Origin of the sequence: Streptomyces sp. FXJ1.172 (assembly GCF_001636945.3) — a bacterium.
GTDB lineage: Bacteria > Actinomycetota > Actinomycetes > Streptomycetales > Streptomycetaceae > Streptomyces.
On record NZ_CP119133.2, the window covers coordinates 9,051,311 to 9,107,310 of the forward strand.

General features: G+C 69.3%; 54 protein-coding genes and 5 pseudogenes (1 of these 59 cut by a window edge). 32 read left to right on the forward strand and 27 right to left on the reverse strand.

Annotated elements, in window-relative coordinates:
- Window positions 1-558, reverse strand: partial view of a carbonic anhydrase gene (locus A6P39_RS40740; RefSeq protein WP_067039397.1) — the 5' portion only. It extends 93 nt beyond the left edge of the window; the window shows 558 of its 651 coding nt (coding positions 1-558); it begins with the start codon at window positions 556-558; its stop codon lies off the left edge, out of view.
- A 301-nt stretch (window positions 559-859) separates the two neighbouring features.
- On the opposite strand from A6P39_RS40740, the pseudogene A6P39_RS40745 reads away from it, so the two are divergent.
- A pseudogene (locus tag A6P39_RS40745) lies at window positions 860-1,063 on the forward strand (metallophosphoesterase); the annotation flags it as partial.
- A gap of 44 nt (window positions 1,064-1,107) precedes the next feature.
- On the opposite strand, the gene A6P39_RS40750 reads toward A6P39_RS40745, so the two are convergent.
- Window positions 1,108-1,632, reverse strand: a complete 525-nt coding sequence (locus A6P39_RS40750) for a hypothetical protein (RefSeq protein WP_067039398.1) — start codon at window positions 1,630-1,632, stop codon at window positions 1,108-1,110.
- A gap of 413 nt (window positions 1,633-2,045) precedes the next feature.
- Here A6P39_RS40750 and A6P39_RS40760 point away from each other — a divergent pair, with 413 nt between their 5' ends.
- The 3 genes from A6P39_RS40760 to A6P39_RS40770 all read left to right on the forward strand — a co-directional run bounded on the left by A6P39_RS40760 (window position 2,046) and on the right by A6P39_RS40770 (window position 4,952).
- Window positions 2,046-2,585: an ArsR/SmtB family transcription factor gene (locus A6P39_RS40760; RefSeq protein WP_067039400.1), complete on the forward strand. Its 540-nt coding sequence runs from the start codon at window positions 2,046-2,048 to the stop codon at window positions 2,583-2,585.
- A complete protein-coding gene (locus A6P39_RS40765) occupies window positions 2,582-3,877 on the forward strand; it encodes an MFS transporter (protein ID WP_079133114.1) in 1,296 nt (431 codons plus the stop codon). The genes A6P39_RS40760 and A6P39_RS40765 overlap by 4 nt, the downstream gene beginning before the upstream one ends.
- A 370-nt stretch (window positions 3,878-4,247) precedes the next feature.
- Window positions 4,248-4,952 (forward strand): N-acyl homoserine lactonase family protein, encoded by a 705-nt coding sequence (locus A6P39_RS40770; RefSeq protein ID WP_443053086.1) that lies wholly within the window; start codon window positions 4,248-4,250, stop codon window positions 4,950-4,952.
- 140 nt (window positions 4,953-5,092) lie between these two features.
- Here the strand turns inward: A6P39_RS40770 and A6P39_RS40775 are convergent, their stop codons facing one another.
- The 3 genes from A6P39_RS40775 to A6P39_RS40785 all read right to left on the reverse strand — a co-directional run bounded on the left by A6P39_RS40775 (window position 5,093) and on the right by A6P39_RS40785 (window position 8,343).
- Window positions 5,093-6,337, reverse strand: a complete 1,245-nt coding sequence (locus A6P39_RS40775; RefSeq protein ID WP_067039402.1) for an FAD-dependent oxidoreductase — start codon at window positions 6,335-6,337, stop codon at window positions 5,093-5,095.
- Window positions 6,338-6,583: 246 nt separating this feature from the next.
- A complete protein-coding gene (locus tag A6P39_RS40780) occupies window positions 6,584-7,558 on the reverse strand; it encodes an amidohydrolase family protein (RefSeq protein WP_079133115.1) in 975 nt (324 codons plus the stop codon).
- Between the two features lie 68 nt (window positions 7,559-7,626).
- Window positions 7,627-8,343 (reverse strand): SDR family NAD(P)-dependent oxidoreductase, encoded by a 717-nt coding sequence (locus tag A6P39_RS40785; RefSeq protein WP_067039403.1) that lies wholly within the window; start codon window positions 8,341-8,343, stop codon window positions 7,627-7,629.
- 174 nt (window positions 8,344-8,517) lie between these two features.
- Here A6P39_RS40785 and A6P39_RS40790 point away from each other — a divergent pair, with 174 nt between their 5' ends.
- Together A6P39_RS40790 and A6P39_RS40795 are read left to right on the forward strand one after the other, a co-directional pair.
- Entirely contained in the window at window positions 8,518-9,570 is a 1,053-nt protein-coding gene (locus A6P39_RS40790; RefSeq protein WP_234378713.1) for an Lrp/AsnC family transcriptional regulator, read from the forward strand.
- A gap of 216 nt (window positions 9,571-9,786) precedes the next feature.
- Window positions 9,787-10,197, forward strand: coding sequence for a VOC family protein (locus tag A6P39_RS40795; RefSeq protein ID WP_067039404.1), 411 nt, complete (start codon window positions 9,787-9,789; stop codon window positions 10,195-10,197).
- A 60-nt stretch (window positions 10,198-10,257) separates the two neighbouring features.
- Here A6P39_RS40795 and A6P39_RS40800 read toward each other — a convergent pair whose 3' ends face one another.
- Together A6P39_RS40800 and A6P39_RS40805 are read right to left on the reverse strand one after the other, a co-directional pair.
- Entirely contained in the window at window positions 10,258-10,626 is a 369-nt protein-coding gene (locus A6P39_RS40800) for a MerR family transcriptional regulator (RefSeq protein ID WP_067039405.1), read from the reverse strand.
- A gap of 471 nt (window positions 10,627-11,097) precedes the next feature.
- Complete coding sequence (locus tag A6P39_RS40805) at window positions 11,098-11,859, reverse strand: SDR family oxidoreductase (RefSeq protein WP_275883959.1); 762 nt, start codon at window positions 11,857-11,859, stop codon at window positions 11,098-11,100.
- Between A6P39_RS40805 and A6P39_RS40810 the strand changes: the two genes are divergently transcribed.
- Window positions 11,761-12,560, forward strand: a protein-coding gene (locus tag A6P39_RS40810; RefSeq protein WP_275883977.1) for an IS5 family transposase whose coding sequence is annotated in 2 segments (ribosomal slippage) — window positions 11,761-12,096 and window positions 12,099-12,560 — 798 coding nt in all. Because the reading frame shifts where the segments join, the coding sequence is not laid out codon by codon here. The genes A6P39_RS40805 and A6P39_RS40810 overlap by 99 nt on opposite strands.
- Window positions 12,561-12,568: 8 nt before the next feature.
- Here A6P39_RS40810 and A6P39_RS40815 read toward each other — a convergent pair.
- Together A6P39_RS40815 and A6P39_RS40820 are read right to left on the reverse strand one after the other, a co-directional pair.
- Window positions 12,569-12,721 (reverse strand): annotated as a pseudogene (locus A6P39_RS40815) (SDR family NAD(P)-dependent oxidoreductase); the annotation flags it as partial.
- Between the two features lie 78 nt (window positions 12,722-12,799).
- Window positions 12,800-12,964, reverse strand: a pseudogene (locus A6P39_RS40820) (IMP dehydrogenase); the annotation flags it as partial.
- A 182-nt stretch (window positions 12,965-13,146) separates the two neighbouring features.
- Here A6P39_RS40820 and A6P39_RS40825 point away from each other — a divergent pair.
- The 12 genes from A6P39_RS40825 (at window position 13,147) to A6P39_RS40880 (ending at window position 25,629) form a co-directional block, all read left to right on the forward strand.
- Window positions 13,147-13,845, forward strand: a complete 699-nt coding sequence (locus A6P39_RS40825; protein ID WP_067039699.1) for an SDR family oxidoreductase — start codon at window positions 13,147-13,149, stop codon at window positions 13,843-13,845.
- 999 nt (window positions 13,846-14,844) lie between these two features.
- The gene (locus tag A6P39_RS40830) at window positions 14,845-15,339 is read left to right on the forward strand and encodes a hypothetical protein (protein ID WP_067039702.1); all 495 of its coding nucleotides are present in this window, start codon (window positions 14,845-14,847) and stop codon (window positions 15,337-15,339) included.
- Entirely contained in the window at window positions 15,302-16,294 is a 993-nt protein-coding gene (locus tag A6P39_RS40835) for a DUF2156 domain-containing protein (protein ID WP_067039705.1), read from the forward strand. Before A6P39_RS40830 ends, A6P39_RS40835 begins: the two co-directional genes overlap by 38 nt.
- A 47-nt stretch (window positions 16,295-16,341) precedes the next feature.
- Window positions 16,342-17,472, forward strand: a complete 1,131-nt coding sequence (locus A6P39_RS40840) for an acyl-CoA dehydrogenase family protein (RefSeq protein WP_067039708.1) — start codon at window positions 16,342-16,344, stop codon at window positions 17,470-17,472.
- A 69-nt stretch (window positions 17,473-17,541) separates the two neighbouring features.
- Entirely contained in the window at window positions 17,542-18,645 is a 1,104-nt protein-coding gene (locus A6P39_RS40845) for an SDR family oxidoreductase (protein WP_067039711.1), read from the forward strand.
- Complete coding sequence (locus tag A6P39_RS40850) at window positions 18,642-19,913, forward strand: aspartate aminotransferase family protein (RefSeq protein ID WP_067039715.1); 1,272 nt, start codon at window positions 18,642-18,644, stop codon at window positions 19,911-19,913. The genes A6P39_RS40845 and A6P39_RS40850 overlap by 4 nt, the downstream gene beginning before the upstream one ends.
- Before the next feature lie 55 nt (window positions 19,914-19,968).
- Window positions 19,969-20,436 carry an SRPBCC family protein gene (locus tag A6P39_RS40855; RefSeq protein WP_067039717.1) on the forward strand — a complete coding sequence of 156 codons (468 nt, stop codon included), beginning with the start codon at window positions 19,969-19,971 and terminating at the stop codon, window positions 20,434-20,436.
- On the forward strand, window positions 20,429-21,001 hold the full coding sequence (locus tag A6P39_RS40860; protein WP_067039719.1) for a flavin reductase family protein: 573 nt from the start codon (window positions 20,429-20,431) through the stop codon (window positions 20,999-21,001). The genes A6P39_RS40855 and A6P39_RS40860 overlap by 8 nt, the downstream gene beginning before the upstream one ends.
- Window positions 20,998-22,353, forward strand: coding sequence for an NAD(P)/FAD-dependent oxidoreductase (locus A6P39_RS40865; RefSeq protein WP_079133135.1), 1,356 nt, complete (start codon window positions 20,998-21,000; stop codon window positions 22,351-22,353). Before A6P39_RS40860 ends, A6P39_RS40865 begins: the two co-directional genes overlap by 4 nt.
- Before the next feature lie 96 nt (window positions 22,354-22,449).
- Window positions 22,450-23,130: a class I SAM-dependent methyltransferase gene (locus A6P39_RS40870; protein WP_067039728.1), complete on the forward strand. Its 681-nt coding sequence runs from the start codon at window positions 22,450-22,452 to the stop codon at window positions 23,128-23,130.
- Between the two features lie 10 nt (window positions 23,131-23,140).
- On the forward strand, window positions 23,141-24,544 hold the full coding sequence (locus tag A6P39_RS40875) for a cytochrome P450 (RefSeq protein WP_067039730.1): 1,404 nt from the start codon (window positions 23,141-23,143) through the stop codon (window positions 24,542-24,544).
- Between the two features lie 68 nt (window positions 24,545-24,612).
- On the forward strand, window positions 24,613-25,629 hold the full coding sequence (locus A6P39_RS40880) for a hypothetical protein (RefSeq protein WP_079133136.1): 1,017 nt from the start codon (window positions 24,613-24,615) through the stop codon (window positions 25,627-25,629).
- Between the two features lie 293 nt (window positions 25,630-25,922).
- On the opposite strand, the gene A6P39_RS40885 is transcribed toward A6P39_RS40880, so the two are convergent.
- The 4 genes from A6P39_RS40885 to A6P39_RS40900 form a co-directional block, all read right to left on the reverse strand.
- Window positions 25,923-27,473, reverse strand: coding sequence for an ABC1 kinase family protein (locus A6P39_RS40885; protein WP_067039733.1), 1,551 nt, complete (start codon window positions 27,471-27,473; stop codon window positions 25,923-25,925).
- 102 nt (window positions 27,474-27,575) lie between these two features.
- A complete protein-coding gene (locus A6P39_RS40890; protein WP_067039735.1) occupies window positions 27,576-28,196 on the reverse strand; it encodes a hypothetical protein in 621 nt (206 codons plus the stop codon).
- An 81-nt stretch (window positions 28,197-28,277) separates the two neighbouring features.
- Complete coding sequence (locus A6P39_RS40895) at window positions 28,278-28,772, reverse strand: RNA polymerase sigma factor (RefSeq protein WP_079133137.1); 495 nt, start codon at window positions 28,770-28,772, stop codon at window positions 28,278-28,280.
- Window positions 28,773-29,215: 443 nt separating this feature from the next.
- Window positions 29,216-29,635 carry a peptidase inhibitor family I36 protein gene (locus A6P39_RS40900; protein ID WP_067039737.1) on the reverse strand — a complete coding sequence of 140 codons (420 nt, stop codon included), beginning with the start codon at window positions 29,633-29,635 and terminating at the stop codon, window positions 29,216-29,218.
- Window positions 29,636-30,220: 585 nt separating this feature from the next.
- Here A6P39_RS40900 and A6P39_RS40905 point away from each other — a divergent pair.
- Window positions 30,221-30,856 carry a hypothetical protein gene (locus tag A6P39_RS40905; protein ID WP_159395934.1) on the forward strand — a complete coding sequence of 212 codons (636 nt, stop codon included), beginning with the start codon at window positions 30,221-30,223 and terminating at the stop codon, window positions 30,854-30,856.
- Between the two features lie 59 nt (window positions 30,857-30,915).
- Here the strand turns inward: A6P39_RS40905 and A6P39_RS40910 are convergent, their stop codons facing one another.
- The 4 genes from A6P39_RS40910 to A6P39_RS40930 form a co-directional block, all read right to left on the reverse strand.
- Window positions 30,916-31,587 carry a polysaccharide deacetylase family protein gene (locus tag A6P39_RS40910; protein WP_159395935.1) on the reverse strand — a complete coding sequence of 224 codons (672 nt, stop codon included), beginning with the start codon at window positions 31,585-31,587 and terminating at the stop codon, window positions 30,916-30,918.
- A 634-nt stretch (window positions 31,588-32,221) separates the two neighbouring features.
- Window positions 32,222-32,767, reverse strand: coding sequence for a DUF4232 domain-containing protein (locus tag A6P39_RS40920; RefSeq protein ID WP_067039743.1), 546 nt, complete (start codon window positions 32,765-32,767; stop codon window positions 32,222-32,224).
- A gap of 879 nt (window positions 32,768-33,646) precedes the next feature.
- A complete protein-coding gene (locus A6P39_RS40925) occupies window positions 33,647-34,447 on the reverse strand; it encodes a hypothetical protein (RefSeq protein ID WP_159395936.1) in 801 nt (266 codons plus the stop codon).
- Between the two features lie 121 nt (window positions 34,448-34,568).
- Window positions 34,569-35,102 carry a MarR family winged helix-turn-helix transcriptional regulator gene (locus A6P39_RS40930; RefSeq protein WP_067039747.1) on the reverse strand — a complete coding sequence of 178 codons (534 nt, stop codon included), beginning with the start codon at window positions 35,100-35,102 and terminating at the stop codon, window positions 34,569-34,571.
- A 246-nt stretch (window positions 35,103-35,348) separates the two neighbouring features.
- Between A6P39_RS40930 and A6P39_RS40935 the strand changes: the two genes are divergently transcribed.
- Window positions 35,349-36,416, forward strand: coding sequence for an alkene reductase (locus A6P39_RS40935; RefSeq protein ID WP_067039750.1), 1,068 nt, complete (start codon window positions 35,349-35,351; stop codon window positions 36,414-36,416).
- A 192-nt stretch (window positions 36,417-36,608) separates the two neighbouring features.
- Here the strand turns inward: A6P39_RS40935 and A6P39_RS40940 are convergent, their stop codons facing one another.
- Complete coding sequence (locus tag A6P39_RS40940; protein WP_234378728.1) at window positions 36,609-37,202, reverse strand: TetR/AcrR family transcriptional regulator; 594 nt, start codon at window positions 37,200-37,202, stop codon at window positions 36,609-36,611.
- Window positions 37,203-37,355: 153 nt separating this feature from the next.
- On the opposite strand from A6P39_RS40940, the gene A6P39_RS40945 reads away from it, so the two are divergent.
- From A6P39_RS40945 to A6P39_RS40970, 6 genes are all read left to right on the forward strand, one after another.
- Window positions 37,356-38,261, forward strand: coding sequence for an NADP-dependent oxidoreductase (locus A6P39_RS40945; RefSeq protein WP_275883960.1), 906 nt, complete (start codon window positions 37,356-37,358; stop codon window positions 38,259-38,261).
- Window positions 38,262-38,371: 110 nt separating this feature from the next.
- Window positions 38,372-38,695, forward strand: a complete 324-nt coding sequence (locus A6P39_RS40950) for a winged helix-turn-helix transcriptional regulator (RefSeq protein WP_067045723.1) — start codon at window positions 38,372-38,374, stop codon at window positions 38,693-38,695.
- A 32-nt stretch (window positions 38,696-38,727) separates the two neighbouring features.
- Window positions 38,728-39,516, forward strand: a complete 789-nt coding sequence (locus A6P39_RS40955; RefSeq protein ID WP_067045721.1) for an alpha/beta fold hydrolase — start codon at window positions 38,728-38,730, stop codon at window positions 39,514-39,516.
- A gap of 267 nt (window positions 39,517-39,783) precedes the next feature.
- On the forward strand, window positions 39,784-40,500 hold the full coding sequence (locus A6P39_RS40960; protein ID WP_234378902.1) for an LLM class flavin-dependent oxidoreductase: 717 nt from the start codon (window positions 39,784-39,786) through the stop codon (window positions 40,498-40,500).
- Between the two features lie 269 nt (window positions 40,501-40,769).
- Window positions 40,770-41,279 (forward strand): TetR/AcrR family transcriptional regulator, encoded by a 510-nt coding sequence (locus tag A6P39_RS40965; RefSeq protein ID WP_234378901.1) that lies wholly within the window; start codon window positions 40,770-40,772, stop codon window positions 41,277-41,279.
- A gap of 392 nt (window positions 41,280-41,671) precedes the next feature.
- Window positions 41,672-42,322, forward strand: coding sequence for a hypothetical protein (locus A6P39_RS40970; protein ID WP_067045717.1), 651 nt, complete (start codon window positions 41,672-41,674; stop codon window positions 42,320-42,322).
- Window positions 42,323-42,761: 439 nt separating this feature from the next.
- On the opposite strand, the pseudogene A6P39_RS40975 reads toward A6P39_RS40970, so the two are convergent.
- Window positions 42,762-42,941: pseudogene (locus A6P39_RS40975) on the reverse strand (VOC family protein); the annotation flags it as partial.
- 52 nt (window positions 42,942-42,993) lie between these two features.
- Between A6P39_RS40975 and A6P39_RS40980 the strand changes: the two are divergent.
- The 3 genes from A6P39_RS40980 to A6P39_RS40990 all read left to right on the forward strand — a co-directional run bounded on the left by A6P39_RS40980 (window position 42,994) and on the right by A6P39_RS40990 (window position 45,061).
- The gene (locus tag A6P39_RS40980) at window positions 42,994-43,932 is read left to right on the forward strand and encodes a MerR family transcriptional regulator (protein WP_067045716.1); all 939 of its coding nucleotides are present in this window, start codon (window positions 42,994-42,996) and stop codon (window positions 43,930-43,932) included.
- Window positions 43,933-44,254: 322 nt separating this feature from the next.
- Window positions 44,255-44,398, forward strand: a complete 144-nt coding sequence (locus A6P39_RS40985) for a hypothetical protein (RefSeq protein ID WP_159396049.1) — start codon at window positions 44,255-44,257, stop codon at window positions 44,396-44,398.
- Window positions 44,399-44,791: 393 nt separating this feature from the next.
- On the forward strand, window positions 44,792-45,061 hold the full coding sequence (locus tag A6P39_RS40990; RefSeq protein WP_067045711.1) for a hypothetical protein: 270 nt from the start codon (window positions 44,792-44,794) through the stop codon (window positions 45,059-45,061).
- Window positions 45,062-45,103: 42 nt separating this feature from the next.
- Here A6P39_RS40990 and A6P39_RS40995 read toward each other — a convergent pair whose 3' ends face one another.
- Complete coding sequence (locus A6P39_RS40995; RefSeq protein ID WP_067045709.1) at window positions 45,104-45,316, reverse strand: hypothetical protein; 213 nt, start codon at window positions 45,314-45,316, stop codon at window positions 45,104-45,106.
- Window positions 45,317-45,924: 608 nt separating this feature from the next.
- Between A6P39_RS40995 and A6P39_RS41000 the strand changes: the two genes are divergently transcribed.
- Window positions 45,925-46,881, forward strand: a complete 957-nt coding sequence (locus A6P39_RS41000; protein WP_199840791.1) for an alpha/beta fold hydrolase — start codon at window positions 45,925-45,927, stop codon at window positions 46,879-46,881.
- A gap of 290 nt (window positions 46,882-47,171) precedes the next feature.
- Here the strand turns inward: A6P39_RS41000 and A6P39_RS41005 are convergent, their stop codons facing one another.
- The 7 genes from A6P39_RS41005 to A6P39_RS41035 form a co-directional block, all read right to left on the reverse strand.
- A complete protein-coding gene (locus tag A6P39_RS41005; protein WP_159396048.1) occupies window positions 47,172-47,492 on the reverse strand; it encodes a hypothetical protein in 321 nt (106 codons plus the stop codon).
- 20 nt (window positions 47,493-47,512) lie between these two features.
- On the reverse strand, window positions 47,513-47,836 hold the full coding sequence (locus A6P39_RS41010; RefSeq protein WP_067045705.1) for a PadR family transcriptional regulator: 324 nt from the start codon (window positions 47,834-47,836) through the stop codon (window positions 47,513-47,515).
- 294 nt (window positions 47,837-48,130) lie between these two features.
- Window positions 48,131-49,186 carry a LacI family DNA-binding transcriptional regulator gene (locus A6P39_RS41015; RefSeq protein WP_067045703.1) on the reverse strand — a complete coding sequence of 352 codons (1,056 nt, stop codon included), beginning with the start codon at window positions 49,184-49,186 and terminating at the stop codon, window positions 48,131-48,133.
- Window positions 49,187-49,272: 86 nt separating this feature from the next.
- Entirely contained in the window at window positions 49,273-49,599 is a 327-nt protein-coding gene (locus tag A6P39_RS41020) for a hypothetical protein (RefSeq protein ID WP_159396047.1), read from the reverse strand.
- Window positions 49,600-50,177: 578 nt separating this feature from the next.
- Window positions 50,178-52,313: a bifunctional serine/threonine-protein kinase/ABC transporter substrate-binding protein gene (locus tag A6P39_RS41025; protein ID WP_067045699.1), complete on the reverse strand. Its 2,136-nt coding sequence runs from the start codon at window positions 52,311-52,313 to the stop codon at window positions 50,178-50,180.
- A gap of 2 nt (window positions 52,314-52,315) precedes the next feature.
- Window positions 52,316-52,966: an ABC transporter substrate-binding protein gene (locus A6P39_RS41030; protein WP_331454186.1), complete on the reverse strand. Its 651-nt coding sequence runs from the start codon at window positions 52,964-52,966 to the stop codon at window positions 52,316-52,318.
- Window positions 52,947-53,822 carry a hypothetical protein gene (locus A6P39_RS41035; protein ID WP_331454187.1) on the reverse strand — a complete coding sequence of 292 codons (876 nt, stop codon included), beginning with the start codon at window positions 53,820-53,822 and terminating at the stop codon, window positions 52,947-52,949. Before A6P39_RS41035 ends, A6P39_RS41030 begins: the two co-directional genes overlap by 20 nt.
- Window positions 53,823-54,395: 573 nt before the next feature.
- Between A6P39_RS41035 and A6P39_RS41040 the strand changes: the two are divergent.
- Window positions 54,396-54,728 (forward strand): annotated as a pseudogene (locus A6P39_RS41040) (ATP-binding protein); the annotation flags it as partial.
- Between the last annotated feature and the right edge of the window lie 1,272 nt (window positions 54,729-56,000).

The window sequence follows — 56,000 nt, forward strand, 5'->3', positions numbered from 1 at the left end:
GACGACGGCCGTCTGCCCGGCGGCGACCTGCTCGGCCAGTACCCGGGAGCGGTCGGTCAGGAGGGCGACGGTTGCCCGTACGTGCTCGTTTATGAAGTCCGCGTCGGTGCTGGCGCCGGCGGCACGGGCGGCCAGCACGCTGGGGGTGACGCGCTCGACGACGTCGCGTACGTATCCGTCGGCGGTGGTGCCCTCGTCCACGGCTGCCCGGGTCGCCGCGACGGCACCGCACGCGTCGTGGCCGAGGACCACCACCAGCGGGCAGCTCAGCACGCTCACTCCGTACTCGATGCTGCCGAGCACTTCCGGACCCATCACGTGGCCGGCGGTGCGCACCACGAAGAGGTCTCCCAGCCCGCGGTCGAAGATGATCTCGGCGGCCAGACGGGAGTCGGAACAGCCGAACAGGACGGCGAAGGGCCGCTGGCCGGGGGCGGTCTCGGCGCGGCGGGCGGCATCCTGGTTCGGGTGCTCGGGCGTGCTCAAGGCGAATCGGTCGTTGCCGGCCAGCAGCATCTCGAAGGCTTCCTGCGGGCTCGGGGCGGCGGCGTGGGTCATGGCGGAAGGTTAAGGCCAGGACCTGGCTCATCGCCCGGCGGGGGTCGCCCGGAGAGGCAGCGGGCACGCGTCCCCCGGGCGTGTCGGCGCGGGACGTCCGGGGGACGGTGTTCACCGGCCGGTGCAACCGGCAAAGGTGGGGGTGCGGCCCCGTATCGCTGGGAGAGCAGCCGGCGGGGCTGAGAAGAAGCTGTGTCAGAACCGGTGATCTGTGACGTTCAGTAGCCAGACGCAGATCCACGGTCGTCCTGGCCCGGGGCGGCCAGACCCCGATAGCGTCTGGTGAATCCGGATCCTGCACCTGTCGGACACCCACCTCGACCGCCGCGACGCACCGAACAAGCACGGGGTCAACGCCACCCAGTACCTGCGCCGGATGCTCGCCGACCTGCAGCATCTGCAGACCATCGACGCCATCGACGCCATCGTCGTCAGCGGCGACATCGCCGACGACGGGTCACCGGAGGCCTATGTCGCCGCGCGCGACATTGTGCACGCGTTCGCCGCGGAGCGGACCGCCCCGGTGATCTGCAGCACCGGCAACCATGACTACGGGGTGTCGTTTGGATCATGCCGATCCGCACCGTTCGTCACAGCCGACCTGGTCCGAACAACGCCCCCTAGCTCCGGGACATCCTGCGCACGCCGGCACCCCACGGCACCGTCCTGGTCTTCCACCACCCGCCCATCACCCTGGACGTCGAGGTCCAGCAGGCCCTGGGCCTGCAGAACCCGTCCGAACTGGCCGACACCATCCGCGGCAGCGACGTCCGCCTCATCCTCTGCGGCCACTTCCACCTGCAGATCTTCGGCCTCCTGGAAACGGTGCCGGTCTGGGTCACCCCGGGCGTCGTCAGCCGCGTCGACCTCACCGCCGTCCCGGGCGCCGAACGGGCCGTGCGCGGGGCATCCACCAGCCTGGTCCAACTCAACCCTGCCCACGGCCCGCTGTTCCACACGCTCCACGCCCGCGACCCGCAGGCCGGCGAGACGGTCTACGAACTCGACGAACAGCAGCTCCGCTCCGTCATCGACCAGCTCGGCCCCGACGCCTGTCCACGAGCCACCAGACACGTTCGCAACTGCGTCAGTTCGATGTCGGCGTACTCGCCGCGAGGACGACACCAAGCCCGGCCATGGTCACACCACCCGTGCCCGTGACCACCTCGAGGCGACGCGGCGGGCGGGTGAACCACGAGCGCGCGCTGCTCGACACCAGGTTCCACGCCGAGTCACAGACGACTGCGATCACGGCGAAGACGAACCCGAAGACGATCATTTGTGCTGACGATGAGTTCGCGAATGAACTCCGCGAGCGCGGCGAAGACATGGAAGACGAGTCGGCCGCCGGGGGCGGTGGTGTTCAGGTTCTCGTCCGCGTCCTGCGCTGGCTCCTGAGTGGTCGTCATGGCCCGCCGGTCAGCAGATTCTGGAGGTCCTCGCGAAATCCCTTGCGCAATGGTCAAGAGTCGTTGACCATTGCTCGCATGCCTACTGATGATCTCCCCGAGACGTTTCACGTCACCACGGACGAGCAGCTGCGCGCCGTCTCCAATCTCACGCGCCACCGGATCATGGCCGTGCTCCGCTTCGAGCCGGCGACGATTACGCAGATCGCCGAGCGGGTGGGCCTTGCGAAGGGAAGTTCCAGCTATCACGTGCGGCTGCTGGAGCGGGCCGGCTTGGTGAAGGTGGTACGGACGCGGAAGGTGCGGGGTGTCACCGAGCGGTACTACGCGATGGCCGCGCGGGCGATCGTGCTGCCGGATCCGGGCGAGGGAGGGCCGGATGTGCTGATGCGGCATGCGGTGGCGGACCTGGAGGCGTCACCGGTGGGTGGCGAACGGCACGTACGGATGGCGCATCTGCGGCTCACCGAGGAGCAGTTCGCGCAGCTGGGGGCGCGGCTGCAGGCACTGGCGGACGAGTACCGGGAGCTGTCCGATCCCGCGCTGCCGGACGCGTCACTCGTCTTCGCGCTGTTCCACCCGGCACCGCGCGATCAGGCCGAGGAGGGCGCCAAGTGACCTCAGACGTCCGGAAGTTGCCGACCGGGTTCGGACGGCTGTGGACCGCGCAGACGGTGTCCTCGCTCGGCGACGGGGTGTCGCATGCCGCGCTGCCGCTGCTCGCGTTGACGTTGACGCGGGATCCGATGGCGCTCGCCGTCGTCACGGCCGCCGGGACGCTGCCGTGGCTGCTCTTCGGGGTGCTCGGCGGTGCGCTGGTGGACCGCTGGGACCGTCGGCGAACTATGTGGGTCATGGACGCGGCGCGTGCGCTGCTGCTCGCGATACCGGCGGCAGCGGCCGCGCTCGACACGCTGAGCATTCCGCTGCTGGCGGCCGTCGCCTTCCTGCTCGGCCTCGGGGGACTCTTCTTCGACACGGCCGCCACGGCCTATCTGCCGGATCTGCTCGGCCGCGACCCCGCACTCCTGGAGCGAGCCAACTCTCGCTTGCGCGGCGCCCAGACCGCCATGTCCGGCTTCGCGGGGCCGCCTGCGGGCAGTGCGCTGCTCGCGCTCGGGCGGGCGGTTCCGCTGCTCGCCGACGCGGTGTCGTTCATGCTCTCCGCACTGCTCGTACGGTCGCTTCCCGCCGTACCCCGGCCCGTGCCGGAGATCCGCGAGTCGCTGCTTCGGCAGGCGCGGGCCGGGGCCTCGTACGTCTTCGGGGACCGGTTGCTGCTCGGGCTCGCGCTCCGCCCGGCGGTCGGGAACATCGCCTTCCTCGCTGTGGAGACCGTACTCGCCCTCTTCGCGCACGACCGCCTCGGCATCGACACCTACGGCTTCGGCCTGCTCCTCACAGCGGAGGCCACCGGCGGTCTGCTCGGTGCAGGCATCGCCTCCTGCCTTGGCCGACGACTCGGCACCGGCACCGCACTGACCTGCACGGCCGCAGTCGAAGGGCTTGCCATCCTGGGCCTTGCCGCTGCCCCGAACCCGTACGTGGCCGGGCTGGCGCTCGCCGTCTGCGGGGCCGGCATGGGCGCCACGATGGTGCTCGGGCCCTCCCTCCGGCAGGCGATCGTCCCGGCCCACCTCATGGGCCGGGTCGCCTCCACCTCCCGCATGCTGGCCATGTGCGCCGCACCCATCGGGGCCTTCCTCGGCGGCTGGCTGGCCACCACCTACGACATCCGTACCCCGCTCTACGCCGCCGCCGTCCTCCTCCTGGCGATGACGGCCGTCACGGCCTCCATGACCAGCAACCGCTGGGTCGAAGGGGCGCTGCGTGCCGCTGCCCCGGCCGGCGGCCCGGATCACCCGGCATCCGAGGATCGAGCCCAGGAGAGTGCACCCGACTTGTTGTGACGCCTTCGCGGCAGGGGCCACAACAAGTCGGGTACTCCCACTGCCTTCGCCGGAAATCCCACTCGTCGCGCCCCGCGGGGGCCTGTCAGCTGCGCGGGGAACAGCCGAAGGAGTGCCCGTTGATCAGCGACGAGACTTTGCGCGGACGCGGCGGGAGGCAGCGCCTGGCGGGGGGTTCCTCGGGGGTGAGGAGGCCGAGGTCGAAGCCGGCGCGGTGGCAGCCTGGTCCAGACCGGCGCCGAGTCCTACCGACTCGCCCTCACTCAGGCCCGCGCAGCCGTCCAGGACTCGGCCGGGTGATGCTTGAGCTGTCGGCAATCCGGCTTGATGTCACACCGAGACCTGCCAGGATGACGGCGTGGGGAAGAACATGGCGGTGCGTCGGCTCGATCTGGGGTACTTCATTCGGCCTGCGTCAGAGACGGGTGGCCCACAACCGCGGGTCGAACCTGTTCTTGCCTACCTGGTCCGACATGACCAGGGGCTGATCCTCTTCGACACCGGCATCGGCAACGCGGACCCCGAGACCGAAGCGCACTACCGACCCCGGCGCCGTGCCTTGCAGGACGCCCTGACGGCTTCTGGAGCCGCCCTGGAGGACATCTCCCTGGTCGTCAACTGCCACCTTCACTTCGACCACTGCGGCGGCAATCCCCTCCTGGGTGGCAAGCCCATCCTGGTTCAGGACGTCGAACTGGCAACAGCCCGACGGGGCGGCTACACCTTCGAAGAACTGGTCGACTTCCCCGGCGTGGCCTACGAGGAACTCGCCGGTGAGACCGAGGTCTGGCCGGGAGTCTGGATCATTCCGACGCCCGGGCACACCCAAGGGCACCAGTCGCTGGTCCTCCGCCAAGGGGACGGCACCGTAGTCCTCGCCGGCCAGGCACACGACTTCGCGTCCCATTTCGCATCCGACCAGCTGGCCCGCCACGCAGCACTCAGCGGCGAGGAACAGCCACTTCCCGCCTATCAGCCCTGGCTCGAGCGACTCGCCGGCTTCGATCCACGACGTGTGCTCTTCGCCCATGACTGCTCGGTCTGGGAGCCGTCGCAAAGCACCTTTCGGAGCTGATCGGACGACGCCAGGCTGCATCGCTCGCGTCTCCGGCGCTCACCTGGGAACATACATCGTCCCTACGGGAGCGGCGTCAGTTCTCGGGTTCTGGCACCGTTCTTGGAGTGCGGCCGCTTTCGGGAGCAGTCCAGGGCCGGTCAGCGCTGCGGGCTGTCGGTCCGCGTCGGTGGCAACTGCGGTGAGGGCAGCCGGTCCTGGCCGACCAGGCGGTGACCGCGCTCGGCCGACTCGCGGACGGCGTCGAAGCCGTAGCCGCGCATCTCGTCCTCGTAGGCCCGTAGGGCATCGGTGAGCGGTCGGCCGGCGGTGGCCTCGGTGAGGCGGGACGTGAGAACGCGGGCGTCGCGCAGCGCGGTGTTCGCGCCCACACCGATGGCGGGGCTCATGACGTGGACGGCATCGCCCAGGAGCGTGATCGCGTTCGTTTCCCACGCGGTGACCGGCACGCTGGTGCGGACCGAGACCGGGAAGATCGAGGCCGGGTCCTGGTGGGAGACGATCGCGGCCAGCCGGGGGTGCCAGCCCTCCAGCAGGGACAGGGTCATCGCCTGGAACTCCGCGCCGCTCATGGTGAACAACTGCTCGTCCGTGCAGGGGAGTTGCTCCCGGCGGGCGCCGAAGACGCAGGCGAGGTAGTCGCTGTCGCCGCTGAGTTCGATCCCGGGAGCCAGCCTCGCGGTCACCTCGTGCTGCGGTTCGCGGTACTGCACCGGCGCGAGCCCGAGGAAGCGCCGCTGCGGGCCGATGACGGTGGTCCACAGGCCCAACAACTCGGAGGGGACCAGCTCCCGCGCCGCTTCGCCGGCGAGTGGGACCTTGCCGTACAGCAGCCGCAGTCCCGCGTCGACGACCTGTGCCTTGGGCAGACGCTGCCTTCGGGTCGCAGAGTTGACGCCGTCGGCACCGATCAGGACGTCCCCGGTGGCGCTGGTCCCGTCCGCGAAGTACGCGGTCACCGTGCCCGAGCGATTGGTCTCATAGTGGGTCAGCGCGGAACCGTAGTGCACGGACTTCTCCAGTCCGGCCAGCAGGATCTGGCGCAGAGTCCTGCGGTTGACCGCCAGGTGCCCGCCGCCCGGCAGGTTCTCCACCACCGGCAGTTCCTGCGCGTGCAGCAGGCCCAGCCGGTGGTCGAAGGAGTCCATCCGCGCCCCGGGTGTTCCGGCGGTGGCGGCGAACACCTGGAACGCCTGCGGCGTCAGCAGCGCCTTGAGTGCGGTGATGCCGTCCGGATTGATGCGGATGCGGTAGCCCTGGTTGCGGAAGTCGGGGCCGGGGTCCTTCTCGTGGACGGTGACGCTGATCCCCGCCCGCTGGAGCCCCTGTGCGAGGGCAAGGCCGCCCAGGCCGCCCCCGGCGATGATGGCATGCAGATCCGACACAGTCGTGTCCCTTCTCGATCATGAAACGAAAAGGGACGCACCGGATGTGCCTCCACGGGCACCGTACGAGCGAGTGATCGCCATCCGGACTACCTACCGGACCGTGACTTTCGTACGTCCGTCAATGACCGTAACAGACGAACGGGCCCCGTCAACCCCGAACCGACGCGGTTCCTGTTGTCCCGAAACCGCCTCCATGTACGAGGCCAAGTCGGAGAAGGGGAGCCGATGATGAAAGACCCTGGTCTATAGGTCGATGCCAAACAGCGATGCCGCGTTGCCGTAAGAGAACTTTCGGCGTTCTGTCTCGGAGGAGAAATGACCCAGGAACGAACGAATCTCCTCCTTGGTCGGCCGTTGGAAGGGGTAGTCGGTGGCAAAAATCAAACGGTCGACCGAGGTCACCGCCAGAGCATGCCGCAGGTGTGCCGGATTGAGCATGCCGGAGGCGGTGATATGGAAGTTCGATCGGATGCAGTCGGACACGGATCGCTGCAGGCCGGCGATCCGGGAGATGCTGTCGGCCCGGTCCAGCCAGAACAGCAACGTCTCTCCCCAGTGGCCGAGCACGATCTGCAGGTCGGGATGACGGTCGAAGGTACCTCGGAGGATCAGCCGCAACGCTGCTGTCGCGGTGTCCATGTGCCATCCCCAGCCGAACGTGGCCAGGGCGAGTTCCGTCATGGGGTCGAATCCTCGATATGAGGCGTCACGGACAGCTTTCGACGGCAGTTGGGGGTGAATGAACACTGGCTGACCGAGTTCCGATGCCACGCCGAAGAAATCGTCGTACACGGGATCGTCGAGAAACAGGTCCCCGGATCGGCCGTACACCATGGTTCCTACGTGTCCCATGCCCGCGGCTCGTTCAAGCTCGGCCGGAACATCCTTCGGTGAGGACATGGGCAGGGTGGACATCGAGCGGAGACGGGCAGGGTTCCGGGCGACGGCCGCCGCGGCCACGTCGTTCGCGGCGCGGCTCAGCGCCAGGGCTTCTCCGGGTGGCAGCGGCTGGGTTGCGGGCGGTGTCAGGGCGAGGATCGACAAGTCGATGCCCTGTGCGTCCATCGCCGCGATGCGGCCCGCATCCAGGTCCTCCAAGCACTCCTGGTTGTCTTCCATTTCCCCGAAAACGAGACTTTCATCCGGGTACGGGAGGGCGCGGAGGGCAGCCGTCAGATCCGGCATGCTCCAGTGTTCTTCGATGGCGATGATCGGCACGATCTCCTCCTTGAGGCCGCTCCAAGCCGGCGAAGGGCGAGCGGTGAGTGCTGGGTGGGCCGCGGGGGTTACCAAGGGACGGTCTGGCCGAAGCGGTCCAGATACGCCAGGCCGGGCGTGCCCAGGCGGGAGAGCAGGACGTCGACCAGCAAGGGGACGGTCTCCTCGATGGTGAACGGCGCATCCGGACCACCCAGGGCGGTGCGTATCCAGCCCGGCGCCATGAGGACGAAGGACCGCTGCGTCTCATTTTGCCGGGCCGCGAAGCTCCGCAGGAACATGTTCAGGGCTGCTTTGCTCCCTCGGTAGACCTCGCGGCCTCCGGTCGTGTTGTTCGTGATGCTGCCCTGTCCTGAGGACATCGCCCCGATGAGTCCCGCCGGGGACACCAGGTCTTCGAGGGCTTCGATGACGCGCATGGGGCTGAGCGCGTTGGTGACCATCACATCGATGAAGTCCGCTGTCGCAACCGCGCCGATGGGCGTCCGCTCATTGTTGGTCGTACCCGCGTTGACGAACAGCACGTCGAGTCGGCGGTGTGCCAGACGTTCGTGCAGCGAGGAGAGGCGGAGGGGGTCGTTGATGTCGAGGTGCTCGATGGTCACCCGCCCGTCGGCCTGGTCCGCGAGATCGTGCAGCGGCGTTCGCGCAGTGGTGTCGCGTACGGTGCCGACGACGTTCCAGCCCCTGCCGAGGAACTCCGCCGTCATCGCGTGGCCGAGGCCGCGCGAGGCCCCGACGATGAGAGCGGTCCGTGGGTGTTGTCCGGTGCCAGTCGATGACATCCAGCATCATCTCCGTTCTTCGAGCCCTGGTCTCCGTTCGGGCATCGGTCGAGGCCCCCGGGACCGGCACAGGGCGGTGCCCGTCGCTGCGGCCCCTCGACCCGTGCGCCTCGAGTGTTTCGTCAGCACCGCATCGCAAGCGAGCTACGAGCGCTGGTTTGTAGGATTGGTGATGTGGCAAGGGCGTTCATGACGGAATCCGCTTCGACACAGCCTGACGATGTGCGAATCATTCGGGCGCTGCAGATCGCTCCGCGGGCTTCGTTCGCCGCGATCGCGACGGCCCTCGGCCTGACCGAGGGCGCTGTCAACCGTCGGTATCGCCGCCTGCGGGCCGACGGCGTCATCCGCGTGGCCGGTGTGGTCAACCCGGGGGCCCTGGGGCAGAGCAGGTGGCTGGTGCGACTGCGCTGCCGCCCCGACAGTGTCGGGGCGATCGCCGACGCGCTCGCCAAGCGTGACGACATCAACTGGGTAGCCCTGGGTGCGGCGGGCTGTGAGGTCACCTGCGCGACGCAATCCCGGACGCGGGAACAACGCGAGGACCTCCTGGGGCAGCGGCTGCCCCGCACCGCAGCGGTGATCGACATCAACGCCTTCGCCATGCTCCGGCAGTTCCTCGGAGGCCGTGGCCACTACTGGTCTGCCCTGCAGGGCACACTGTCCCCGGAGGAGGAATCAGCGCTGGGGAGCGGCGGGCCCCCTTTCACCGAGTCTCCGGTCGTCACTCGTGAGCCACTGCGCCTCACCCCTCAGGACGAAAAGATGCTCGATGCGCTTGCTGCAGACGGCCGCGCCAGTCTCGTCGATCTCGCCACAGCAGCCGACCTCACTCCGGGACGCGCCTCGCGACGTCTTGAGGCTCTGCTCCAGCACCGCGTCGTCCACATCGACATCGAGATCGCCGCGGCAGCCTTGGGCTATCACGCTCGCGCGCACCTCTGGCTCCGCGTGCACCCGTCGGCGGTGAAGAGCGCGGGCCGCACACTCGCGCAGGAACCCGAGATCGCCTTCGTCGCAGCCATCTCCGGACCCTGGAACATTCACGCCGTCGCACACTGCCGGGACCTCGACGAACTCTTCGAGTTCACGTCGGATCGCATCGGGTCCCTGACGGGACTGCAGAGCATGGAGGTCTCACCCGTGCTGAAGTACGTCAAACAGGCCGGCACTCGGCTCTTCGACGATCGACTCGTCGAGCCATCCAGCGCTCGCGCCCGCCGCTGAGAGGCTGGAGCGCGACCAGCAGCTCGCCGGCCGGCATGACGCCGTAGCCGACGGGAAGCTCGTCCTCGAGCGGCTGGAGCAGATCGCGGCGACGGCGCCCGCTGCCCGCTGGTGACCCCCTACGGCCTGAGCGCCGTTGGACGCGATGTACGCCAACCGGCACCCGCGGCTGCGGCTCCGAGTCCGGCTCATTTGATCTTGTGGCAAGATCGCGGGATGCTACGACTAACCGACTTCATCATCGATTGCCCGGACACGATGAAGCTGGCAGCCTTCTACTCCGAGGTGTTGGGGCTCCCGGTCAAGGAGGGCAGTAACGAGAACTGGGCCGGTATCCAGTTCGGCGAGATCGAACTGGCCTTCATCCGGGTGGAGGACTACCGCGCCCCGCAGTGGCCCGACAGCGACCACCCCAAGCAGTTCCACCTCGACTTCGAAGTCGACGACATCGAGGCCGAACAGCGCCGCGTCCTGGCCCTCGGCGCGACCCTGCAGCGGGACTGCACCGGCCTCGACGGCTACGGCTTCCGCGTCTACGCCGACCCCGTCGGCCACCCCTTCTGCCTCTGCCGCAACAAGGGTGTCATCTGGACCGATCAGGGCCTCATCTGGCCCAAGCGCGACTAGTGTTGATCTCCATGCCCAGGAACGTAGAAGCTTCACACAGGCGTCAAGGTCAAGCGGCGATCACGCGTCCGTGGGCCGGGCCTCTCGCAGGTAGGCGTCGAGTGCCGTCTGCTGAGCACTGAGATCGGCGATACGGGCAGCGAGCCGATCCCGATAGCCCTGCAGCTCGTGAAGGAACTCTGCACACACCACGTCCGTGCCGAAATCACCGGGACCTTGCATGAGGCCAGGCAGGACCTCCTTGATCAAGCGCACGGGCAGTCCGGATTCCAGCAGCGAGCGGATGACGAGGACTCGGTCGATGGTCGACCTGCAGTAGTCGCGGTACCCGTTGGTGAAACGACCCGGGACTATCAAGCCCTCATCCTCGTAGTAACGCAACGACCTCGCACTCACGCCGCTGGCCCTGGACGCTTCGCTGATCTTCATATCTGGAAGCAACGTCCGGGCGTTCCGCGAACTTCCAAGCGTCAACAACCTCCTGTCCCACAACAGTTAGCAGGTGGCGGATTCCGGGACGGTCAGCGCGATCGAATCATTGCTGCGGACAGGCTCGTGCGTGTCGACGGGCCGTTCGGGGGCCCACCGAAGTGCCCCTGTCCGAACTCGTCCGCGTCGCCGGGTGACCAGCACAGGTAGAAGGCGAGTTCGCCGGTGGAGCAGTTGCGTCGGATGAGCAGGTGCCGGTGGCTGCCGGGCCCGGTGGGGATCCATGCACGAGGCACGTGGCGGGTGCTCGGCCGATGCGTACCTGCGCTGCCCGCGAACTGCGACGGAGCCTTGTCCGAGCGCCCGCGCCCCGCGAGAGGGCCCGGACGCGCTCGGAAGGCGATCGCAAGGGGGGCCACCACACGGTGTATCCGCCGTCGGCGACGAGGGGAGTGCCCGTCCGGCGCCGTATCAGTGGACGGTGAAGCCACCATCGACGGGGAGAGCTGTTCCGACGACAAAGCTGGCGCCGGGGCTGCACAGCCACAGGACGGCTGCTGCCACCTCGTCCCCTGTGCCCAGTCGGTCAATGGGCTGTTCCTTGATGATCCCGGCCATGGCCTCGGCCTGGCCTTCGAGCATGTCGGCGACCATGGGGGTCTCGATGACGCCCGGGCACACGGCGTTGATGCGGATGCCCCTGGGTGCGTATTCGACCGCGGCGCTGCGGGTCAGGCCGATCACACCGTGCTTGGAGGCGTGGTACGCGGCGCGTTCGGGCAGGCCGACCAGGCCGCCGAGGGAGGAGCAGTTGACGATCGCGCCGGAGCCTTGAGTGTGTATCCGCCGCAGTTCGTGCTTCTGGCACGTCCAGATGCCGCGCAGGTTGACGGCGTTGACGCGGTCGAAGTCTGCGGCCCTCTCGTCGGCGGCGTCGGCGGGAGGGGCTTGGATGCCGGCGTTGTTGAAGGCCATGTCCAGGCGTCCGAAGGTTTCCACGGTGCGCGCGACCATGGCTTCGGCCTGGTCCTCGTCGGCCACGTCGCAGCCGATGCCGAGGGCCTGGTGGCCGGCGTCGGTCAGCTCCTTAGAGGTCATCTCATTTGGCGCATTCGATAGGCTCCGGGTGTGGGGATCGTTGAGCGGCTGGTGCCGGATGAGCTGTGGGAGTTGTTCCAGCGAGTGGTGCCGGAGGCGCCGAGTCGGCCTCAGGGAGGCGGCCGGCGCCGGCACGGTGACAGGGAGGTGCTGGCTGCGATCGTGTTCGTGGCCACGTCGGGCTGTACGTGGCAGCAGCTGCCGGCCGCCTCGTTCGGACCGTCGGGACCCACGGCTCACCGGCGTTTCACCGAGTGGTCGAAAGCCCGGGTGTGGGCGAAGCTCCATCGCCTGGTCCTCGACGAACTCGGCTCCCGGGGTGAACTGGACTGGTCTCGCTGTGCGATCGACTCGGTGAACGTGCGGGCCCTGAAAAGGGGGGCCTGACAGGTCCGAATCCAGTAGATCGAGGCAAGTACGGTTCGAAGATCCACTTGATCACCGAACGGACCGGATTGCCCATCTCCATCGGCATCTCCGGCGCCAACCTGCACGACAGCCAGGCCCTCGAACCGCTCGTTCGCGGCATCCCGCCCATCCGCTCCCGTCGCGGTCCGCGCCGACGACGGCCGGCCAAGCTCCACGGCGACAAGGGCTACGACTACGACCACCTGCGCCGATGGTTACGCCAGCGCGGCATCCGGCACCGCATCGCCCGTAAAGGCATCGAGTCCTCCCAGCGCCTGGGACGCCACCGCTGGACCATCGAACGCACCATGGCCTGGCTCGCCGGATGCCGCCGCCTGCACCGCCGCTATGAACGCAAGGCCGTCCACTTCTTGGCCTTCACCAGCATCGCCTGCACCCTGATCTGCTACCGCAGACTCACCAAATGAGATGACCTCTTAGCCGCACGCTCGGCGGCCTCCTGGTCGAGGTCGGCGAGGGTGACAGCGGCGCCTGCCTGGGCGAAGGCGCGGGCGGTGGCCAGGCCCATGCCGGAGGCGGCGCCGGTAACCAGGGCGACCTGTCCGGTGAAGTCGTAGGTGGGGTTCATCAGTGAAGAGTCCTGTTCAGTGATGGTGAGAGGTGACTGGGCTGAGCGGTGGCGGTCGGCGGCGCCGCGCGGGGTGACTCAGGGGCGCAGGAGGGCCTTGATGGCGCGGCGCTCGTCCATGGCCTCACAGGCCTCGGCGGCCTGTTCCAGCGGGAGTTCGTGATCGAAGACCTTGCCGGGGTCGATCTCGCGGTCCCAGATGAGCTGGATCAGTTCGGGCAGGAACCGGCGGACGGGGGCGGGCCGCCTTCCATGTGGATGCCTCACACTCACTCACCGACCGACAACAACCCGAAGAGATCAGTAACTCCTGATCCTCAGTCAGGAGCGGAGCCGTCGGAGAAAGCCAGGAGCGAGCGTCGAAGATCGCTGGGTATAGTGCAGGCGCTTTACCCCGATGACCCCGTCGCCGAGGAGGCCGTCCCATGGACCCCGTCACGCTGATCACCGGTGGCTCGACCGGAATCGGCGCCGCCACCGCCCGCGCCCTGCTCAAGCAGGGCCACCGCGTGGCCGTCACCGGACGAGACGCGGGCAAACTGGCCGCCTTCGCCACCACCGCGGGGGCGGGCGAGCGGCTGCTGACGATCACCGGCGACGCCAGCGAAGCGGATGACGTCGCCGCCGCCGTCCGCCACGTGCTGGACACCTGGGGCCAGTTGGACAACGTCATAGCCAACGCTGGTTACTCCCTGCCCGGCAACCTGGAGACCCAGGCCCCTGAGGACATGCGCGCCATGATCCTCACCAACGTGCTGGGCCCCGCCCTGCTGATCCAGGAGACCCTGCCCCACCTGAGGACCTCCAAGGGCCGAATCGTGATCATCGGCTCGGTCGCCGGCGTCCGCCACACCCCTGGCAACCTCTACTCCGTCACCAAGTGGGCCGCCCACGCCCTCGCCGAGAACACCCGCCTCCTGGTCGGCCAGGACGGAGTCGGCGTCACCGTTGTCGCCCCCGGCATCGTGGACACCCCCTTCTGGCACGCCCGCGGCGGCACCCCCGAGGCGGCCGCCACGATGACCGCCGAGCAGATCGCGGACACCATTGTGTTCGCCATCAACCAGCCCGCGGGCGTGGACATCAACCACATCACGATGCGGCCGACGGGGCAGGTTGGCTGAGGTAGAACTCCCAAGGGGCGTACGGGGAGGTGCCTTTGGCTCCGCTAAGCATGGTGTCGCGCGGGCCGGGGGCGCCTTCGGATCCGGGCCGCCACCCCGCGGCGTTCCTGAGCACCGATACCGCGTACTCAACCTGCGGGCGCCGATCGCAGGTACACCGTCCACGACTGACGTGCCCGTTGCCGCCGAGGCGTCTTCGTCTGCTCGTTCGGAGGCCGAGGACCTTCCTGTTGATGGCAGGCGTGGGGTTGCCCTACCCGTCATTCGACTACTTCGACAGCGACGTTCCAACCTTTGCTGAGACGGATGACGCCTCCCCGAACACGCCTCGATGAACGGCGGTTGTGCCGCAAACACGACCACGACGCAGCCTGACATGCAAGCAGGCCGTCGGCCTCGGAGCGCAGCCGTGCTGGTGGCGGTCAGACGGCTGCGGCCCAGTCCTGTTCGCCCCCCTGCCAGGCGCCGCGTTCAGGTGTCGCCGGCGCAGGACGACAAGCGCCCCTACGGCCCTGGGGACGCCTCGGCATCGGCAGCGCGCGGGCCGGGGTGTCCGTCGCGGTGGCGCCCTGTCGGCGACGGCTGAAAAGTGGACCAGTAGCGACGCTTGGGTTCTAAGTCGGGAGTGGGTCACGATTCACGCGTCGCCGACAGCGCCCGACGGTCCCTCGGGGTCTTGGGCTTGACCATGTTCAGCCGCGAGCCGTGCACGGGAACAGCCGCGAGGGCTGCGCGCGGCTGATGCCGAACTCCGCCCGCACCAGGCCTTCGGCAGGCGTGGCTGAGCAGCGTGTGCGGCGCGGAGCCGGGCGGCGAGCACCGCCACGAGACGCGGGACGTCGTCCTCGCCTCACGCAGCCGGCCGTCATCGCGCGGGCCCGCTTCGTGTCCGGCGTCGAGGGGTCCGTCGGGCGTCGTCGCCCGTCCTTTCGGACACATGAATTTCCGCGAGGGTTCCCTCCGCTTCCACCGTAAACAAGGGCGAAGGGCGGAGGGCACATGGATGCAAAGAACAGGTTCGAGACGAGAGCCACCTTCTTCCTGCTGCGACTGGAATGGCTGGGCGGTCTGGCGGTATGTGCCGCGCTCACCGTGCGGCACTTCTCGGAGATACGCTGGGCGGTCTTCGTCGGGCTTTTCGCCGTCATCGACGCCATCGGCTACGTCCCCGGGGCCGTGGCCTTCCGGAAGAGCCGCGACGGGCGCATCTCGCACTGGTACTTCGTGGCGTACAACACCATGCACAGCCTAGTGACCGCAGGTGTTGTCGCCGGGCTGTGGGCGGTGCTGGTGAAGCCGGAATGGGCGCTGCTCGCGCTTCCCCTGCACCTGCTGGGGGACCGTGCACTGTTCGGTAATTCACTCAAGCCGTTCGGTGTGAGTTTCGAACCGGACCCGCACCCGGCATATGCCGATTTCGAGAGGCAGTACTCCACTTCGACCGGAAGGGAAATCGATGCCTCCCGAAGGGGTACAGACGCCGTCCGTCTTTGATGCCCTGGTCCGCCACAGTGACAATCCGAGTGCTTTTCTCGCTCTCAACCAGGGCAATGAATACTTCCAGGATCCGCGTTTCGACGGCACCTGCGTCTACCGCCGGTCCGGACGCCATCTCCTGCAATTCGCGGGCCCCTTCGCGGTGGCCGAGCAGCGAGCGGATCTTCTGGACGCCTTCGTGGCGCAGGCCCGACCACGCCGGGTGGTGGCGGTGCAACTGCAGCGGCCGGACGCCGAGCTGTACGCGGCGCACGGGTTCACAGTGAACCAACTGGGAGCGTCGTACGCGGTCGAACTGGCCGGGTTCACTCTGCGCGGCTCACGTTTCGTACGGCTGCGCAACAAGATATCCAGGGCCCGCCGCGCAGGCTTGGAGGTGGTCGAGACCGGTCCCGTCGACCGTGCCACCGAGGGAGAACTGGACTTGATCGACCGGGACTGGCTTCGAGGCAAGGGCCGCCGCACCAAGGAGCTGCGGTTCCTGGTCGGTGAGCGGGTCGGAGCGGCTCAGCGGTATCGGCGGCTGTTCGTGGGGCGGATCGGCGGGGCCGCCGTCGGGTACATCAGCTACTCGCCTGTGTTCGGCAGTCGGCCGGGCTGGCTCCACGACCTCAGCAGACGCTCACCGGACGCTCCGCCAGGAGTGATGGAAGCCCTCAACGCAACCGCGATGGAGCGCATGTCAGCCGACGGCGAGGGCTGGCTGCACTTTGGCTTCACTCCCTTCACCGGACTTTCCGACGAGCACGAGCTGCCGTCCGCGAGCCGTACCTTCGCGCGCTGTGTACGTCTGCTCGCCGAGCATGGTGAGCGCGTCTACCCGGCCGCCGCACAGCTCGAATACAAGCAGAAATGGGCGCCCCACGCGGTGCTGCCCGAGTACATCGCCTTTCAGGGGCGGCCGGGTCCGAATGCGGTGTGGCAGCTGCTGCGCGCCACCCGGGCGCTGTGAGCCGGCTGCAGGGCCGTCGACTGGGTCGTCATGGAGCAGGGGAGGACATGAGGTTTCTGGAGCGCGAACGCGCCATTGTGACGAAACTGCTGCCGGGACTGGACGAGAGCCTGCGGGCAGTGCCCCTCATGGATCTGGAGGGCTCGCACAGCCCCGGCATCCAGCTCTTCCGGGACAGCGGCGGCCCCGGGCTGGTGGTTCCGGTGTCCTGTCAGGGGAAGGGCGCCACCGCACTGGACGCCCTGCGTGTGCAGCGCGCCCTGGGCAGCAGGTCGCCGTCCTTGGCAGTGGCCACCACCATGCACCATTTCTCCATGGCCACTCTGGTCGGCCTGATCGCCGACGGCGAGGGATTGGAGTGGATGCTCGTCGAAGGCGTGGCCTCCGCCAACCGCTTGGTGGCCTCCGGCTTCGCGGAGGGACGCCCCGGCGCAGGCATTCTCTCCCCGTCGATGACCGCGACGGTGGGGCCGGAGGGGGTGCGGATCAGCGGGGTGAAGCGCCCGTGCAGTCTGGCCCGGTCGATGGACCTGCTCACCGCAAGCGTCATGGTGCCCGGTGCGGAAGGGGCGGGCGAGGAGCTGGCTGTGGCGCTGGTACCCGCCGGGAGCGAGGGCTTGAGCATCAGCAGCTTCTGGTCCAGTTCGTTCCTGTCGGGGGCGGAGAGCGACCAGGTCACCCTCACGGACGTCCTGGTGCCGCCGGAGTTGCTGCTGCGGACTTCGGCCCCGGCCGGCCAGCTGGACGAACTGCAGACCGCGGGCTTCGTCTGGTTTGAGCTGCTGATGACGGGGAGCTACCTGGGGGCCGCCAGCGCGCTGGTGGAACGGGTGTTGTGCAATGAGCGGGTGCCGGAGTCCGAGCGGGTCCGGCTGCTGGTGGAGGCCGAGGGCGCGATGTCCGCCGCGGAGGGCATCGCCCGCCGGATCGACGAGGGCTGCCCGGACGAGTCCACGCTCGCCGACTCGCTGTGCGTCCGGTACTGCGTGCAGGACGCCCTTTCCCGCATGGTCCCGCGGGCAGTCGAACTGCTCGGCGGTCTCAACTTCATGAGTTCGGACGAGGTGGGATATCTCGCCGCCTGCTCCAACGGGCTGTCCCTGCACCCGCCTTCACGGTCCAGAATGACCAGCCCGCTGGCGGCCCACCTGGCCGATGGACCGCTCACCATCGCCTGATCCGATCCCGGGTACCGCGCTCGGAAAGCCGCAGCACACCGCACCGCACCCGATGGGAGTCCCTCGACGATGCCGCCAGAACCCACCGACCAGCCCCGTCCTCGCAACCAACGCCCGACCCTGCTGCTCACCGGCGCCACAGGCGTACTCGGCCAGGCCCTGGTCGAAGAGTTCTGCGGCGACTACGACGTGCTCTGCCTGCGCCACCGGACACCGCTGGACGACCCCCGGGTAAGGGAGGTGACTGCGGATCTGCAGGCCCCGGGTCTGGGTCTCTCGGCCGCCCAGCAGCTCGAGCTTGCCGCCGAGGCGGACGTGGTGGTGCACTCCGCCGCGGCCACCAACTGGCGGGCTGCCCCGGCCGACATCTGGCGAACCAACCTCGACGGCACCTTGTCGATGCTCGACCTGGCGGCCCGGGCCGACGCTCCCTTCTTCTACATGAGCACCGCCTTCGTGGCGAATCCGCTCGCAGCCGAGGAACAGGGGCGTTTTCCCGGAGCAGCGGCATACCTCGCTTCCAAGACGGCGGCCGAGGATGCCGTGCGGTCGGCTCCGGCTCCTGGAGTCGTCCTGCGTCCGTCGGTGGTCATGGGTGACTCGACCACCGGCCGGATCGCCCGGGTACAGGGCCTGACCCGGGCGCTCGGGGGGATCGTCAAGGGGCACGTTCCGGTACTTCCGGGCTCGGCCGGGACGAGGATCGACATGGTGCCGCAGGACGTGGTGGCCCGCGCGGTGGGGGACTTGGTCAGGGCTGGCGTCGCCGAGGGGGTGTACTGGCTGACCGCCGGGTCCGCAGCCATCCTGCAGCGGGAAGTCGTCGACGTCTGCCTGGAGTTCGCCGAACGCCACGGTGAGCGCCCCCACCCGCCGCGGCTGATCCCCTTGGAGGCGGTGCACCGGCTGCTGCTCCCGCTTCTCGAGGGACCGTCCTTCCCGGAGTCGGTACGGCGCCGGCTCCAGGACTACGCAGAGCTGCTGCTGGTCTTTCAGCGGGAGTTGCCTTTCGAGTCCCATCTGGGGACGCCGCACTGCGGCACGGCCCCCACGCGCGCCGCGATCCGGTCGGCCCTCGAGCGCAACGTGGAATGCTGGGCGGCCGGCCGCGGTGGCCTGCGTCAACTGCGCCGTCTGCAGACGGCGTCGGCTCCGGCGGAACTGGCGTCATGACCTCCGTACCGGTGGCCCCTCACACCGCCGTGGGATCGTCGGGGGACACGGCCGAACTCTACCGACGCCATCTGGGCTCCGGACGGGCCGTCATGGGCACGGTGCTCGGTGGCATGGTCGAGATGTACTCCGAGGGCGCCTGGGTGCACACCGACGACGGACGCCGCTATCTGGACTTCGGGGGCTACGGTGTCTTCATCCTGGGCCACCGCCACCCCGCGGTGGTCGAGGCGGTGCACCGGCAACTGGACGCTCATCCACTGGCCACCCGGGTGTTCCTGGAGCCCGTCGCCGCCCGGGCCGCCGCCGCACTGGCCTCCCGCACCCCCGCGGGGCTGGACCACGTCCACTTCGTCAACTCCGGTGCCGAGGCCACCGAGGCGGGTCTGAAACTGGCCCGCGCCCATGGCCGCAACGCCCTGGTCACCACCGTGTCCGGCTACCACGGGAAGACCCTGGGAGCACTGAGCGCCACCGCCAGCACCACGTACCAGGCGCCCTTCGAGCCGCTGCTCCCGGACACCACGCGGGTCGCCTACGGGAACCCGGCCGAGCTGGAGGCCGCGCTCGCCGAGCGCCGCGACCGTGCGTGCGTGATCCTGGAGCCGGTGCAGGGCGAGGGAGGGGTGCGTATTCCGCCTCCCGGATATCTGGCGGAGGCGGCCCGGCTGTGCCGCGCATACGGGGCCTTCCTGATCGTGGACGAGGTGCAGACCGGTCTGGGTCGGCTCGGCACCTGGTGGGGTGTGGACGCCGAGGGCGTGGTGCCGGATGTCCTCCTCGTCGGAAAGGGACTGAGCGGCGGCGTGGTGCCGGTGGCCGCGATGGTGGCCACGAAGAACGCCTACGGTCCGTTCTCCCGCGACCCCTACCTCCACACCTCCACATTCGGCGCGTCCCCGATCGCCTGCGCGGCGGCACTGGCGGCGGTGGACACCATGAACCGCGAGGACATCGTGGGCCGGGCCGCCTCCCTCGGCCGGCGTCTGCTCGCCGGCGTCGTTGAGGCCTGCGCCCCTTACCAGGATCGCCTCGTGCACGAAGTCCGCGGCCGCGGCCTGCTGATCGGTATCGAGTTCACCCAGGCGCAGGCCGTCGGCGAGATGCTGCTGGAGTTCGTGGCTCGCGGCGTCCTGGTGAACCACTCGCTGAACTCCACGCGAGTACTCAGACTGACGCCACCGGCGATCGCCGGCCCCGACGAGGGCAGGCTCTTCCTGGCCACCCTCGCCGAAGCCTTGCGGGCGGTGCACGCCCGCCTCGGATGACCGTCTTCCCTGCCCTGTCATGACATCGGCACCACAACCGGAGAGGACGAACCCCATGCGCCAAGTGACGGTACGGATGACGGCCCAGGGCATCGACCCCGAGAACGCCTACCGGAGAATCAGCGACTTCCGTCGATATCCCGAATTCACCAGGACTGTGCGCGAGGTCAACGTGCATCCTCCCCAACCCGACGGCTCCCTGGTTTCCGATTGGACGGTCTCCTTCCGCAACGGACTCATGTGCTGGACGGAACGCGATGCCTTCTCGCCGCTCACACGCTCCATCGCCTTCGAACAGCTCAACGGTGACTTCGAGACCTTCGAGGGCAGTTGGACCTGCGAGGCCCACCAGGACGGCACCGCCATCACCTTCCGGGCCTCGTTCGACCTGGGGATCCCCACACTGGCGGAGATCCTCGACCCGGTGGCCGAGTCGACCCTGCGCACCAACATCCGGCAGATCCTCGAAGGGCTTCTCGGCACGGTGTCACCGGCCGAAGCCGCGGACGCCACGCATGGCTGAGCCGGCCCTGGTGCATCCGCTCTGCCCGGGCGGGCAACTGCAGGACGAACCAGGCCCGGACACCGCGCAATGCCTGCGTCTGTACGCGAAACTCGCTTCCGGTGTCACCGTGGTCACCGCACGGGACGCGGACGGACCCACCGGGATGACGGTCTCCTCCCTCACCTCGCTGTCGGCCAGGCCCCCACTGCTGCTCGCCTGTCTGCGCGAGGGTTCACACACCCTGACGGCGGTCCGGGCTCAGGGCGTGTTCGCGGTGAACCTGCTGCGGGAGGAGCAGCGACCGCGGGCGACCCGCTTCGCGGATCCGGCATCCTCGTCGGCGGAGCGGTTCTGCGGGGTCCCGATCCAATGGGTCCTGGGGGTACCGGTCTTCGGTGACGCGCTGGGGTGGTCGGTCTGCCTGGTCGAGGACATCCGCAGGTACGGCGACCATTGCGCGGTGGTGGGGCAGGCGGCTGCGGTACAGGCGGCGTCGGGGCGGCCGCTGCTCTGGCACGGCCGGGAATTCCGCGCTCTGTCGGGACCGGGCGAGCCGATGGCTGTGGGAAGAGCACCCCGGTGAACCTGTTCGCAGGGGGCACGCCCTGCTGGGAACTCAGTAACCCGGACGGGCGGAGCGGCGGGGACTTGCCGCCCCCGGTACGCGGCCGGCTTGGCGCTGATGTCGTGGTGGTGGGCGCCGGACTGGTGGGGCTGTCCACGGCGTACCACCTGGCGGAGCGCCGGCCTTCGCTGGACATCACGGTGGTGGACGCCAAACGGCCGGCAGCGGGTGCCAGCGGGCGCGGCACCGGGCTGCTGGGCCCGCGGGTGGGCCCGCCGATCGACCAGGCGGTGCGCCGCCACGGCCCAGCCACCGCCCGCCGGATGCACCAGGCCAGCATTGAGGCGGTACGGCACGCCGTGGACCTGTGCGCCCGGCTCGGTGTGCCCTGCACGGACGGCGAGCAGATCGTCGCCGCGCGCTCCCGTACCGGATTGGTGTCGTTGGCTCGGCAGGCTGCCGCTTACCGCACTCTGGGCCTGGACGTGCCGGTGCTCAGCGCCGCTGACATCCGGCGGCGGGTGGACGTGCCGTACCAGGCGGGACTGCTTCACCGGCATACCGCGACCCTCGACCCGGCCGCGCTGACGGCCGCTCTGGCGCGGGCCTGCGAAGACAAGGGCGTGCGGTTGTACGGCGGCAGCCCGCTGCGGGAGGTCCGCGACCGGGACGGACGGATGCCCGAGCTGATGTTCCCGCACGGCTCGGTGCGGGCGCCGCAGGCGGTGCTGGCAGTGAACGCAGGGGTGGCCGGGCTCGGCGTGCCGGTCGGCACGGTGCTTGCGTTGGAGGTGCACGCGGTGGCGACCGAACCGCTGGGCCCCACGGCGCGTGCGCTCCTCGGCGGGGGCGGCCCGGCGGTGATCGACGCGGTGCCGCTGGCTCCGTACTTCCGCCTCACCGGGGACGGCCGACTGGTGGTGGGGGGCGGGACCGTCCTCCACTCGGACGGGGCCGCCCCCCGCCGTGTAGCGATGCTGCGGGCCTATGCCTGGGACCGGCTGGAGCAGTGGCTGAGGACCCTGCACCCCGCTCTGGCGGGGGCGGAGATCACGCACCGTTGGGCGGGCAGGATCGGGGTGACGGCGGACGGCCTTCCTGTGGTGGGGCCGGTCCCGGGCCGTGCAGGCATCTGGTACGCGGGCGGCTGCAACGGGCACGGGCTGGCGATGTCGGTGGCGCACGGCGCCTACCTCTGCGCGGCTCTGCTGGGTGCCGCGGATACGCCCGAGCCGCTGCCCTGGCACCGCCCCCGGGCGCCGCGGCTCCCGGTGTCGAGGATCACCCGCCCGCTGCTGCGGGCCTGTCTGGCCTCGATGGACCGGACGGCCCGCCGCGGTGCATGGCCCGAACTCGGTCCGCGGCGGTAGGGAGCCGCAGACCATCTGATCAATTCCTCGAAGCAGCACGGACGCAGGACTGAAGAGCAGCACGGACGCAGAACTGATCGGGAAAGGGGCACCGGAATGATCGGCACGCTGCTGGCGAGGCCACTGGAACTCATGGAAGCCAACTTCCGCAGGCCGACCGGGCGGGCCGGCCGGTTCTTCGGCCACCTCATGGCCGTACAGCACCGGAGCCTCACCAGGTGGGCGATCGAGCACATGGACGTGCGCGGCCGCCAGCGGGTACTGGACGTCGGCTGCGGTGGAGGCATGGCGGTGCAGCTGCTGTCTCAGCGGGCCGGCCAGGGATTCACCGCCGGGGTGGACTACTCGATGGAGATGGTCGAGCAGGCGGTACGGCGCAACCAGGCGGGAATCGCGCGCAGCCGGGTCGAGATCCGGCACGCCGACTGTGCGGACCTGCCGTACGAGGACTGCCTGTTCGACCAGGTCTGCGCGATCGAGACCTTCTACTTCTGGCCGGATCCCATGCGGGGTCTCGCCGAGGCGCACCGTGTGCTCAAACCGGGCGGCCAGGTGTCGATCACGCTGGAGATGAGCCGGGAGGCCGGTGACGACCCGTCCCTGGTACAACGGGTCTTCGGCCGGCGCTTCACGGAGCGCTCGGAGCGTGCGGGGCTGCACATCCTCTCCGGGGACGACCTGGTGGACAGGCTCACCAAAGCCGGCTTCCGGGACGCCCGGTTCGTGTCGGAGCCGCGCCGATCGCTGGGCTGGGTCTGCGCTCTGGCGCGGAAGTGAGGGCGGGCCGATGACTGAGGCACGCACGTACGCAGCGGTGCCCGCCCCCAGGGCGGAAGGCTTCCCGGTGCTGGGTAACGTCCTGGACTTTCGCCGCGACATCCTGCAGGCCATGCGCCGGGGGCACGCCGCCCACGGCGACCTGGTCCGCTACCGGCTCGGCCCGGTGGCGGTGCATGGCGTGTCCAGCCCGGAGCTGGCCGCCGACGTACTGACCGACACCGACAGGTTCGGCAAACTCGGGCCGGACAACCCGCTGCGGCTGGTCCTTGGCGAGGGCCTGCTGACCGGCGACGACCACAAGAGCTGGCTGCGCAACCGCCGGATGATGCAGCCGATCTACACCAAGCAGTCCCTCGCGGGCATGTTCGCCACGATGGGTGTCTCGGCGGCCGAGCAGATCTCGCACATGTCCGCTCGCTACCGGACGGGCGCGGCACTGGACCTGCACAAGGAGATGATGCGGGTCACCCTCGACATCGTCAGCCGCTGCATGTTCAGCACCGATGTGAGCCGGACCCTGGCCGGGCTCGGACCGGACGCGGTGGACATCGCGATCAACTACGCCTTCGACCGGCTGCAGAACCCGTTCAGCCCGCCCACGCACTGGCCGACCCCGCGCAATCGGCGCTTCCACCAGGTCATGCAGGGACTCGACGACCTCATCTACCGGATCATCGCGGAGCGCCGGAAGTCCCAGGGCCCCGCCGGCGGGGATCTGCTGGACATGCTGCTGGCGGCCCGCGACGCCGACACCGGCAAGGGGATGACCAACCGGGAGTTGCGGGACGAGGTGATCACCACCTTCGCCGCCGGGCACGAGACCACCGCAATCACCCTCACCTGGACCTTCTACCTGCTCTCCCGGCACCGCGCGGTGCTGCGGCGGGTTCAGCAAGAAGTGGACGGCGTACTGGGGCACGAGTTGCCCACCCCCGACGACCTGGCGGCGATGCCGTACACGCTCCAGGTCTTCGAGGAGGCGCTGCGGCTGTACCCGTCGGCGCCGATCGTCCCCCGGCTGGTACTGCGGGACACCGAACTGGGCGGCTACCGGGTGCCGGCCGGGTCACGGGTTCTGGTCAACCTGTTCAACGTCCACCGCCACCCACGGCACTGGCCGGACCCCGAGTGCTTCGACCCGGACCGCTTCCTGCCGGACGTCAGGAAGGAGCGCCACCGTTTCGCCTACCTGCCGTTCGGCGCGGGGCCCCATCTGTGCATCGGGAAGCACTTCGCACTCATGGAGGCCCATCTGCTGCTGACCGCCCTGGTGCGCCGCTGGGAGTTCCGGCATGTCCCCTCACACCGGGTGGTGAATCACGCCAGTATCACTCTGAGGCCGCGGTACGGGATGCTGATGACGATGCATCAGCGGACGTCCTCGGCCGCCCGCCCCGCCAGCGCCCGGTAGACCAGCCAAGCAGACCACCGCGGTACACGACCTGCCGCAGCCGACCGCATCCGGAAGAACGGACCTTCATGAACGCTGACCCAGGGATCTCCGAGCCCGAGCACATCAACTGGACCCGCTACCGGCCGGGCCAGCAGGCCGGCCACTACGAGAGCTTCTACCAGCGAGGCAACCACCCTACGGAGCCCCGCGCCTTTTGGATCAGGTACACCGTCTTCAGCCCGGCGAAGATGCCCGAGGCCGCCATCGGCGAACTCTGGGCCATCTGGTTCGACGGAGTGACCGGGCGGCATGTGGTGGCCAAGGAGGAGTACCCCATCGCCGACTGCCACTTCAGCACCGACTCGTTCGGCGCCCGGGTCGGCGACCGGCTGCTGGAGCCCGGCCGCCTCAAGGGCGAGGCGACCGGGCCGGACGGCAGCATCGGCTGGGATCTGACGTACAGCGGGGGCCAGGCGCCGCTTCTCCTGCTGCCGCCGAACCTGTACAGGGGCGGATTCCCCAAGGCCAAGAGCCTGGTCGGCACGCCGCTCGCCCAGTACAGCGGCAGCCTGCACATCAACGGAGAGACCATCGCCGTCGACGGCTGGACCGGCAGCCAGAACCACAACTGGGGCAGCCGGCACACCGACCACTACGCCTTCGGGCAGGTCGCCGGTTTCGACGGGGAACCCGACAGCTTCCTGGAGGTCGTCACCGCGCGCGCCAAGATCGGCCCGCTGCGCACCCCGAAGGTCACCTTCCTCGTCCTGCGCCACCAGGACCGCGAGTACTCGCTGGTGTCGCTGCGGCAGGCGCTCTCCGCCAAGGCGGACTTCGGCTACTTCTACTGGGACTTCGCCAGTTCCGACGAGGCCGTCGACATCCGCGGGCGGATGACCGCCCCGGCGGAGCGGTTCGTCGGCCTGAACTACTACAACCCGCCCGGCGGGATCAAACACTGCCTCAACACGAAGATCGGTTCCTGCTCGGTGCAGGTCGTCAACCGGATGACCGGCAAGCGGATCGAACTCAATACGGACAGCCGTGCTCTGATGGAGATCCTCACGGACGACCGTGAGCACGGCATCACCATCCGCGCGTGACCGGCGCGGCTGCGCTCACCGAGAGCATCACGGTCCAGGTGGCACCGCTCACGGCGTACACCGCTGTGAGCGACGTCTCCCGGATGGGACAGTGGAGTCCGGAGTCGCGCGGCGCACGGGTGCTGGGCAGTCGAGGGGAGTCTGCTTCTCTTTCAAGGTCCGCTTTCTGGGCGTGGCCCTCTCCCGGTGGACGTACGACGCCGCCCTCCAGGGCTGCCTGGAGGGCGGCGAGTGTCGTTCTCATCGGGGCCACGGCCCCCTGACGCCGGCACACCGGCAGCGGCGCCGGCGGCTCATCGGGATCGGCGGCGGTGATCCAGCAGCAGCGCCATGGCGCCCAGAGCGAACAGGCCCCGGTAGGGCCTGCGTTCGCCTCCCATGGAGGACGGCGTCCTCGGCTGGTGGACCTGGAGCGCGAACCGCCGGTTGGCCGCATCGGCCAGCAGCCCACGCAGTTGCTCAGGGCTGGTGCTGGCGGTGACCATCAGGTCCATCGCCGTACGAGCCACCTGCTCCAGTGAGATGAATTCGCTGAGCAGGGACAGCACGATGCCCCGGACCTCGCCCTTGAAGATCTCCGCCAGCGACAGTTCGGGAGCCAGGCAGCGCACCGAGCCCTCGAGGTTGGCGAAGGATTTCCCCAGCAACGAGATCGCGGGAGCGGAGCCGATGCCCCGTTTGGTGGCCTTTTCCAGCACTGTGGTCAGCGAAACGCCGAAATTGAGTTCGTCCAGCGAGGCATTGGCAATCTTGGGGACCAGCGCCGCCATGTCGGCGGCGAACGCCGGCAGGTTCGCCCAAGCGGTGAGTTTCCCCATGTCGGCCCAGGCGCGGGCCAGACCGTGTCCGTCGTTCTGGGCCAGTGCCATCAGCAGCGGGAGCAACTGCAGGCTGGTCCGCTTGTCCAGGCGCCCCACCATGCCCCAGTCGATCAGAGTCGCCTGCCCTCCGGGCAGGGCGAAGACATTGCCCGCATGCGGATCCGCGTGGAACGTTCGCTGGATGAAGTAGCCGCGGTACATGAACCGCAACAGGTCTTTTCCGATGTCGGTGCGTTCGCTGTCGCTGAAGGCCCTCCGGTCCAGATGCCGTACGGACATACCGGGCGCCATGGACTGCACCAGCACCCGGGGTGTGGCCGACAGCACTTCGGGGACTGCCAGTGTGCGGAAGTCCCGCACCGCCTCCCGAGCCTCCTCCATGTTGTGCGCCTCACCGGTGAAGTCCAGTTCAGGCTCCATGGCGTCGAAGATCGAGCCCAGCATCGCCTCGACGTCGATGACCTCGTTGAACCGTGGTGCCACCCGTGCCACGATCCGGGCCGCCCTGCGCAGCAGGGCCATGTCCGCTTGCACCGCCTCGCGGATCGCGGGCCTCTGGATCTTCACGACCGCCGGCCGTCCCCCGGGGAGGGCCACCCGGTAGACCTGGGCCAGCGATGCGGCTCCCAGGGGGTGCTCGGTGTCGATGTCGTCGAACCTGAGTTTCCAGTCAGCGCCGAGATCACGCGCCAGAACGGGCTCGAACGTGGAGAACGGCTGCACGTCGACCTGGTCGTGCAGGTTCTGCAACTCGGCGATCATCGTGGGCGGGACCATGTCCGGCCGCGTGGAGAGGATCTGGCCGAGCTTCACATAGAACGGTCCCAGGCTCTCCAGAGCATGCCGTACGGCTCGGGCACGCCGCTGGGCGTCCCCGGCGGAGGCCACCTCAGCCTCCGCCGGGGACCGGCCGTCCCTTCTGGATCTGCCGCGTTCCCGCGCCGCATGACCGACCTCGTCGGCGATCAGACCGCCCAGCACCTTCACGACCAGCCGGAGCCGGTCGCCGACCAAGGCCCTCACGACGCGGGTTCCCTCCTCGAGTTCTGCACCAGCCGGCCCGGCGTACCAGACACGGTCAGCGATCGGCGGGGCGACAACGGAGCGACAGGACGGCCGTGGTCATCACTTCTTGCTCGGCGGACGGACCCCGGCGGTCTCTGCGACGTCCCGGACGGCGTCCAGGGCACCGACAAGCGTGGAAAGCAGTTCGGTCAGCCTGGCGATCTGCTGGGGCAGCGTCGCCAGCGATTCGGCCAGGCCGCCCAACGCGCCTGCCGAAGCGGGCAACGCGGCGGCGGAAGCGGGCAACGCAGCTGCCGCACCAGCGAGTTGACCGAAGGCCGAGAGCGGATTGGCCGGTGCGGTCGCCCCACTGAGGGCCGCCACGGGATTGACGGCGCCCGCCAGGGCGGCGAGCGGGTTGGCCGCCCCGGCGAGGACCCCCAAGGGGTTCACCGCCCCGGAGTTGCGGTCCGCGGTGTCAGCCAGGGTGGCGAACGGGTTGGCACCCGCGAGCGCCGCCATGGGGTTCACGGCGCCGAACGCCGCCAGCGCCTGGAGCGCTCCGACCGGCGTCCCGGCCAGAGCCGCCAGTGGATGGCCGGAGGGGAACCAGTCCGGGAGGTTGGATTTATTGGACTTGTTCGGCGGATCAAGGAATTCGTTGAAAGCCCTGTTGGAGCTGTCGGCGATGTCGCTGAGGAAGTTCTTGATGGTGTCCTGCGTGCTCGGCTTGTCAGCCACTCTGACGGACGTCCTTCCTGAATGGGCATCACGGAATCAACCGGGATGCCGAACCATTTTTCTTCCCGGTCATCCGCAGGGCTAGCCCAGGGTTTTGCTGCACATGTGACGGAGTCTTGCCCGGCCACGTGTGAAAGCACCCTCGGCGGCCTTTACGGAAATCTGCTTGATGCGGGCGAATTCGGCAACGGAGATCCCGTCGGCCCGCGCGAGTATGACTTGCCGTTCCCTGCCGCGGAGCTGATGGGCCTGCCGAAGCAGCCAGCGGCCGAACTCCTGGTCGCAGACGGCCTCCTCCAGCATCTCCGCCTCTCGCCCGGCATCCGTGCGCTGCAGCAGGCGTGTCCAGCGCTCACGTTCCCGGTAGTAGTCGATGCACAGCCGCATGGCGACCGTGGTCAGGAACGCCCCTAGTCGATCGGGGTCCAGATCGCGATGGGCCGCCGCTCGCAGCAGAGCCTCCTGGACGCAGTCCTCGGCGTCATGGAGGTTGGGCAGTCGACGGCGCACCAGACGGATAAGGCGCTCACGATGCTGGATTACCTCATACCAGGAGGAATTTCCAGATGAATGCATGCACGTCACCAATGATCGAACGACTGAAATGTGCCTAGTGAGTTTTTTCGTGCATGCTCTATTGCAGTCCAAGGGCCTCCATGTTTCTCCCCCTTCCCGTCCTGTGTGACCAGAACATTCCTTGCCGTGGGCGGAGATAGGCAAACCCGGCCCATGGATAGTAGTACTAAATTCGGCTTGAATTCACATCCGGCTTAAATCCGCTGACGTTCGGGGGCGCTAGTCGCACATCCCCTGACATCCCCTGCTGTACGGCGGCGGTGTGATCGGGCAGGCTGTGGCGGGCGCGGTGGCGCCTCGTCTGCCTGCGGTTTGGCCAAGGGACGGGACGCGCCCTACTCGTCGGGCGCGTCCATCGCGTGGAAGGGGCGGGCTCGTGAGGAGGCTCCTTCGTGTGGGCATCGAGGGGGGCGGGAGAGGTGTGTGGGCGCGGGCTGTGCCGGCTATCCGACGGTGTAGGGGAGGAACTTCACGGAGGAGGCGACGTCGTTGAAGCCGTTGCCGTTGTTGAAGCTGATGGACTCGCCGGGCAGGAGTGTCACGGGGACGCCCTTGTAGTCGTAGTCGGGGTAGATGCGGACGAGGTAGCGGCTGTTGTTGACGAGGGAGCTGGTGACGTCGTTGAAGTTGTAGTCGTCGAGGTGTGTGATGTCTTCGGTGGTGCGCAGGATGCGGGCGTTGGTGGGGACGTTGTAGTCCCAGTTGTCGTAGAGGCACACATAGCCTCGGGTGCAGGCGTCGCGGCCATGGCCCCGGATGATGGAGGCGTCGGCGGAGGCGGGGGTGGCTGCTGCCAGCAGGGCGGCGGTGACGAGTGCGGCGGCGGCAGCGGTGCGACGTGTGCGGCGGGCGGCGCGGGACACGGGCGTTCCTTCCGGAAGAGGGGGGAGGGGCGGCCGCAGCCGGCCCCGAAGACCTGTCCAGCATCCCGACTGCACACAGTAACGCCAATACTACTATTGGTAACTCATGGAGGTGTCGGAGTACATGCCAAGCGGCACTCCCTCTGGCGAGTACGCCCGCCAACTGGGCGCTCTCCCACGCCTCTTGCGCCGACGCTTCACCAGTGCTAGCAAGCCGCGCTGCCGGGCTCGGTACCAGTGCGGAGGTTCGTTCACGTGGTTGGCCGGGGGAGAGGGCTTCCGGATTGGCCGGCTGGGTGTGAGCGTCGTCGGCCGCGCGTGGCCGGATCGGCGCGGCTGCTGTGCGGCGGGGTGTCTCTCTACAGTCGGCCTCGGCCGGTAGGACCGGTACAGGCGATGGGGACGGCTTGTGGGTGTTGCGGCGAAGAGCGCTTACGAGAGTGCGGATCGTCTGCTGAAGGCGTACGGGGTCGACCCGGTGCGCGGGTTCCTCCCGGTCCGGGACCCTGCCCGGCCGAATCCCGAACCGTTTGTCGCCTGGGACGAGTTCACGGCCGTGCTGCCAAGCTCCTCGCCGCGGGACGGGTGCGTCAAGAGATCACCGCTTTGGGACCGGCGCCCGATCCCCGGTCCCTGACCGGCCCGGCCGAGCGGGAGCGCGCGATGCTGCTCTCCTGTCTTGGGCATGCGTACCTCTTCGCCGAGTCCCGCGGCCCCTGCGGCAGGCTGCCGGTACAGCTGGCGCTGCCGTGGTGGCAGGCGGCACGGCTGGTAGGGCGCCCGCCGGTGCTCACCTATGCCTCGCACACCCTGGCCAACTGGAGACGGTTCGATCCCCAGGGCCCGATCGCCCTGGGCGACATCGCGCGTTTGGAGAACTTCCTCGGGGCCTGGACGAGGAGTGGTCCGTTCTGGTCCACGTGTACTCGCTGTCCTGCGGAGGATGCCGGAGGACTGCGACCCGTACATCCACTACCACCTGGCTCGCCCGTTCCAGATCGGCTGGTCGGACGCCCGGCTGTGCTCGAGGGCATCGTCTACGAGGGGGTGACGGCCTATGGCGGGAGAGGGCAGAAGTTTCGCGGCGGGACCGGGGTGCAGAGTTCGGTCATCCCCGCCTTCGTCACGGTCCTGGGCGGCACACCCTTCATGACCTATCTCCGCCGGCACGCCCAGGACACCGACCGCTACCTCGTTGCCCTACAACGGCACCGCACCTGAAGACGCGGCCTGCATGGCCCCTTTCTGGTGGCGTCACGCCGCCTGGGGATGTGCGACTGTCACCGTTCGGCGTGATCACTTCGCGGAGCTTTGCCTGCGGTCGACGTGGGGTGTACCGGAGAGGTGAGGAGGGTGCGCAGATCGATGACGCGGTAGCCGCGTGAAGTGACCGTATCGAGGATCCGTGGCAGGGCGTGGGCGTCGATCACGTCGGTGCGGTCCTCGGCCGCGCCGACGTGCATCTGCAGGATGGCTCCAGGGCGCAGGGCGTCCAGCGCCCTGGCCACCGCGATGTCCACGGTCATGCCTCCTTCGGTGCCCTTCCAGCCGTTGGTGTCGGTGGTGAATTCGATGTCCGCGAATCCGAGTGCGTTGACCACCTTGATCTGGGCGGGGCTGGTCTGGCTGTAGGGGAACCGGAAGAACGGGGTCAGAGTTCCTGCGGCCCCGGCCGTGCGCAGGGCCTGATCCGCTGCTTGGATCTCGCGGCGTGCTGCGGCGGCGGTCAGGTCCTTGAAGTAGGGGTGGCTGTAGGAGTGGTTGCCCAGCCCGTGTCCCGCAGCCGCGATCTTTTTGACCACCTGGGGGTGGCGATCGGTGAAGTCGCCGGTCAGGAAGAAGGTGGCAGGCGCGTGCCGGCGGGCCAGGTCTCCGAGGATGCTGTCCAAACCGGCGTCGTTCCAGGCCGCGTTGAACGTCACCGCTACCACCCGCTCGCGTGTGCGGATCACGCGGTTCTCCGATCCGAACAGCGCCCGCAGCCCATGCCCGTCCGCAACCGCCGCCAGGCCCGGCGAAGAAGGCTTGTGCGTCCGTGCCCAGGACCTGGGCACGGACGGACAGAGGACGGCGAACAGCCCGGCGCCCACCTGGAGGTGGCGGCGGAGGACAAGACGGCGTGTCAGGACGGCAGAACTCGTTTCCATGCCACTGCCATCGGCCGGCCGGGGCCCGCCCTTGAGCCCGTACCGCCCCGGCTGGCTCACCTGCCCGGACCATGCCGTCACCTCGATCGCCGAGTCTCCTGAATCGGCCTGAACGTCGTACATGAGGAGCGACCGGCAGTGGGGATGTTCTTCGCAGACAGCCGTGCGTGGCTGCGCGGGCTGGGAGTTCCCGACTGTGATCCGGACACGAACTTGGCTGGTGTGGTCGGTGTCGCCAACTCCTCTGCGGCCTCCACGCGAGCCTGGTTCTCGGTCGCGATCCGGTTGTACTTCTCATCCATCGACCGGTGGTCATGGCCCGGCACGTCGACCGCCGCCACCGCGAAACCGCCTCCGGCCACAAAGCGGCGCTTCCGGTAGGTAATCCGTCGGTGGCCACCAGCGACGCTGCAAGGAAGCTCAGAGGCCGTCCAGTTGGTTACAGACCGACCGGGTTGACGAAGGTACCCGGGTGGGTGGCGCCGTCCTGCTTGAGGATCTGGCCGCCGAACGGCCACTTCAGGGTGAAGTGCGTCGTCTCGTTCGGCGGGGTGACCAGGAACTTCGACGGGACGAACTTCTCCTTCTGCGGCGTGGACTTGGCCACCGGGAGCAGGGTGATGCTGAAGTCCGTCGTGTCCCCCTGACCCAGGGTCAACTTTTCGGGCTTCTTGGAGGAGCGCGCCAGCGACCAGGTGCCGTCGGTCTTCTGAGCGCCGACCATGTCGACACCGGCGAAGCCGGACAGGGTGCAGGTGTGCTTGCTCCGGTTGGTGAACCAGATGTACGCCTGGGTCTGCTTCTTGGTCTGGCCCATCTCCGGCTTCGCGTCATCCCCCGTGGCGAAGCCCGCCTTCAGGTCGGCAGTGTGGCAGCGGGCCGGGGCGGCGGCCTTGGCGGGGGCGGCCGAGGCCGGGACGGCGGCAGCGGCAGTGCCGGCGACGACGATCGTTGCAAGGGCCACGGCGGTCAGCTTGCTCTTCATGAAGTTTCGGTTCCCCTCGAATACGAATCGGCGCGCGAGGTCAGTGCGCGCCTACGCACCTGAAGACGTGCAATGCCCGAGTTGCGGTTTCATCTTCGTCCGAGGTTTCACGTCATGAATCCGGCGGACCGGGCTCTGGGATCCGCGAGTCGATGCGCACCGTCGGCGGAGGATGCGCACTGAATGCGCAAATCCGGGGACCAGAGCACATTCGTTACGTTCCGTAGCTGTCGTTGCCGATCTCTTGTGATCTTTCGGAGGAGGGCATGCCGGGGGCTCCGTAGCGTCCAGGCATGACGGCACGGAGTACAGGCAGTGCCTCTCGTACGCGCAAGATTCCTACAGCGTCGATCCGGTACGAGGACACGTCGGTGCGTGAGGTGCCGGTCCGGCAGCTTCGGTTGGCAGACTTCACGGAGTCGAAGCCGTGGCGGAATGTCCGGTCGGTACACGGGATGACCCATCACTCGGGCAAATGCGCGTGCGCGACACACCCCCGTCCAGGCACGTCAACGAGAACTGACACGCCGTCATTCCCGCCCCGGCTACAAACTCACTTTGTTACCAGTCCTAACCCGGGGCCGCCCGCTCGTTCAGTGTCCGGGCCGCGCCGGCCCGCCAAGGGCGCCTTCGGCGTCGCTCACGCGATGCGCTGCGCGCACCTGGACCGGCCACCACGGCCCTGGTGCTGGCTGGCTATCAGGCGGCCCCTCCCTTGTGGCGCCCGTCCGCAGGTCAGCGCGGGTCTGCCTGGGGAATCGAGCCGAGCAACTCTGAGGCGAAGCCGATCACGGGGTGGCCGAATTCAAGGAGCCCCTTCACCCGGAGGCTAACTGCCGTACGGCATGTCGGGCCGTCAGTCAGTCCTTCCCCCGATGGTCACGAGCCGTGGCTCAGGAAGCGCTTGAGTGCGTCGAGCCAAGCGGTGTCGCTGTTGCCGTTCTGGCCGCCTCCCCATACGGCGACGGCCTTGGTGACCTTGCCGCAGGCTTGAAGCTCGTAGGACCACAGCGCGGGGGACACGTACCGCCCGGATCCCGGTCGGTCTCGGAACTGGGGCCACAGGAACGGGTATACGGGTTTGCCGGGGGCGATCTGCTGCGCCTCGGCGCGAGCCTGATCGAGCCGGTGCTGCCAGCGGGCCTCGGTGTCCTTCGAGTCTGTGTAGAGACTGGGAAGGAAGACATCCTCGTGCGCCGCGAGGGCGCGGCCCAACGGATAGTAGCGGCGGCCGGTGTTGCCGAGCAGATCCCAAAAGCCGATCTGCTTGCGCGGAGCGACTTCACGCGTCCACGTCAGCAGGGTCGACAGTTTCCGGAAGTGGCGCTTGGCCGCCTCTGGTGTGCCCGTGAGGTAGAGGGTCTCGTAGTCGAGGACGAGTGGCCCGGGGTTTGCCATGTGCTGCCGTACCAGCTTCTGGTAGGCGGCCTTCGGGGGCAGGTTGAGTTCGGTGGTGGGGCGGCCGTTGGGGCTGCGTACGGGCTGCCCAGAGAGGGCCGCCACCCGACCCTCGTAAATGATGTCGGCCTTGACCGCGCCGTACTGCGTCAGATCGAGGTGGGCGTAGAACGTTGTGTCGTAGGCGGTGAACTGGTGCGGAGCAACAGCCCGCGTAGGAGGCGAGGACGCTGCCGAAGGAGCGTCCGATGCGCCGTTTTGGCAGGCGGTCAGCAATAGCATGCCCATGACAGTCGCAAGAGGACGTCGCACGTTTCGAAGCTACCTATCTAGTTTGTGGGCCTTCACAAGGAACGGGGAGCCGGGGGACCGACCGTCGGAGCGGATCGGCGTCGTCGAGGTGTTAACGCTGCGCGTCTGCGCCTGTGGGATCGGCGGCGGCCTGTACGAGGTTGTGCTCCAGGCGTTCCAGGGTGAGCAGGGCCGCGATCCGCTCGTCGGCGGACATGCCGGCGGTCGAGAGGTCCTCGAGTTGGCTCCAGACCCGCTCGACCTCGCGGCGCAGGGCATGGCTCGCCGCTGTGGGCTCGATGAGCGAGGCGCGCTTGTCGGTGGGGTCGGGGCGGCGGCGGACGAAGCCGGCCTGTTCCAGGCGCCGGACGGTGCGGGTCATGGTGGCCGCGTCGGAGTCCAAGAGGCGCACCAGGGCAGCCTGCCGCTGGGGGCCCAACTCCCACAGATGCATCATGACCAGCTCCTGGCCCGGATGCAGCCCGATACGGCGCAGCAGCTGTCCGGCGAACATGCGGTGCAGGCGGGCCAGGCGAAAGATCGCGTGACTGATCGGGCCACTGCCGGCCGCGGCTGGCACCGGGACGGTGGCCTCCTGTCCCGTTTCCGGGGAACTCCCTCCGGCTTCGGGGGTGAACTCTGCCATCTCTCCCTCACTTTCCTGCCCGAGCAACTTGATCCTACCTTCCGGTAGGTGACCCGAAGCTCCGCCCTGCTCCGGGCAGCGATAGGTCCAGTTACAGGCGCGTGATGCACGCCACACAACCCTTCAGGAATGAACCCGCCGCATTTACCTGTTCGGACAGGTGATTTACTTGTCCGAACAGGTAAATGCCGTGGTGCGGGCCAGCGGGTCCGGGCCGCAGAGCGCACTCATCTGGAGGAAGAGACCATGACCACTGCATTCGAGCCGATCGACCTGGGCGGCCGCCGCCTGACCAGCCGCGTCGTGATGGCGCCGATGACCCGAAGCCGCGCCTACGGGCCGGGCGCCGAGCCGACCGAGCTGATGGCGACGTACTACGCACAGCGCGCCGGCGCCGGGCTGATCGTCACGGAAGGCATCCAGCCTTCGCCGGTCGGCCAGGGCTACCCCGACACCCCCGGCCTGCACACGCCCGGACAGGTGCAGGCGTGGCGGACGGTGACCGACGCCGTGCACCGCGCGGGCGGCGTGATCTTCGCCCAGCTGATGCACACCGGCCGGATCGGCCACCCGAGCCTCCTCCCCGACGGTCTGGTGCCGGTGGCGCCGTCGGCGGTGGCCGCCAAGGGCCAGGTCTTCACCCATGAGGGGCCGAAGGACTTCGTGACGCCGAAGGAGCTGAGCGAGACGGAGATCCGGCAGACGATCGCCGACTTCGCCGCCGCGGCCCAGGGCGCGATCGAGGCCGGGTTCGACGGCGTGGAGATCCACGGCGCCAACGGCTACCTGATCCACCAGTTCCTCGCACCGAACACCAACCAGCGCACCGACGCCTGGGGCGGCGGCACCGAGGGCCGGATCCGCTTCGCCATCGAGGTCGTCACGGCCGTCGCCGAGGCGATCGGCAGCCACCGGGTCGGCCTGCGGATATCACCCGGAAATCCGTACAACGACATGTCCGAGGACAGCCTGGGCGAGGTCTACACCGCCCTGCTGGACCGGCTCGCCGGCCTGGAGGTCGCCTACCTGCACCTGATGGAAGGGCCGGACCGCGACCTGACCGCGTCCCTGCGTAGCACCTGGTCCGGCACGTTCGTCCTCAACCCCTTCACCTACCCCGACGCCACCGGCCCCGACGCGCTGAAGCTGATCGAGGACGGCACGGCGGACATGGTCGCCTACGGGGCGCTGTTCCTGGCCAACCCCGACCTGCCCCAGCGTCTCGCCGCCGGCGGTCCGTTCAACACCCCGGACCCGTCCACCTTCTACGGTGGCGACCACCGCGGCTACACCGACTACCCGACCTTGGACTGACGTCCGTTGCCGCGCTGCGGCCTGCCTGCATTCCGCGTTGCACCAGTGCGATCGCGCTATGCGCGTTCGCGGCCGTGCTCGTGACCGCACTCGTGCTCGTGCCGGTATTCGGTGCCGCCGTACCGGCCGAAGGTCGATCAGAAGTCAGCTCCTGCACCGCTGCTGGCGCTCGGTTTGCGGCTGGGCCGTGCCTCAAGACCGTGCGGGCACGGGGTCGACGGTGGTGAGCCACTGGGTGACGAGGGTGTCGATGAACTCGTCGGTGGCTTCGGCCCGGTCGAAGAAGAGGCGGGCGAGGAGGGGACCGTAGAGCAGGCTGTACTGCTCGTCGGTGATCTGCAGGCCGGACGGTTCCAGGAGCTTGTTCAGTGCGGCGAGGCGGTCCTCCATGATCCGGGCCATGGCCTGGGCGCTGTCGGCGTCATGGTCGGCTTCGGCGGCGATGGCCAGCGCGGCGGTGCGGGTGGCGGGGACGGTAAGGCCGGCGCGCAGGCTGACCAGCCAGGCAGTGGCGACGGCGCGTACGTCGGTGCCGGGTTCGGGGTAGCCGACGTCGGGGCCTTGCAGGGTGACGTCCGAGAGCAGGGCCGCGCGGTTGGGCCAGTGCCGGTACAGGGTCTGACGGGTGACACCGGCCCGTTCGGCCAGCAGCGCGGTGGTCAACCCGGTCAGCCCGACCTCGGGCAGCAGCTCACGGGCGACGGCCAGGATGCGGGCGCGGGTGCGCTGGACGCGAGGGTTGTCCGGATTCGGCTGACGCCGGTGGACGGGCGGCATGGACGACATGGAGCCCATCCTACCCGGAATCACACACATCGTGTGACGCGCGTCACCCCGCACCGACTTCATATTTCACACGAGTTGTGTGATACACAAGAATGGAAATCACACAAACTGAGTGATTCACTCTGCCCCTCTCTTCCCTTTCTGGAGTTCTCGATGTCCACTGCGATCACCTACTCCCGCTACGGCGGCCCGGACGTGCTCACCCTGACCGAGGTCGCCACCCCCGAGCCGGGGCCGGGCCAGGTCCGGATCAAGGTGCGGGCCGCCTCGGTGAACCCTCTCGACCTGAAGATCCGATCCGGCCTGATGGCCGACATGGTCCCGGCGCGCTTTCCCGTGACCCCCGGCCTGGATGCGGCCGGTGTCGTCGACGCGGTCGGCCAGGGAGCCGATGCGGCCGTGGGGGACGAGGTCCTCGGTGCCGCCGTCGGCGGCAGCTACGGCGAGTACGCCCTGCTGGAGCGGCCGGTGGCCAAGCCCGGGGCGCTGTCGTGGGAGGTTGCCGCCTCGCTGGTCACGGTCGGTGAGACCGCCTTCCGCGTTCTTGGGCAGCTGGGTGTGCGAGCGGGACAGACCCTGCTCATCCACGGCGCTGCCGGCAGCGTGGGCGGCATCGCGGTGCAGCTGGCGGCCGCCCGCGGCATCACTGTCATCGGAACGGTCGGCGAGCATGACATCGAGCGTGTCACCGCCCTCGGGGCCGCCGCCGTCCGCTACGGCGACGGCTGGGCGGAGCGGGTGAAGGCTGCCGCCCCGGGCGGGGTGGACTTCGTCTTCGATGCTTCCGGCGCCGGTGTGCTCGCCGACTCCGTCGCCCTGACCGGGGACAGTGCGCACGTCATCACCATCGCCGACATGTCCGCCGCGCAGCACGGCGTCCGCTTCAGCGCGGGTAGCGCCGGCCAGGGCGGAGACTCCCTGCCGGAGCTGGTGCGGCTGGCCGCGGCCGGCAAGCTCACCGTGCCGATCTGGCGCACCTACCCCCTGGCGGAAGCGGCACAGGCCCACGCCGACCTGGAAGCCCACCGCAACCAGGGCAAGGCCGTCCTGCTGCCCTGACCCCCTCGTACCGCCCCCTCAGGTCGTTGGGGCGGACGAGGCGGCCCCGGGGCCGCAGCCGGCACCACCACCGAACGCCGCACCGCCAAGAACGCAGGACCACACAACCGATGCCAGCCCGCCCCACCCTCGCGCTGCTGACGGCCGATGCGCACCTCACCGCCGCGTTCGAGGTCCTCGGCCAGAAGTGGACCGGGAACATCCTGCACACCCCGGCTGCCCGCCCAGCCCGGTACGGCGAACTGCACGCGGCCATCGGCTCCATCAGCACCAAGATGCTCGCCGACCGGCTGCGCGAACTCCTCGATGCCGGGCTCGTCACTCACGACCAGCTCCCGCCCGGACCCGCCACCTACACGCTCACCGCCGACGGCCGGGCCCTGATACCCGCCCTGGAGCAGATCCGCTCCTGGTCGCAGCACCGAACCACCTGATCCCTTCACTTATCACCGAAAAGGAAATCCCCATGTCCGCACGCACCCTTCCCGAAGCGACCTTCGCCCGTACCGTTCTGGGCTCCGGCCCCGGCCTCGTCCTCGCCCACGGCGCCGGCAGCAGCATCGACAACACCTACGGCCCGATCCTTCAGGGCCTGGCTGCCCACCACACCGTCGTCGGCATCGACTACCCCGGTAGCGGCGACACCCCCCGCTCCACCACGCCGCTGTCGCTGGACGACCTGGCCGACCAGCTCGTCGCCGCCGGCGTCGCCGAGGGCCTGGAGACCTTCGCGGTCTCCGGCTACTCCCTCGGCGGCCTCGTCGCCATGCGCGCCGCCGCCCGCCACCCCGAGCGCGTCACCGCCCTCGTACTGACCGCGACCCTGCCCTACCGGGACAACCGGCTCGCTCTCGCCACGCCGATCTGGGCCAAGCTTGCCGAGACGGACCGCGAGCTGCTGGGCAAGTTCCTGGTCATGATGGCCATGGGCGCGGACGCGCTGGAGGCGATGCCGGCTGAGCAGCTCCAGCAGGCCGCCGCATGGGCTGCCGCCGGCGTCGTCGACGGCACCCCGGAGCACGCCGAACTCGCCGGCCGGGCCGACGTCCGCGACGACCTGGCGCACGTCAAGGCACCTACCCTGGTCATCTCCACCACCCAGGACTGGTTCACCTCCACTCGCCTTCACCACCAGATCGCCGATGGCATCCCCGGCGCCCAGCTCGTGGAGATCCCCACCGGTCACCTGCCCATGGTCGAGCGCCCCGAGGAATGGCAGAAGCTCATCACCACCTTCCTCGCCCAGCACCAGTAAGCCGCATAGGCATCACGCCGCCTTGATCCCTCATCCGCCCGGCCGGCCAGGCGGATGGCCCGGCAGACCGCGTCTCAACTCCCCGTTCCCTCGTCATCTGGAGATCCCGGTGTCTTTGCCCCTGCTGTTCGGCGCCAACATCGACCCCACCTGGAACGACCCGACGGCACCCGCGCGGCTGGCACAGCACATCGAAGATGCCGGGCTGGACCTGATCACCATTCAGGACCACCCCTACAGAAGGCGTTCTACGACACCTGGACGCTCATCTCGTATCTGGCCGCCCAGACCCGCACCGTCACCTTCGTTCCCACCGTCGCCAGCCTTCCCCTACGGCCCCCGGCCATGCTCGCAAAGGCCGCCGCCAGCCTCGACGTCCTCACCAGCGGCCGCCTGCAACTCGGTCTGGGAGCAGGGGCCTTCTGGGAGGCGATCGAAGCCATGGGCGGACCACGCCGCACCAAACGCGAGGCAGTCGATGCCCTCGATGAGGCCATCACGGTCATCCGAGGCATGTGGAGCACGCAACGGTCCATCCGCACAACCGGCCGCCACTACCGCGTCGAGGGCGTCCACCCCGGCCCTGCCCCCAGCCCCAACCTGGGCATCTGGCTGGGCTCCCTGGGTCCCCGGATGCTCGCCCTCACAGGCGCAAGGGCTGACGGCTGGCTGCCGTCCAGCAGCTACCTGCCCTTCGAACAACTCGGCGAAGCCGTCCACCGCCTGGACACCGCCGCCACCGACGCCGCCCGCGATCCCCCTCAACTACGCAAGGTCTACAACCTCATGGGGATCATCGGCCCGGAGAACAGCACCCCGTTCCAAGGCTCGGTGCGGCAGTGGGCCGACCAGATCACCACCGCCGTCACCGACCACGGCATGAACGGCTTCGTCTACTGGCCCGCTGACGACCACCAGCGCCAAATCGACGTCTTCGCCCATGAGGTCGTCCCCCTCGCCTGCCAGGCTCTCCCTACGCGCTGACCTCGCTAGGCGCGCGAGGTGACCAGTCCGCGGACATTCCCTCCTGCCTGCCTGCCCGGCCGCGATCCGGGGCCGGACAGGCACACAGATTCACCCCTGATGGCAGCCCGGGCATCGCCTAATCGTGTGCCTGGATCCCTCCGGAACTCAAAGTGAATTCCGACATGCAACACCCCGCCACAGAGCGTTCCGACGCAGTCCGAAACCGGGCCCGCCTGCTGGAAGCAGCCGCTCGACTGGTCGCTGAACGAGGAGCCGAACACGTGACCATGCAGGCGATCGCGGAGGAAGCCGGGGTCGGGAAGGGCACGCTCTTCAGACGATTCGGCGACCGCAACGGCTTGCTCCTCATCCTGCTGAGCGAAGCCGAGACACGGTTCCGGACTGCCTACACCGCAGGCCCACCTCCCCTGGGACCTGGAGCACCCGCCGCAGCCAGGCTGACCGCCTTCGGCAACGCGCTGATCGACCGCACAGCAGCAGACTCCGACCTCGGCATCGCCCGTGGCCGCCAACTCCCCCTCGAATGTCGCTACGCATCCGACACGGGGAAGGACTTCCACCGTCATGTCTCGTCACTTCTACGGGAGTCAGGCGCGGACGGGGACTGCGACATGCTCGCGTACGCGCTGCTCGGCTTCATGAGCATCGAAGTGTTGGACTTCCTGCGGCAGGAAGGGGCGGTACCTGCCGCCCGACTGCAGGCTGCCTGGGGAGAGACCTCGTCCAACGCCTGGCGCGGCCGTAGTGAGCCACCTGCCGGGTCTCACCGAGCGTGACGCCCGGAGACGCGCACCCGCGCCGATTGCGCATCAACCGCCGACAGCTCCACGCCGCCGCACTGCGCACATTGGCAATACCGCAGGTCGAAGGCCCGCCTTTGCTAACAAACTTGCGGATCCTAGACGGGCGACCGTCTGCGGGGGCGTACTGATGGGCCTCTTCTCCTTCGGGGGCGGCGGGAAGGCGCACAGGCCGGCTGTTCCGATGACCGGACGCCACAGCGAGCAGTGGGCTCGGGCGGTTGAGCGCCAGGCGGCGGAACGGGTGCGTTGGATCCGGTGCGCGGAGTCCCGCGCGCTCGTGCGCCGGGTGGTGAGAGCGGTAGGAGAGGGTCTGGGTGGGGCATCATGTGCCGGCCGTGTCGGACCGGCGTGCCAGACTGCCTCGCATGAAGATCAGCGAAGCGGTCCACGAGATCCTGAAGGCCAACTACCAGCCGCCGTTCCTCTGGGAAGCCGACGAACCGGGTGCCGAGGACCGGGCGGGCTACCAGGGCGAACTCGTCCTGGCCGGGCAGCTCCTGGTGCGTGGCGACCTTGCGATGTGCGGGCTCGGTGCCTCGGAGTACTTCACCTTCGACGACATCCCGGACGGCCGGCACGACGTGTACTTGGCCTACGACTGGCACGACGAGCTGGGCGCCTTCGTCACCGCGGTCGCTCTGATCGCCGGCGGGACCACGCCGGAGGCGCTGGTGAGTGCGAGTTGGGAGGACGCGGCGGATGACGTCAACGATCTCAGCGAGGGCGCCTCGGCGATATACTCCAGCACTCCGGATAGTTGGGGCATTGCCGGGGCCCTCAATCTGACGGCCGGAGAGCCCGGATACGCGGACGCGTTGGCCCGGGTCGGCGCCGAGTTCGCGGCGCAGCGGGCCGCCGGCTCCCGGACCCCGCTGCTTGACGTGGTCGTCAACCCGACGAACGGTGCCAACGCGCTGGTCTTTCCCACCATCGACCACAACTCGAACAGCATCCTGGTCGGCCATGACGAGAGTGGGACGGGCGTCGGGATCATCTGGTCCGGCTTCGAGGGCTGAACCCGGTCTTCACACCGTGCCACGCGCCACCGGGCGCCGATGTCTTCGACGGAGAGGCCGCTGCGGTCTGGCCCACGGGCGCAAAAGGCAGCATGAGGATGGTCATCAGTGCTCCGAACCACGAGACCGCTCGGAGTCGTTGACGCCTCGGTGGTGTGACACCGGCAATGCGTTACTCAGTGTGGCGCTCGCCCGTGGCTGATGCCTGGACGTCCGCGGAGCCCGCTGGATCCGAATGCGGGACCCGTTCAGCGATTCGTTGCCGAGTTACGCACATGGCACCAGGTAGCAGGACCTGGTGAGCACTGCCCGGATGCGGTCGGGGTGCTTTCTTCCGCCGGCTACCTTGCGGGGCACCGGTCAGCAGACAACCGTCTTAGGGTAGTACGCGGTGCTTGGAGACCAGGATTCGTAGACCTCACTGTGGTTGGCCACCTTGTGGCAGCGGCTGGTGCCTCCGTGACGCCTCGCCGACTCGAATCTCGCCGTGACCGGTCAAACCATCCTCGGTGGGCACTCGCGCCAGCTCATCACCCCCGAACGCCTGGGAGACGAAGTCGAGGAAAGCCCCCGTGTCGTCGGTGACGACCCAGGGGGCCAACGGTGGTAGACCCGTCATAGCCCGCGGGTGGGCTTGAGTCTCCCGTAGGGGGAGACGCCAAGGTGGGGGCATGGACGGCAACACGCTCTACTCGATCGGGGAACTGGCCCGGCGTACCGGTCTGACGGTGAAGACCATTCGGTTCTACTCCGATCGCGGAATCGTGGCGCCGACAGACCGCAGCGCGGCTGGCTACCGCCTCTACAACATCCACGCCGTCGCCCGCCTGGACCTTGTGCGGACCCTGCGGGGCCTGGGGCTGGACCTGCCCACGATCCGCAGGGTCGTGGAGCAGGAACTCTCGCTGCCCGAGGTCGCTGCCACGCACGCCGAAGCCCTGGCCGTGCAGATCCGCGTCCTGCGCCTGCGGCATGCGGTGCTGGCGGCGGTGGCCGAACGCGGGCTCACTGCTGAGGAGATAGATCTCATGCACAAGCTTGCCCAACTCTCCGAGGACGAACGCCGACGCCTGATCGGGGATTTCCTCGATGCCGCCCTGGGCGGTCTCGGCGCTGACTCCGCGTTCGCGGGGATGAGGCGCTCGATGACACCCGAGGTACCTGACAACGCGGAGGTGGAGCAGGTCAGAGCGTGGGTGGAGTTGGCCGAACTGGCCCTGGACCCGGATTTCCGGTCCAGCGTGCGGCGGATGGCTGCGGACCACGCGGCCGAACAGGCACAAGGCGAAACCGCGGTCCTGCACCGTGACCTCGCTGCAGTCGTCCGTGACCAGGCCGGACCCGCACTGGAGGCAGGCATCGACCCAGCCTCACGCCAAGCCGATCCGATCATTGCTGCGCTGGCGGCCCACTACGCCCACCTCCTCGGCCTCCCCGACGACGCCGAGCTGCGCCGCTTGCTGCTGGCCAGGCTGGAGAGCATGAGCGACCCGCGCCGGGATCGGTACTTCGAGCTGCTCGCAGTGATCAACGGCTGGCCCGCCCCGCAGAGCCCGGCGCCGGAACTCAACTGGTCCGCCCAGGCCGTCCGCATCCGAATGGAGCGGTAGTGGGCTGGGACCAGGCGACTGCTTCATCCAGCGAACCGGCCGCGCTCGGCAGACGCGTCGTCTGGTCAGTCAGCTCAACATGCCCGGCTATCACGTGTCCCTCCGATCAACGGAAGCGGTCTGACCTGCGCGGGTGGCTGATTTTCGAGTCAGACGCCGCACAGAGCGACCGCAGCCTGTACGTGCGCAACGCACACGGGAGGCTGGGCGGTGAGCACCAGGTCGTCCTGCTTCCTGGGAGGGCTGGCCGCGGTAGGGGGGCGTTGTGGTGGTAGGTGTGGTGGTGGATGCGCACCAGCCATTCGTCGAGGAGGTCCTGCAAGTGGGGGACGCTGTAGCAGGTTTCCTGTTCGGTGTCGGACCGTCCGGATCGTCCTGCATCGACGGGACCAGCTCGCCCGGCATGACCGGCTCCTGGTCGTCGCTGAGCCGCCACGGCCTCGGCGTGGCCGTCATGCGGCGCTGATCCGCTGGCTGACCTGGCAGTAGGACGAATCTAGGACTGCCGAGGGACTCGTGTCCGTAGCGTCACCGTAGCGGGCTCGCCGAAGACCAGTGGGTGGGCAATGCGTGTGGAGTGCGCCTTCGGACTCCGTGCTTGAGGCGATGAGCGGAGGTGGCCCGACGCTTCACCGGGCAACTTGTCACTCCACACGTGCCACGCAAGGCCGACCCAAGCGGTAGCGCGCCTGCTCGAAGTGTCGGGGGAACATCTGACCAACGTCGTTCTCCGGGCTGACCGTACCGACAGTCAAAAAGTTGACTTAACTCGAGGCAGAACGGGGCGCCGGCGAGCGACTCCGAGCGGTGTCCTCCCGCCGACGCGAACCGCGACCGCAGCAACGGAAGGATCGCTCACATGCGCAAGCGCACGACCATCAAGACAGCCCTCGCCGCCGTCGGCATCGCCGCCGCCATCGCTGTTCCCGCCGGAACAGCCAACGCGTCCACGGCACGGCCGGACGTGAACGTCTGGACCTACGTGGGGACCTACAACAGCGAAGCCGAATGCCAGATGGCGGCCCCGTACTGGGAGGGGCGGATAGGCGGAACCGACTTCAAGTGCGACTGGTGGGCATCCAGCAACCACGCGGGGGGCTTCTGGGACCTGTACATCTGGCAGGATTGATCTCGCGTGAGAGACCTGAAGGCCCCGGCGTGCGCTTGAGTTCTAGGGCCTGATAGGAGTCGTGATCAGGCGCCGGCCCGGTTTGCCCTCGCGAGCCGGGCCGGGCGGGTAGAAGCCAGGCACGAACCGGTGCCGGGGCACCCGCTCTACCGCCGCCCGCCAACCGGAGTCGTCCAGGATGCTGTCCCCGGCGAGGGCCTTGGCCATCGCCTCGCGCAGGCGGGCGGCGTCACCGTCTTGGTCGGCGGGCGTCATCGGACCTCGCCTCCTTCTGCGGCCGTGCTCAGGATGTCGGCGAACGCCGTCGTGATGTCGCCGGCGTCTGGCAGCCGACCCCATTGTCCGTTGGGGTTGCACTCCGTCGGCCCCTCCGGCCCCTCCCGAACCGTGCGGGCGGCGTTACTGACCTCTTCGGATTCGTTGTCCAGCGTGGTGACGCGTGGTGATTTCTGCGGTTGGCCGTCTCCTCCGAGAGAACCGCGTTGATGCGGCGTTTGCGCAGGTGGGCGTGACTGGTGCGGGAGGAGCATCGGCGGGCCGTACTCCCGGCGGGGTAGTCGCACAGCCTCTCCACAGCGGATGTGGCCGTTGATCGCCGCGACGCATGCTGGCCCCTGTCACCACTACGAGGTTGTGCACATTCATCGGACAGAGGGCGAATGATCATGCCGGAGCTGAGCAGGAAGGCGTCACCTGTGGGCAGGAGGCCATTGCTGGCCGCGGCGCTGGGTACAGCGGCCGTGGGTACAGTCGGGGCTGGCGCGCCGACGGGCGGAGGGCCGGAGCGACAGCCCGAGAACACCGTGGAGCGCGGTCCGGCGATCCGTCACCGGATCGTCCGGACGAACGGCATACACATGCATGTGGCGGAGGCCGGTCAGGGACCGGCCGTCCTTCTCCTGCACGGCTTTCCCGAACTCTGGTACTCCTGGCGGCATCAGCTGCGGGCCCTGGCCGAGGCCGGATTCCGGGCCATCGCTCCGGACCTGCGGGGCTACGGCCGTACGGATGCCCCGGCGGATGTCCGCAGCTACAGCCTGCGCAACAACTTGGCCGACCTGACCGGCCTGCACGACGCGTTGGGCATCGACTCCGCCGCCCTCGTCGGCCACGATCAGGGCGCCACGATCGCATGGGCGGCGGCGCAGCTGATGCCTCGACGATTCCCGGCGATGATCGCGCTGGGGGTGCCGTACCCGGCTCGCCCTCCGCTGCCCATCACCCAGCTGATCCGCAAGAACTACCCGGGCAAGTTCAACGTCGTGCTGTACTTCCAGCAACCCGGCGTCGCAGAGGCCGAGTTGGACGCCGATGCCGCTCGTACACTGCGCATGACCATGTACGCCCTGTCCGGCGAGGCACCCGTCGATCTGGTTCCCCGCTGGCTGCTCGACACGCCGGAGCCCTCCGGCTTCCTCACCCCGCTCCCCGACCCAGGGGCCCCGTCCCGCTGGTCCCCATGGCTCAGTGACGCCGAACTCGACTACTACGCGGACGAGTTCAAGCACACGGGATTCACCGGTGCGATCCGCCGCTACCGCACCTTCGACTTCGACTGGTCGGACCTTCCCGAGGTCGGCACACTCCCGGTCCACCAACCCACGCTGTACATCACCGGCGAGTTCGACTCCGCCTACCGGTTCAGCTCCCTGGACCCCATGCGTGCCCTCGTGCCCGGCCTGCGGGACATCATCACGCTGCCCGGCTGCGGCCACTGGACCCAGCAGGAACGCGCCCGTGAGGTCAACGACCACATCGTGTCCTTCCTGCACTCCGCATACGCACCCGGTGACCCTCTGCGCAGTACCCAGGACGGTTAGTAGTGCTTCGTTACGTCGAGTGATCTCGCCTGGTGGTGGGCATCTTCGCGGCGTGAGGCTGGGGGAAGTGGAACGGCTCCGGGGTGCGTTGGCGGAGAGGGGCAGCGCGGGAGTGGTCCACCCAGTCGTACGCAGTCCGCCCGACCGGGTGCGACCCGGTGGGCGCGGGCAGGGTGATCGCCGTGCGCTGCTCGACCCGGAGCAGGCCGGCCGCGGTGGTTACCGCCAGGACGGCCAGGGCGGCGAGTAACGCGGCGGCCCTGAGGATCCGCCGCGGCCGGCGGCGCGGATCACCGGCCCCTCCGGGCGAGCAGGACGATGTTGAGGGTGAGCAGCGTGACCAGCCCCAGGTAGCTCGCGACCTCGGGCGGCGTGCCCTGGAAGCCGGAGTCGATGCCGTTGTAGCCGATCCAGCAGATGAACAGCGCGCTTGCGGTGATGGCCATCCAGCGGAGCCCCAGCGGCGCGGCGCTCTTGACGATGAACCAGCAGGCCCCGCGCAGCCACCTGCGCCGGGCAGGCCCGGCTTCCACGGCGGCGGCCTCGGCGAGCATGGCCCGCCCCAATTCCTGGCGTGTGGCCGGGAGGAGGCACAGGCCGGCTTTGGCCATGCGTGCCACTCGTCCCCCGGTCATGACCGGCCGTCCGCGAGTCGGGGCCGGTAGCCGGCCGCCTTGGGTGGCGCGACCGGCTCGGTGGCCAGGTTCGCCGCGTGGACCGCGCCTTCGGCGCTGAGCCGGTACAGGTGTCGGCGCGGTCGGCCGGTGGGCGGGTCCTGCTCCCACTGGCTCTCCAGCAGCCCCCGGTCGGTCAGCCGGCCGAGGATCGGGTAGAGGGTGCCGGGCGCCAGGCCGGTCTCCTGGGCGATGTCGTAGCCGTACCGCCACGTCTGGCCGTCGGAGCGCAGTGCCCTGAACACCAGCTGGGTCTGCGCGGAGTCACGTCGAGTGGGCATGGAAAAAACTCGATATAGGTAGAGTTGACTCGGCAAGAGGTGTGGTCGCCGACCGCGGTGTTCGTGTGCACGGCCGCAACGGGCCTTGTGTCTCCGTCAGTTGGGAGACGCCGCTGACGGCCGCATCACCGGGCGGGCGGCCTTGCGTGCATCGCTGGCCCGGTCACTTGGCAGATCGATGAGGTTCAACGGGGCGCGTGACCCTGAGAGCCGCGGGGCAATCCCTGCCCGGGCTCGGCGATGATACCTGCGGCCGAGCCAGCCGTTCGAACTCGGCGCGCATGCACCCGGCCTTCAGGTCAGGTCCGGTCCGATGGGCTCCCCGGTGGAGGCGCGAGGAGTGAGGACGGGCTGAAGGCGCTGGGAGGCGGCAGGCTTACGGGCGATCAGGCGCAGCAACTGCCGGACCGCGAGCCTGCCCTGTGCGGCCATCGGGGAGCGGACACTGGTCAGCGGGATCGGGAGCTCGGCGGCGAGCGGGGTGTCGTTGAAGCCCGCGAGGGCCAGGTCCTGACCGACGCGCACGCCCAGATCGCGTGCGGCCCCCATCGCGCCGATGGCGGCGAAGTCGTTGACGGCGAATACTGCGGTGGGCCGGTCCGGACGGCGGAGCAGTTCGGTGGCGGCCTCGCGCCCGCCGGGTGTGTCGAAGCGGCAGTGGCGGATGCGGTCCGCGGGCAGGGGAAGGCCGGCCTCGCGGTAGCGCTCGACGAATCCGGCGGTGCGGTCGGCGCCGGTACTCGCGAAGGGTTCCCCGGCGATGACCGCGACGTCCCGATGGCCGAGGGCCAGCAGGTGTTCGGCCACCAGGCGCCCACCCAGGTGGTCGTCACAGGTCACCGCGGTCAGGTCGGCGGCGTCCCGGGCATCCGTGGCTCGGCGGTTGACCAGAACGAAGGGGACTTGGCGCAGGGCCGGGTCGCTCAGCGCGGCGCCGTCCAGGTGGGCGTCGCCGATGATCACCCCGTCCACGCGTCGGCCCAGAACCATCGCGAGGCGTTCGCGCTGCACCTCGGGATCGTCGTGGGTGTTGGTGACGAAGGTGGACAGCCCGTGCCGGGCTGCCTCCTCCTCCACTCCCTCGTAGATGGTCGCGACGACGATCTCCGACAGCCGCGGGAACAGCACGCCGATCAGGTTGCTGCGCCGGGTGCGCAGGCTGGTGGCGTGCGGGTTGGGCCGGTAGCCGAGTTCCCGGGCGAGCTTGCGGATGCGGTCGGCGGTCTCCCCGGAGGCGGCGCGGCCCCGCTCGCCGCTCGGCCCGTTGAGCACACGCGACACCGTCGAAACGTGCAGCCCCAACTGCTCGGCGATGCCCTGCAGTGTCGCCGGACGGCCCTCGCTCGCCATGCCCGCTACCCACTTCCTCCTGCCCGAATGTCCCTTCCCCCATTCTCGCCGACGCAGACAGCGGGAGGCGCCCGCCGCCGGGTGCTTCACGAGCCGGTGCCCGCCATCAGGTAGGGCAGGGAAACGGCGGCGACGACGGCCGCGATCAGCCCGATGATGCCGACTGTGAGCAGGGCCGCGAACAGGTACGGACGGGCGACGGAGAACGGCAGCCGCAGGCCCGGGTAGGCCGCGCGCAGTGCGCGTGGCGTGCTGTCGCGCTCCGACGCCACAGCGATGGTGAACCCCGCGGGCTGGAACACCTTGTCCTGCAGGTACCGCCAGTCCCAGTGCTCCGCGCGCAACAGCACCGGGGTCTGCGCCGCCGTGCCCGACACCACGAGGAGCACCGAATCGCCCTTGGATCCGCGCACCGGTGGGCGGTGGCGGCCGTCGGTTCGACGCAGCCGGCCCGGCCCCGGCGGTCGATGACGGTCAGTCGGCCGTCCACGTAGCTGACCCGCTGGCGGCGTGACCGCTGCCAGTTGTACAGGCCCAGCCAGGCCACGGCGGACACGGCCAGCAGCACGACGATGAGCACGCCCCCTGCGGCGCCGATGCCGGATCGGGCGGACCTCACCACCACTCTGACCACGGCACCCAGCAGGATCAGGCCGGCCATCGGACCAGCGATGACCAGACGCCGGTAGGCGGGCAGTTGCCGTAACGGCACAGGCCGCAAAACCAGCTCGGGTATGGCTTCTTGAGTCATCGACACTCCCTTCGAGAGGGATCAGGATGACGAACCCAAACGATTGGGTCAATGGGGAAGCCAAAGGTTTGGGTTACCGGCCGCCTGGTCGGCCGTACGCCGGAGGGCGTCGAACCCGGGCTGTTGTGGAGGCTGGTGGCGTACGGGGTGCCGGAGGCCAGGAGGCCCACCGGCCAGGCCGGCCCGCGGAAGCGCGTGGCCGTCGGCGCCACATGCCGCGGACGTACCGCAACCGGCGCGTCATGTGGATCTGACCTTCTGGTATTGGCCGAGGAAGTCCGGCCTGCCCTGCCGTACCCGCCACAGGAACAGGCCCGGGTTCAGGTCCACCGCGCCGGTCGAGGCGTCGAAGGCGAAGGTACGGGTGATGCCCTGGTACGACACGGACCTCAGCCGGTGGCTCAGGGAGCCCGGGTCCACCGGGCCTGCCCCGGAATCGGTGAGGACATCGGCGACCATACCGAGGGCGTCGTAGGCCTCGGCCGCGCCGGGCGGGACGCTCCTGACGCCGTATCGCCGGGTGAAGGCCCGTACGAACCCGGCGGCCGACGCCAGGCGTGCCGGGTCCACCCAGGTGGACGAGAACACCCAGCCCTCGTCCGCCGCGCCCGCGGCGGAGAGGAAGGCCGGGTCGAGCACCGGCTGTGCCGCTGCGGCCGTACCCGTGAAGCCGCCTGTCCGCAGCGCCCGGGCGAAGGCGGCAGCCCGCTGGGGGGAGTTGCCGCAGTAGACGACGGCCTGGGCGCGGGCGGCGAGCACGGCCGCAGCGGCCGGGGCGAAGTCGTCGCTGTCGGCGGGGACGGTGTGGGTGGCGATCGTGCCGTGGACCGGGGCGTTCTCCATCAGGGGTTTGGCGATCAGCCAGCCGAAGTCGGGGGCTGTGCCGTCCTCGATCAGGGCCCAGCGGCTGGCCGGTCGGATACCGGTCAGGTACCGGAACAGGGGAGTGGGCATCCCGTCGTCGGCCGGCCGGATCTGGAACACGCCTGGATGGGTGGAGGACACGGTGTCGTACAGGTCGATGCTGCCGGCCCAGGCGGTTACTATCGGCAACGACGCCTTGGTGTAGATGTCCCGGGCGGCCAGCGCGGTGGTGTCCGAGGAAGGGCCGATGACCGCGCACACCCGTGCGTCCGCGGTGACCTGCCGGGCCACCGCCTGCGACCGGCTGGCCTCCCCGTGGTCGTCGTGCACCTGGAGGGCCAGGTCGAAGCGGCGGCCGGGGTGCGCGTTGTGGTGGGACACGGCGAGCCGGACGGCCTGGCCGATCCCCGTGCCGAGTGCCTTGCCGGGGCCCGTCAGGTCGGTGTGCACGGCGATCGTGCGGGTGGGTACGGCGGTGCGGCCGGCCGAGCGCCAGGTGGCGAGCCAGGCCGCGCCGGCGCCGCCGGCTGCCAGGACCCCGGCCGAGGCGCTGCCCAGCAGCAGGAAGCGGCGTCTGCTCGGCGGGACAGCTCGGTCAGCGAGGGTTGGTGGTGCGACGCGCTGCGGCTCGGGCAGTTCCAGGACCTGCGCCGAGCGTTCGGCGATGAGCGCGGGCAGGCCGGGTGGCAGCCAGTCGTCGGTGCCGAAGTGGCCCAGCCCGGCCCGGAGTTCGGGCACCGTAGGGCGGGCGGCCGGGGACTTCGCCAGACAGCGGGCGATCAGCGTGCGCAGCGGCTCGTCCTGGACGCCCGTGAGGTCCGGGGCCTCATGGATGGTACGGAAGATCACCGCCGCCGCCATGCCCGTGCCGTACGGCGCCCGGCCCGCAACCGCGTATGCCAGCAGGCAGCCCAACGAAAAGACATCGCTCGGCGGTCCCACCTCGCCGCCCCGGGCCCGTGCCTGCTCGGGCGAGAGATAGCCGGGGGTGCCGATCACGACGTCGGTCTCGGTCAGCGCGGTCGCGCCACCCGCGCGGGCGATGCCGAAGTCGATCAGCCGCGGTCCGTCGAGCGAGAGCAGCACGTTGCCGGGCTTGATGTCGCGGTGCACGAGCCTGGCCGCGTGCACGGCGGCGAGCGCCTCGGCCAGCCGCGCGCCCAGCGCCCGTACGGTGTCGGGGGGCAGCGGGCCGTGCCCGGCGACGATCTCGGCCAGCGAGGGACCGGGCACGAACGCGGTGGCGAGCCAGGGCTCGGCGGCCTCCGGGTCGGCGGCCAGCACCGGTGTGGTCCACCGACCGTCGACCTGCGCGGCCGCCCGGGCCTCCCGTCGGAACCGGGCCCGGAACGAGGAGTCGGTGGCATGCTCCGCGCGGATCACCTTGACGGCGGCCAGAGCGCTGCTCCGGGAGCGGGCGAGGTAGACCACGCCCATGCCGCCGGCCCCGATCCGGGCGAGCAGCCGGTACGGGCCGATGGACTCGGGGTCGGTGGTGAGAAGCGGACGCACTGTCACGTCCCCTTCAGCGGGACGGCCTTGTCCGGAGCCGGGCCCACATAGGCGAAGGCACGGTCGCGCACCTGGTGCACGAAGCTGGCGGGTGTGGCGAGCATGGGCGTGCCCACCGTCTTGGAGTCGAAGGCGAACTCCCGGGTCAGACCACGGTACTTGGCCGCTTGGAGCGGGGCGATGAGGTCCTTGCGGGCCGGCCGCCTGCCCTTGGTCGCCGCAAGCTGGTGGATGAGCAGGTTGGCCGCGTCGTAGCCCTCGGCCGCCCAGAAGCCGGGCGGGTGTCCGTAGCGGGCGCCGAATGCGGTGGCGAACGTGCTGACCTGGGCCGCGCCGGGGCCGATCGCGCTGGCCAGCACCGTCCAGCCCTCGGCGGCCGGATCGGCGGCGAACCGTGTGTCGAGGGCCGGCTCCGTCGCGTACTTGGGACCCCTGAAGTCGGCCAGGCCATGGGCGGCACGCAGGGCGCCGTCGAGCGGCCCCGCGTACACGAAGGCCTTGATACCGGCCGAGCGCATCTCGTCGAGCACGGGCTGAAGATCGGTCGTACCGGGCGGTACGACCCGGGGGTGGGTGGCGCGGCCGTACTGTCGGACGATGAAGTTGACCATCTGGACGGTCATCCAGGACAGGTCACCGCCGCTTCGGTCCATCAGGAGACCGATGGGTGCCGCCGCGCTCGTCGCGGCCCACTGGAACGCCAGCCTCATCGCGACCGTGTTGTGCAGTGGGCGACCGCGTACGAAGGAACGGATGTTCTGGTACAGGTTCTGTCCCGCGGACATGCTCAGCACCGGCAGCAGCGCGGCGTCGTACACCGCAAGTGCGGCCTTGGTGGCCCTTGCCGCCCTCGACCGCGACGGCCATGGTGACCGGTCCGAGCCGCACCTGGTACCAGGCGGAGTTCAGCGCGCCCTCAGCCAGGGTGGGGTTGAAGTAGTTGCCCAGTTCCATCACGACGTCGTCGGCGGACACGTTGTCGTTGGTGCCGGCCCCGGAGCCGACCGAGTTCAGATGGGAGATCCGCTCCGTATCTCGCAGTTGCTGGTCGGGGCAGCGCAGCGGCTCCTCCAGGGTCTCGGCGATCTCCCATTCGGCCTGGTTCGAAGTGCGGTGCACGGTGACGGTCGCCGCGCTGTGGATCTCGCCCTTGCCGTCGGTTGCCGCAAGCCTGCCGTACCGGCTGAGGCTGCCCAGTACGTCCCTGGGCAGGGCCTGCTGTTGCCAGACGCAGTCGGTGCCGAGCATCGGCCAGTCTGCCGGGTCGCTCTCGTACGGGGTGCGCCGCACATAGCCGGGGCCGAAGCTGTCCGGGGCGGCGGTGACGGCTCTGAGCAACTCCAGGGCTTGTGACCGTGTTTTCGGCTGCCGCGCGGTGTCGACTCGGAAGGGTGTGCCGTTGGTGCCGTCGGCACCGGCCCCTACGGGCGCCCTAGTTGACGAGGTCGCGCTCGTCGTGGCCTTCGCGCCGGATCCGTGGCCGCTGCCGGAACATCCCGCGAGCAGCACCCCGCAGACGGCCAGCGCGGCGCCCGAGCGCCCGACATGCCGTCTCCCCCCTGCGTATCTCACTGTCGTCCGTCCTGTCCGGTCCCGCCCGACTCGTCTGTCCCGGGCGGGAGTTGGAGCGCTTGTCCGAGCCGCCTGCCGGGCGGGCGGCTGTTCGTGCCCGGCTGCCGGCGGGTTCGTTCCAGGCCCCGACAAGGCAGGAGTGGCCGGTCAGTGCTGCACGGGTGGGCCGTAGCCGGTCTGCTCCCCGACCGAGTTGAGCACTCGCGGTGCCTGGGTGGTTCGACCCCTGGACTGTCCGGCCTGCCACCGTGCCGCACGTTTCTCATCGCTTGCGTCCTTCGTGTCTCTCACCGCGCAGGGTGGCGCCGCGTGTCCACACCCGCTTCCCCGGCCGCTCGGGCCGTTCGTGCCCCGCCGCCGCGCCTGCCGCCGACGCACACCTCGCATGATCGTCCGGTACCACGTCGTCGAGTTTCGGGAGGGTGCGCGCTCGAGGAAACGGGAGAACTACTCAATTCCTGTGCGGCTGTGTGCCGGTGCCCTCGCCGTGCGTCCATAAGATGGACGCTCATGGAAACGGGGGCAGCCGCGGGGGCGTTCATCGGACGCGGTGGCGAACTGACGTCGCTGATCGGGCGGCGGGCGGAGACGGCCCGGATCGCACGGCTGCTCTCCCACGGGCGTCTGGTCACGCTCAGCGGGGCCGGCGGCGTGGGCAAGACCAGGCTGGCGCTGCGCGTGGCGGCGGACGCGGCGCGCTCCGCCTTCCCCGACGGCGTGTACGTCGCCGAACTCGCCGACCTGCGGGACCCCGAGTTGCTCGCACCGAGCGTCCTCGGCGCCCTCGACGTGGCGAACCCGGGGCTCCCCGGCGCCGATGCGACGACCGCCCTCGCCGCCCGGCTGCGCAAGCGCCGCGCCCTGTTGGTTCTGGACAACTGCGAGCACCTGATCGACGCGAGCGCCCGCCTCACCGACGCGCTGCTGCGGGCCGCACCCGGCCTGCGCGTCCTGGCGACCAGCCGACAGCCGCTCGGTATCGCGGGCGAACAGGTCTTCTGCGTGGAGCCGTTGCCGGTGCCGGACGCGGACGCCGTCCGCAGCGTGCACGTCCTGAGAGGCAATCCCGCCGTCGCGCTGTTCGCCGACCGGGCCGCCGCCGTGCTGCCCGGCTTCGCCGTGACCGAGTCCGACGCTGCCGCCGTCGCCGAACTCGTACGCCGCCTGGACGGGCTGCCCTTCGCGATCGAGCTGGCCGCGGCCCGCATCCGGAGCCTGACGCCGCAGGAGATCCTGGAGCGGCTCAGGGACCGGTTCGCGCTGCTGACCGGGGGAAGCCGCGTCGTCGCCGGCCGGCAGCGCACCTTGCGCGCGCTGGTCGACTGGAGCCACGAACTGTGCACGGAGCGCGAGCGGCAGCTGTGGGCGCGGGCATCGGTGTTCCGCGGCGGCTTCGACCTGGAGAGCCTCGAACGGGTCTGCACGGACGCCGAACTGCCGCCCGCCGCCCTGCTCGACACCCTCGACGCGCTCGTGGCGAGGTCGATCGTCAAATGTCATCAGGAAAACGGGCGTTCGCGCTATCACATGCTGGAGACGGTACGGGAGTACGGCCACGAGCGGCTGGCCGCATCCGGCTCGCTCGACGCACTCCGCGGCCGCCACCGGGACCGGTACGCCGAACTGACCGCACGGGCCGGGCAGGAGTGGTTCGGGCCCCGGCAGGTCGACTGGTTCACGCGGCTGCGCCTGGACCACCCGAACCTGCGCGCGGCCCTGGAGTTCTGCCTGGAGCGGCCCGGACAGGCGCGGGCCGGGCTGGCCCTGGCCGTGTCGCCCCGCCACTACTGGATCACCGCAGGCCTGCTGTCCGAGGGCCGCCGCTGGCTGTCGCAGCTGCTCGCCGCCGACCACGCGCAGGACGACGGTGACGACGTGGCCGGCCCGCACGCCGCCGTCCGCGTACAGGCCCAGGTCACCGACACATATCTGGGCATCCTGCAGGGCGATCCGGACGCCGATGTGCAGCGCGCGCTCGCCGCGTGCGAGGCGGCGGCCCGGCGAGGCGGCCACCGGCAGGAGTCGGCGTGGGTGTGGCACCATCACGGGATCCTCGCCGTCTGGCGCGAGGACTTCGCCAGGGCCGCCGAGCTGTTCGCTCGGGCGCGTACCGAG

Coding starts and splice junctions, on each gene's coding strand:
- A6P39_RS40760 (WP_067039400.1), top strand. CDS start 2,046: ATGCCTACTGATGATCTCCCCGAGACGTTTCACGTCACCACGGACGAG.
- A6P39_RS40770 (WP_443053086.1), top strand. CDS start 4,248: ATGGCGGTGCGTCGGCTCGATCTGGGGTACTTCATTCGGCCTGCGTCA.
- A6P39_RS40785 (WP_067039403.1), bottom strand. CDS start 8,343: ATGTCATCGACTGGCACCGGACAACACCCACGGACCGCTCTCATCGTC.
- A6P39_RS40795 (WP_067039404.1), top strand. CDS start 9,787: ATGCTACGACTAACCGACTTCATCATCGATTGCCCGGACACGATGAAG.
- A6P39_RS40800 (WP_067039405.1), bottom strand. CDS start 10,626: ATGAAGATCAGCGAAGCGTCCAGGGCCAGCGGCGTGAGTGCGAGGTCG.
- A6P39_RS40825 (WP_067039699.1), top strand. CDS start 13,147: ATGGACCCCGTCACGCTGATCACCGGTGGCTCGACCGGAATCGGCGCC.
- A6P39_RS40830 (WP_067039702.1), top strand. CDS start 14,845: ATGGATGCAAAGAACAGGTTCGAGACGAGAGCCACCTTCTTCCTGCTG.
- A6P39_RS40835 (WP_067039705.1), top strand. CDS start 15,302: ATGCCTCCCGAAGGGGTACAGACGCCGTCCGTCTTTGATGCCCTGGTC.
- A6P39_RS40840 (WP_067039708.1), top strand. CDS start 16,342: ATGAGGTTTCTGGAGCGCGAACGCGCCATTGTGACGAAACTGCTGCCG.
- A6P39_RS40845 (WP_067039711.1), top strand. CDS start 17,542: ATGCCGCCAGAACCCACCGACCAGCCCCGTCCTCGCAACCAACGCCCG.
- A6P39_RS40850 (WP_067039715.1), top strand. CDS start 18,642: ATGACCTCCGTACCGGTGGCCCCTCACACCGCCGTGGGATCGTCGGGG.
- A6P39_RS40855 (WP_067039717.1), top strand. CDS start 19,969: ATGCGCCAAGTGACGGTACGGATGACGGCCCAGGGCATCGACCCCGAG.
- A6P39_RS40860 (WP_067039719.1), top strand. CDS start 20,429: ATGGCTGAGCCGGCCCTGGTGCATCCGCTCTGCCCGGGCGGGCAACTG.
- A6P39_RS40870 (WP_067039728.1), top strand. CDS start 22,450: ATGATCGGCACGCTGCTGGCGAGGCCACTGGAACTCATGGAAGCCAAC.
- A6P39_RS40875 (WP_067039730.1), top strand. CDS start 23,141: ATGACTGAGGCACGCACGTACGCAGCGGTGCCCGCCCCCAGGGCGGAA.
- A6P39_RS40880 (WP_079133136.1), top strand. CDS start 24,613: ATGAACGCTGACCCAGGGATCTCCGAGCCCGAGCACATCAACTGGACC.
- A6P39_RS40895 (WP_079133137.1), bottom strand. CDS start 28,772: ATGCATTCATCTGGAAATTCCTCCTGGTATGAGGTAATCCAGCATCGT.
- A6P39_RS40920 (WP_067039743.1), bottom strand. CDS start 32,767: ATGAAGAGCAAGCTGACCGCCGTGGCCCTTGCAACGATCGTCGTCGCC.
- A6P39_RS40925 (WP_159395936.1), bottom strand. CDS start 34,447: ATGCTATTGCTGACCGCCTGCCAAAACGGCGCATCGGACGCTCCTTCG.
- A6P39_RS40930 (WP_067039747.1), bottom strand. CDS start 35,102: ATGGCAGAGTTCACCCCCGAAGCCGGAGGGAGTTCCCCGGAAACGGGA.
- A6P39_RS40935 (WP_067039750.1), top strand. CDS start 35,349: ATGACCACTGCATTCGAGCCGATCGACCTGGGCGGCCGCCGCCTGACC.
- A6P39_RS40940 (WP_234378728.1), bottom strand. CDS start 37,202: ATGTCGTCCATGCCGCCCGTCCACCGGCGTCAGCCGAATCCGGACAAC.
- A6P39_RS40945 (WP_275883960.1), top strand. CDS start 37,356: ATGTCCACTGCGATCACCTACTCCCGCTACGGCGGCCCGGACGTGCTC.
- A6P39_RS40950 (WP_067045723.1), top strand. CDS start 38,372: ATGCCAGCCCGCCCCACCCTCGCGCTGCTGACGGCCGATGCGCACCTC.
- A6P39_RS40955 (WP_067045721.1), top strand. CDS start 38,728: ATGTCCGCACGCACCCTTCCCGAAGCGACCTTCGCCCGTACCGTTCTG.
- A6P39_RS40965 (WP_234378901.1), top strand. CDS start 40,770: ATGCAGGCGATCGCGGAGGAAGCCGGGGTCGGGAAGGGCACGCTCTTC.
- A6P39_RS40970 (WP_067045717.1), top strand. CDS start 41,672: ATGAAGATCAGCGAAGCGGTCCACGAGATCCTGAAGGCCAACTACCAG.
- A6P39_RS40980 (WP_067045716.1), top strand. CDS start 42,994: ATGGACGGCAACACGCTCTACTCGATCGGGGAACTGGCCCGGCGTACC.
- A6P39_RS40990 (WP_067045711.1), top strand. CDS start 44,792: ATGCGCAAGCGCACGACCATCAAGACAGCCCTCGCCGCCGTCGGCATC.
- A6P39_RS40995 (WP_067045709.1), bottom strand. CDS start 45,316: ATGACGCCCGCCGACCAAGACGGTGACGCCGCCCGCCTGCGCGAGGCG.
- A6P39_RS41005 (WP_159396048.1), bottom strand. CDS start 47,492: ATGGCCAAAGCCGGCCTGTGCCTCCTCCCGGCCACACGCCAGGAATTG.
- A6P39_RS41010 (WP_067045705.1), bottom strand. CDS start 47,836: ATGCCCACTCGACGTGACTCCGCGCAGACCCAGCTGGTGTTCAGGGCA.
- A6P39_RS41015 (WP_067045703.1), bottom strand. CDS start 49,186: ATGGCGAGCGAGGGCCGTCCGGCGACACTGCAGGGCATCGCCGAGCAG.
- A6P39_RS41030 (WP_331454186.1), bottom strand. CDS start 52,966: ATGGACCGAAGCGGCGGTGACCTGTCCTGGATGACCGTCCAGATGGTC.